Raw genomic sequence first — 57,671 nt, 5'->3', positions numbered from 1 at the left:
TCCAGATCCGTTCCGTAACCTGGTAGTATGATCAGGTCGCCCACTTCAAGGAAGTTGATGTAATCGCCTGTAGCATCGTCGTAGGACTTGTTGAGATGAAGGTTATTGGGTAATGTGATCACTTCAAGACCTGCGCTGTAAAGGCACAGTCTTATATGCCTGTAAACCTTCTCTGAGGTTACTCTGGTAAAGTCGTTCAGCAATACAGTGTTTTTATCAACAAAACGCAGCATTGCATCAACGTGCCCTGTACTGTCGCCTGGTAATTCGGGGATGATAATCAAACGATCAATCTGAAGCTGGTCTTTCAGTGTGTAGATCAGGTCCGATTCCCATTCAGGATTATCAGCGAATACACGTTCCGTAACCGCTGCGGTTGACAGATCACCTATTACATTACCTCCGTCCAAAATAATGGAACTGCTAACTGGTTTTATCCCCTTTGGTAAGGATAGTGATGCTGGTAGAGTACGTAAGTGCTGGTACTTTTTAGGCTTGTAATAACGCGGATCAAACCTGAACTGAACGCATTTGGTATCTGTCACCCATATAGGCATGAAGTCCCGGCACCAGATGTCCTGTGTGTTTTCTATCCACCGGAGAGGAACGTGATGACGTGCTAAAATACCTGTAAGCGCTGTTGCCACATCCGGCACCTGCTCACGCAATAGAGTAGACAGGTACACTGTTACCGTTTGTTGTCCGTAGATCATCGCCGGTGTTTTAAAAACTCACTGCCCATCAGAATTCTTATTTCGTCTAAAGCATCAGGATCAGTATGTCGTTCTTTATATAGCTGCTCTGCGATCCCGGTCTTGTCTTTGTGACCTAAGTGCGGATGGATAAGGAAGCGATAAGTCGCTTTGTGAAAGTACTTTTCTTTATCCTTGTCCTTGTTCTCGTTCAATCCGATCCTGGTTGCCTTGTAAACAGCTTCTTCTTCCAATGAAGTGAGCCCGTTGAGACTGGACACGCGTAGATCGTGTAGATAAAAACTAAAGGGCGTACTATCCCTGACGGCGGGAAAGTGAGAGAAGATGGTGGTTATGACCTTTAAAGGACCAAACACATTCGCTTTATTACTTTCAGAACCTGCCCGAGGATTCACATGTTGGATACTGCGGATCAATACTCCCGCATGAATCACGGGATCTTCACTTCCGAACGTTATGTCGAGACCTGACCCATGAAAATACCAGGTACCGGTTTTCAATTGCTCGTCGTGTTGATGACTGTAGTTATCTACATGACCGGAGCTCTCGTTACGATAGTAAAACTCGATCTCAAGGAAACGAAAATATTGATCACCTACAACCAGAACGCGATGATTGAATAAGTCTTCTGCTGCCTTTTGAAAGCTGAATTGAATACTATCTCGTGTGCTGGTGTCAATGGTAAACATCGTGTGTAGTTTCCACTAAGGTAGTGGGACTAAGCTCATGGAAGTACACACCCTCGAAGCTTTCGATAGTATATAATATCATCAGTATTATTAGATAGTATTCAAATAAAAATGATCCACGCTAAATACTATCAATCCGTTAATTATCTGGTCCGGAACTCCATTCCTGGTTTTCTTAATCCCGCCACTTCATTAGCCATTAATATAAAAACGTTCCAGCTAAGCCCTTTTGTACTAGGCCACCAGGAATCTGTCGTAGTCCATTTTGTAGGAATGAATTCTTTACTAAACGGCCATGCGGGATTCAGGTTAATTTCTGCCCAGGCGCGGTTTTCCATCATGCTTAAGGCCTTTTTCCACCCATGTTTTAGCCCTGTAACATATGCACAATATTCGGATCGAAACCAGCTTCCGCCATTATAATAATAACCATCGTTTTTCCCATCAGTATAATTCTCATCTCCGAATTTTTCAAAGGGCTGATATTCTTTAGTGAAGTAGGAAAATTGATTTCTGCCGGTAAGCCTGATCAGGATTGGCGCGGTTGTGCCTAATTCAGGGTGCGGTGCTTTGGGATTTTTATTGAGGAATGGCATCCTGTCCAAATGATTTATGACCATCTCGTCAGTCAGCATTTTTTCATTGAATAACCAGATGGATAAAAATTCTGGCTCCAGGTCTGTAAGAGAAATAAGATCGGGATACCTGGTATCAAAAAGTAAATGTTTACGAACGGGGTCATAAAAATTCTTGTAAGCAGCAACAGCCTTGTTGATGTAAGCCTCATTAACCTCATTATAACCTAAGGCCTTGATTGTTTTTAATGCTACGGCAAACATGCCCTGGTTTGCTGCAAGACGATGCGTCTTTGGTTCGTAGCTTATTACATCAACCTGGTTCAAGGGAAAATGCGCTTCACAAATTCCATCCCTGTCGGGATCAAATTCGTTCAATACATAATGAACAGCCTTGTCTATTTTTTCCTTTGGCAATTGTGCTTTGAATCTTCTCTGATTCAATAAGGCCCATTGCAGCCACAAGATGGTGGCTTCGTTATCTTTTACTTCAACAGATCCCATAGAAGGGGTGATGATGGTGCCGATAGCTCCATTTGCAGTTTGTGTTTTGCCCCATTTGTCCCAAAGCTCCAGGTTGAGATATTTATTATACGTTGCCACAATAGTGAAATAGGTATCCCGGTTATACATATCAGGCGCATAATTCATATTAGGAACAAGGAAAGGAGAAAAATCATTGATGTCAGAGATCCAGGTAAGCATGTTCACATTCGCGTACATCATTTTTTCAATTTCGGTTCCCTGAAAGCCCATTGCTTCTGCTAACCTGGTCTGGCATGAGATCATGTATTGATGTTGGGACTGCCAGGGCTCAATGAATATATAGCTTGTTTTCTCAACGGTATCTCCCTGGGGGAGGATATTATAAGGCAGCGGCGAAACCTTATGTTGCACAATCCTGAAATCTTTTATTTCAAGTTGAACTTCGTTGTTTCCTGCAGGGCCAATGAAAACTGAAATATCATCCTTGCCAATATATGGTATCAATACACTTCCTTTAAAACCCTTCCAATTCGAAGTATCGGTTGGAAAATTGTCAATGTATTTCACTCCATCTTCAAGTTCTATTGTTTTCCTTCCATTCTTCACCCTGAATAGTTTCAACATAACCGGAGTGTTCCCTTTTACCTGGAATGAAATGGTATATAGATTTTGGCCTGGAAGATGAATTACCGCCTCTGCTCCGGATGGTCTATGCTTATTGCCCTTAATAGAAATAGTATTCTCTTGTATTATCACATTTGAATCACCCGGTGCTTTAAATTGGCCACTAAGATTAATGGCTGAATCCCTGGCATTTTCCAGGTCATAATATTCGCCATAAGTTTGTTTAAGGAAGTATTTTCCTTCCCTGTTTTCCATAGAATCTGATATGGAAAACAGGTTTGCATCAGCCAGTTTTCGCATACCCACAAAACCTCCACCGTTTTCGGTAAACCTACGTCTGGTATTCCTTGTATATTGATTTTTGTACCCCGCATCTGTAAGAACAGTTACTACATTATTACCTGGAGTAATAAATCCCACTGCAGGAAACATTTCATGCACTAATCCACCAGGGAAATCATTTTCCTCGAATGTTACAAACTGTTTCGGTGCTGTAACAGGTGATGTCTTCTCTTCTAAAATGAATTTTAAACCTGGCATAGAAGGCTGAAAAAGACGAACCGATTTTCTCAGAACATTTTCATTCACCCGTTTATAAACAACTTCTGCAAAGAGATCAACTGTAAGCGCTGGAATAAAAGCTTTATACGTAAGGCGAATTTCATCCTTTGTGGATTTCGTGATGATAGCCGTTGGTGCCGGTAATGTAGCAGTAGAAGTCCTATCAATATTTGAAACATATATAGAAAAGGGAACAGAGTCAATGGCCAATACAACATGATTATATAAAATCTTAACCGAGAAGAAAGAGTTCTTCTGCTCCGGCTCTATTGCTATTCCTTGTGCAATTGCTGTATGGTTGATGAGCAGGCAAGTAATGGTCAGCAAGCATAAATGGATTGGTTTATGACCTGCATGAATACACATCAATTACCTTTCGTAGTATTTTTTAAGGAACGCATTGAAGCTATGCACTGGTTTCAAAATATCTTAAAAATATATGCATTATTAATGTACACTGCTTTTGGTCATTTCATACTTGTCTGCCAGGTCTTTTCTACTTCTTCTTTCTCCGGTAGCACGACATAGCTGGCAACATACACTTTCTGATTTTCATCCAGCGCATAGTCAGACCCTATAATATCCCTGGACTGATCTACATACAAAAAGCTGCAGTTCATGCAATTGAATACAGGCATGATCCTGCTAAAATTGATCTCACCTTTATTACTGGGTGCCAGGAACCCGGCAGATTCAGTACGCCAGTTATAAAAACTAACCGGTTGCTTATTCAGGTTTTGCACCTCTTTCAGGCTCATGCCGCAATACACACCCTGGCTGGACCTCCATCGTGACAGCATCACTGTATTTATGTTTTTATCGCTTTCGTTATGCAATTGCTCTCCAATAATGATGAAAGAGATATCTCTTAAATTATCCTGGTCCTTCCATATAAATATGGCCTGGTGACTGGTATTGGGAAAAATAACGCTACACTTTTTGGTCATGGTTTGGGAAAACATAAAAGAATCCGTCTTTACATTAGACTTACCAAAGGCCGCTACAAGATATTCGTGTGCATTCAGGGTTAGGAGATCTTCAGCATAACCAATGTTTCGTGCATCAGGGATCAGCTTTTTGTTGGCCTGGATTGAATACATCCAGGATGTATCGACCATTTTCCTGGAGCAACTTATTAGCCACTCTTCTTTCTGATACAACATTGTTTTGCAGGTATCCTTTGCCTCTATAAAATGGAAACCACCAGCTTTCATTTCATTCATAAATGATAACCATTCATCTTTACTGGATGTACTGTATAATAATCCCGGGTTATCCACATGATTCAGGATCTCAAAATTGCGATATATCTCTATGGAGTCTTTTTTGTCAAACTTTGACTGTGAGTAGCCAAGTGCATTGTTATCCGAAAGGAATGATCTCTTAAAGCCTTTTTTCTGAAGATGACTTTCCAGCTTGTTGCGGTTAAGATCTAATAAGCCTGTGATATCTTTTAAAGATACCTGTGCAAACACACCATACCCAATAAGGGTAGAGATCAAAACCAGGCTTAACCTTTTCATGAGTCTTTTGATTTAGCGAACAATGCGCTTTTTTCAAGGTTGGATCACGAAAGGTTTTTCAAAGAAGTGTTTTGTGGATTACTAAATTACACTAAATATTTAATTATCAAATGTAGGGCCACGCCTATTTTTCCTCCTTCCTGCGCACAACAAGGAACCAGTCGTGCTCCAGTGGCAGGTAACCATATTCATAACAAAAGCTGTAAACATTGCCTTTTTTGTTGGTATAGGTATGAGTAAGGTAATTAAACCGGAATCCCTGCTGTAGCAATTTTTCCTTATTGGTTTTCCCCATATCTTCCTGGCCAACCACATGCTCAAGGATCCTTCGGTTTTTGAGTAAAACATTATTGATATTTCTTACTGTGCTGCTACCAGAAGCCTTTAGTTGGTTGTTGTAGGCATTGCGGCAGTAATCGTTACAGAACTTTTTATCCGCCCTTCCCTGCAGGTTTTTATCGCAGGCAAGGCATTTCCGGGAAGAAACTGTCGGAAGCATCGCTAGTCTTTTTCCCAAGATAATCAATTCTATAACCGTGTACAAACGTTTAAAACGGTTGTAGAAAGCACCTGTTTAAACCCTTGGATCCCTTTTCCCGTTATTTGTTTTTGTTTGAAGAAAAAAGAAACAAAGCCCATCATAGGCCTTGTTTCAATAAAATACCTGGTTTATTCTTTAATCCCGGAAAGTCCCCTCTCTTTAGTTGCAATCAGGCAAAGTTGAAGGGAACGATGTGTTATACTCATTTTTGCTCCAGCAGTTGCCGCTGCCAGTAGCACCAATAGCCGGCCCCAGCCAAAGCAGGTCAGAAGCAAAGGAAGCAGGGAAAGAAGATGGCTGCGGATTCAAACCATTGTTTATTACCTGGTTGCTGACGACTTTCACATTATCAGGAACCGGATCAATGCCTGGTGTTGGACCAAGAATGCCTGTACTTACAACTGCAATACCCGTGTATTGATTGCCAGTTACATGGTTATCTGCAATCATCACATTGTCTGGTCCTAAAATCAAAATGCCAATACCAGCTGGAAGAATCGCTTCCAGTTCCGTAGGGTCGTTTTGCAGGTTTGTATGATTGTTATCGCGAACCTGGTTCTTTGTGATTGTAATGTTTGATGATTGCGGTACTGATTTCCCCGGAACAAGTAAACTCAAAATGCCCGCCGAGTTATCGTAGAGGTGATTTTTGTCAACGGTTATATCCGAAACGTTTTCTGTTTCGATGCCAATTGTGTTCGCATATGCTTTGTTTTGTGAAATAGTAATATTGGTTGATTCTCCCACAAAGATTCCCGTATCAGTATGTCCGGTAGACTCGCAGTGTTCGATGGTACCATTAGTGCAATACTGAACAAACAAGCCAAATTCTTCAGTGTTATTACCGATAGCAGTAACATGGGATAATGATAGCCCGTTTATTTCTTTGATTTCAACTGCCCTTTCTGTAAACCCCTGTACAGTAACGTCGCTCAGATTAAATCCATCAGCACCCTTTAGCACTTTGATGCCGATGTCTTTACCACCAGGATTTTCGATAACAACATCTCCCTCGCCGGATAATGTGATGCCGGGTTTGTCAAGCACAATTTTTTCCTTGTAAGTTCCAGGTCTGATTTTAATCACCGTGCCTGCTGCTGCAGCAGCAATTGCGGCCTGTATAGAACTTCCTGCTTGCACAACTACCGTGGGTGTTTTGGCGGTTATAGATTGCTTAAGACTATAAGCACCCATATCATCTGTTGGTGTTACAGATGTAATTTCTTTACGGCAACTGGTTATAAATAACAACGACGCCACAAAAAGACAGGCATAAAATTTCATTCCGGCGGTCAGGCAGTTGCATTGGCTTTGGTAACTTTTTTCTTGTTTCATGTTTTCGATTTTAAATGATAAACAATAGATACATTTCCTCACAAGTACATTTTCATAAAGCGAGGTATTTTGTTGACAGTATGTCTATCATCGATATTGGAATCTTTCAACGTGGTTATAAAACAATCATTTATATAGTTTGCGGATTACATTCTTTAAATAACTATCCAGGTAAAGCGGCCTTATTCATTCAGTGTTGATGGTTACCAACCATACATTGGCAAGTACCATCTAGTCTTCAACCTTATTTAACTACTGCTTCGATAAAGGTTATCAGCAAAACCAGGGACGGTTTCAATTCTGTTATAAAAGTAATTTCTGTGTTAAGCGATATATAATTGAATCCTGCCAATGATCTGTGGCTGGTTGCATTTTTTGCAACATGCCACAGTCTTTAGCATGTATAGTTGGCAAAGGCGGGTGTTGACATAAGTTGAGTTGGATACTTATTGCTGAATTGATCTAAATATTTTTTTCGAAAACTACATATCTCTTTAAAAAATTGGTGGCAGCATTTATTTCCTTATTCTAATAATAATCAATTGAATATCCGTGTGCAAACGTTTATAAACGGGTATAGACGAAAGCAAACGGTTAAAAACCGGGTATGGCTTTTTGGTGACCGCATCTTTGTCCTGTCAGCCGAACGGCGCCTGGCTGACTGAGATAAATAAATTTTTAATCGCTCCTTAAAATAATCAGGAGCACAAATTCAAGGTTATGTACGCACTTAAAAACAAAGTTCAACTGATTGGAAACCTGGGCAATAATCCTGAGATCAAAACACTCGATGGCGGTAAAAAACTTGCCCGATTCAGTGTGGCTACGCATGAAGTATATCGTAATACTAAAGGAGAAAAAGTTACAGAAACTCAATGGCACAACCTGGTGGCATGGGGTAAGGTGGCCGAAATAGCAGAGAAGTTCCTGACAAAAGGATCTGAAATTGCTATTGAAGGGAAGTTAATGAACAGAACATATAATGACAAAGATGGTGTGAAAAAATACTTTACCGAAGTGCAGGTAAATGAATTACTGATGCTGGGAGATAAGCCAGCTAAATGACCTGTTGGTGGCTTTTTATGTGCTGGTGGTGAATATTTCATCACCAGCTTTTTATTGCTTAATTATCAATTAAAATCATCTTAATTAAGCGTTTATAAACAGGTTTCAAGCCTTATTTGAACTATTTTTATAAGCAGAAGATCATGCAGAAAACAGACGCCTCCAACACTTTATTTAATCTTGCTGCCGACCTTGTTAATCACACTTCGCGCCATGTATTTATTACTGGTAAGGCAGGTACGGGTAAGACAACCTTCCTGAAGTATATTAAGGAGTCCACTCAAAAAAATGCCGTTGTGGTGGCCCCAACCGGAGTAGCAGCCATCAATGCAGGTGGTGTGACGATGCATTCGTTTTTTCAGCTTCCATTTGGACCATTTGTGCCTGGCACTGTGGGGGGATTTAATAATGACAATATCGCTACGGATAAACACAGCCTCTTTCGCAATATTCATTTCACTACAGCCAAAAGAGAATTACTGCAGGAACTGGAACTCCTGATTATTGATGAAGTAAGCATGGTGCGATGTGATATGCTTGACGCCATGGATACGATCCTGCGTCATTTTCGCAGGCAACCCTACATTCCATTTGGTGGTGTCCAGGTTATATATATAGGTGACCTTTTCCAGTTGCCCCCGGTAATCCCACAGCAGGAATGGAATATTTTGCAGAACCATTATGAAAGTCCTTTCTTCTTTGCATCGAAAGCTATAAAGGAAGCCCAGCCTCTGTACATAGAATTAAAAAAGATTTACCGCCAGAACGAACAGCATTTTATTGATATCCTGAACAGGGTACGCAACAATGTGCCGCTATCATCTGATCTGCATGAATTGAATAAAAAGTATGATCCAGGTTTCAGTGCACCAGCAGACCAGAAATACATTACCCTTTCTACCCATAACCGAAAAGCTGATGTGATCAATGAAGGTGAGCTGAAAAAGCTCCCGGGTAAATTGTATTCTTTTAAAGCAGAGTTATCCGGCGACTTCTCCGAAAAAGCATTACCTACCGAAATAGATCTGCAACTGAAAGAGGGTGCACAGGTAATGTTCATAAAGAATGATTCAGGAACAGAACGGAGATATTATAATGGCAAATTGGCTATTGTGAAGAAAATAGTCAACAACGAAATATTCATCACCTTCAATAATGGAGAGTCAGAACTAAAGCTGGAAAAGGAAACCTGGAAGAATGTTCGTTATAATTATAATAAGGAGAAGGATAATATTGAAGAAGAAGAGCTGGGGAGTTTTATCCAGTATCCTATCCGGTTGGCCTGGGCTATTACCATACATAAAAGCCAGGGCCTTACATTCGAGAAGGCAGTTATCGATGCCGGTTCTTCTTTTGCTGCGGGCCAGGTATATGTGGCACTCAGCCGCTGTACTTCACTAGAAGGATTGGTTTTGCATTCCCGCATCTTTCCCCATTCAATTGCTACTGATCCAAGGGTATTGGAATTTGCTCAAAAGGAAGCAAACGACGCTTACCTGGAAAATTTATTGAAAGAAGAGAAATTAAAATTCCAGGGTGATGCGCTGATCAAGGCCTTCAATTGGCAAAAGCCTGTGAAAGCAATATTGGAATGGAAAGAATTGATCCCCGGAAGAAAACTACCTAATGCCGAAGAAGCATTAAACCTCAATAAAGAAATTCTGGATAAGATAAGGCAACAGGCTGGCATAGCCGAAAAGTTTGTGGTACAATTGCAGCAGGTATTGATTTCAGGTAATACTGATCTTTTATTACAGCGGGTGAACAAGGCCATTCCTTACCTGGCAAAGGAAATGGTAGATGAAGTACTTCATCCCATGCAACAGCATCTTAGTTCCCTGCAATATGCCAGCAAGGTGAAAAAATATTATAAGGAAGTGCAGATGATAGAAGGAGTTATTCTATCTCATTTACAAAAACTGAACAATCTGCAGTATGGGAATATGCATTTCGTTACCTATGCCTTCGAATCAGTTGAACACAGAACAGTTGTCAAGGATTCCAGGAAGGTAAAGACGGAAAAAGGTGCCTCACACAGGGATAGCCTTACTTTATTCAGGGAAGGTAAATCGTTGACAGAAATAGCATCATTGAGAAACCTGGCGCTGGGAACTATCGAAAGCCATTTAGCCAGTTTTGTTTATAGTGGTGAAATAGATGTCCATGAACTGGTTTCTGAACCTAAAACGAAAGCCATCCTTGGAGTAATAGAAGATATGGGAATGACAGCAACATCCATCAGGCAAAAATTGGGAGATGAGTTCAGTTTTGGAGATATCCGTGCTGTTATGAATTATTATCGTCGTATAGAGGAACGAAAAAAAGAAACCGTTGACCCATCATAATATATTTCAAGTATCTATTCAATTATTTCTCGTCCTTTTCTTTTACAAATTCCAGTATATCAGCAGGCTGACAATCCAATACTTCACAGATCTTTTCCAGCGTAGAAAACCGGATAGCCTTTGCTTTTCCTGTTTTTAGTATAGATAGATTGGATAATGTTATATCAACTTTCTCTGCCAATTCAGATAGTGATATTTTTCTCCTTGCCATCATAACGTCCAGGTTCACTATTATAGGCATACTTATACAGTTAAATCGTTTTCTTCTTCCAGTTCTTTTCCTCTCTCATAAATGACTGCAATGATCAATATGACCAAACCTGTGATAAATCCATTACCTACGTCTGTCAGTAATTGAAATTGGGGAGAAGCTAAGGAATGATGCAAATAACTATTGAAAAGAAAATAGTCCAGGAGCTTAACGATATCAGTAAATATAAATAGCGAAGCCAGTGTTTTCAATCTTTTGATAATAGTCCCTTTAAATGGTTGTTTTAGATTGGTTTCTTTAAATATCTTTTTAAAATTCCACAAAATGCCCAACCCAATAGCCATGAATACCAATTTCATGATCATTGCATAATAGCCTATTGTTGACCTGGGTTCTATCACCACAGTATATTCATCAGCAACCCTTCTATATTTTAAAATACTATCCTGCGAATTAGTATATGGCTCCTCGGGATTAAGTAATCCGAAAGCCTTTACCTTATAGCTGTAAGATTTCTTTGTCATTTCAGTTGCTTTTTCATTTCCAGCTACTGAAGCTATTGAGGCTACCAGGAACAATACAGAGAATAACAGGAGTAGATAAAATAATACAGACACTGAAATACGCAGGAAGGAAAGAATGTATGTAGATCTCATCGTCATTGCTTTAAGGGTATAAAGCTATATACTAATTATCAATATTCAAATAATATTTATTGATAAACAATAAATATTATCCACTAATCAATAATACTTTGATTATTTGACAGATAAAAAAACCCTCCATTTGGAGGGTTTCATTCAAATATTTTTACTAGGTTATCTGCCCATAAATACCATTAATATTTGCACATCACTTGGATTGATACCGGATATGCGGCTTGCCTGGCCTAGGGTTCGTGGTCGTACCCTCAACAGTTTTTCCCTTGCTTCCGCTCCAAGTGCTACAATCCTTTTATAATCAAATTGCTCGGGTATCTCCAGGTCTTCCAACTGTTTCATTCTATCAACCAGGTCTTTCTCCTTATCAATATAAACCTGGTATTTCACTTGTATCTCAGCTTGCTCTATTGCCTCCGGCGAATACCCGTTTAATAACTGGTCAATAGTATTCACAGTAGAACGCATTTGGTCCAGGCTCACATTGGGTCTCAATACGATCTTTTCCACCCTTTGCTTTTCAATGATCGGTGCGCTGCTTATACTTTCAAAAAATGGATTTACTTCTGCTGGTTCAAGGCTTGTAGTACCCATCTTTTCCTTGATAGCTTCTACATCATGTTTCTTGTGAATCACTTTATCCATCCTTTCCTGGCTGGCTAAACCCATTTTATAACTCATTTCTGTTAGCCTGAGGTCAGCATTATCCTGTCTTAACAGGGTTCTGAATTCAGCCCTGGAGGTAAACATCCGGTAAGGCTCCTGTGTTCCTTTACTGATCAGGTCATCTATCAAAACACCTATATAGGCCTCGCTCCTTTTCAGGATGAAAGGCTTTTCATTTCTTGTCTTTAAGTGAGCATTAATTCCAGCCATTATACCCTGGCAGGCTGCTTCCTCATAACCGGTGGTTCCATTGATCTGGCCTGCAAAGAACAGATTTTCAACTTCCTTGGTTTCAAGGCTATAATTCAATTGGGTAGGTGGAAAGAAATCATATTCTATAGCGTACCCGGGGCGGAAGAACTTAACCTTCTCAAAACCGGGTACCTTTTTCAATGCTTCGTATTGCACTTCCTCCGGAAGGGATGTAGAAAAGCCATTCACATAGATCTCTACCGTGTTCCAACCTTCAGGTTCCACAAATAACTGGTGCCTATCCCTTTCAGCAAACCGGTTCACCTTGTCTTCTATACTCGGGCAATACCTGGGACCGGTTCCTTCTATCCTTCCAGTATACATCGGACTGCGATCAAAGCCTGTCTTTAATATATCATGTACTTCTGTACTGGTATAAGTAATCCAGCAGCTTCGTTGGGTTTTTGGCTTCTCCACATCGAGGTACGAAAACCCACCTATGATCTCATCCCCCTTTTGTTCCTCCATTTTTGAATAATCCAGCGAACGACCATCAACACGCGGTGGAGTTCCTGTTTTAAGCCTGTCACTTTGAAAACCAAGACTTACCAGCTGTTCTGTCAATCCTTCTGCTGCCCTTTCTGCTACTCTTCCGCCTCCAAATCGCTTTTCTCCAATATGAATTACCCCATTGAGAAAGGTCCCATTGGTTAAAACAACCGCTTTAGATCTTATTTCATGGCCCAGGCCAGTAATCACTCCTTTTACCTTTCCACCTTCAACGATCAACTGCCTGACCATATCCTGGTAGAATTCAACCCTTTCTGTTTGTTCCAGCATCTCTCTCCATTTCTGGGAGAACAACATCCTGTCGTTTTGAGATCTTGGACTCCACATCGCTGGTCCTTTAGAACGATTCAACATTCTAAACTGGATCATGGATGCATCTGACACAATACCCGAATAGCCGCCCAAGGCGTCTATTTCTCTTACGATTTGACCTTTTGCAATGCCTCCCATTGCAGGATTACAACTCATCTGTGCTATGGTTTGCATATTCATGGTAACCAATAGAACCGATGAGCCCATATTAGCAGCGGCCGCGGCAGCTTCACAGCCACCATGCCCTGCTCCTACTACTATAACATCATATTCTTGAAACATAAGTTTGCAAAGTTACCAACGTGTTCCACGTGAAACCTAGTTAAAGTTTTAATCCCTTGGTGATGTTGTTCCACGTGAAACATGCCATTTTCTTAAGTATTCTTCTTCCTTTTTTCTCATCAATTGGGACTGTTCTGCAGACTTATCCTTGTACCCACATAAATGAAGAGCTCCGTGAAAAATCACCCTGCATAATTCAGTCTTAAAACTAGAGTTAAACAAGGTTGCATTCTCCCTTACCCTTTCAATACTGATATATATATCCGACAATAAAGGTTCGTTTGCCTGGCTGTACTCAAACGTGATGATGTCCGTAAGTGTGTTGTGTTTAAGATGTGTCTGATTTAGAGTTAAGAGATACTCATCTGAGCAGAAGATATAATTGATGGTATCTAAACGCCTGCCCTCTCTTTCCAATAACTTCCTGATAAATGCTTTCAAAGAAGTTCTCTGTTCAAAATGAAAAGGATCAACCAGGTAGTGAAAATAGATTTGACCACTTAATGCTTTAGCCATAACTCAAAAATCGTAAACCTGTTGATTTTGATACTTTAGCTTTGAAATTATAATATGAAGTTGTCACAACTTAAACCTGGAGAAAGAGCAAGGATCAAGGAATTTGAGAGCCCGGACCTTGAGTTAAAACTGATGGAAATGGGCTGCATCCCCGGTGAAGAGATCGTTGTTGAACAGAAAGCTCCGTTAGGAGACCCTATCTCTGTCAGGGTAGCAGGATATTCCCTCAGTTTACGCATCAACGAAGCCAACCAGATCATTATTGAAAAGCAATAGATTGAATGTCAATTCTTTAAAATGAAGATTGGATTATACTTCGGTTCATTCAACCCCATACATGTAGGCCACCTGATCATAGCTAATCATATTCTTAATGAAACTGAACTTCAGAAGATCTGGTTTGTAGTGTCACCACATAATCCATTTAAGAAATCGGAAAGCCTGTTAAATGAATACGATCGCTTTCACCTGGTCCAGAAAGCAATTGAGGGAGACGACAGGTTAAAAGCATCTGATATTGAATTCAACTTGCCCAAGCCTTCTTATTCAGTGCATACACTCGCTTACCTGTCTGAAAAATATCCAACCTATCAATTCTCTATTATTATGGGTAGTGATGGATTTCAAAACCTGGGTAAATGGAAGAACTCAGAAATCATTATCAGGGACTACCCTATCATTATTTATAAACGACCTGGTTTTGAAGTAGAGAATACAATAGGTGCAAAACTCAACGTAATGAAAGCTCCCCTACTTGAAATATCAGCTACTCATATTCGTGAACTCATTAAGGAAGGCAAATCGATCAAATACCTGGTGCCGGCGGGTGTGGAAGAAGAGATCAGTTCTTTCAATTTCTTTAAGAAACTTCAGAAGAAATAACCCAATACTACACAGGCAATAACAATCAACGGAGCTGCTATCCTGGTAAACTGTAGTAAACAAAATGTAGTGATGATCACAGCAATGTTGATCAGGCTATTGGCACTTGTACCGACCAGGGAAATATCTTTCATGATGTAGAGTGTAGAAGCTATCATGATACCTACTACCGCGGCATTGATCCCTTCCAGGGACCTGTAAACAGCGGCATATTTTTTCAGGTTGTTCCAGATAGGAAAAAAGAAAAGTACCAGTAGTGCGGAAGGCAGAAATATGGCAATGGTTCCTATGATACAGCCAAGCACCTGCATATGCTTGCCTTCATCTTTCAAAGCCATTCCCCCTGTAAAAGATGCTATGGAAAATACCGGACCTGGAATGGCACGGACAATACCCATGCCTGTTGTCATGTCATCCTTGTCAATATCTATGATATTCCCCTTTGCCTGAGGCCTGTTTTCATAAATGATCTTTGGCCTTACTGAGTATTGTTCATACATCATAGGCATCAACACATGCCCTCCTCCAAAAACAAGGCTGCCCATCCTGTATGTGTTTTCAAACAGGTTTATTGGCTTTCTATGTGGCCAGTCATTCTTACGGGCCAGTTCACTCGTAGTTCCCGCAATAAGAAAGATGGCTGCAAAGAGCCAGATATTCCACCACTTGATTTTACTTGGTTTTCTCTCCACCTGTGGTATCCTCTTATGACTCAAATTAGTAGCTACCCCACCCAACACAATCAGTAGTGGAAAAATCCATGGAGAATTAAATAGAAAATAAGTGGCCACAACACCTACCAGCATGATGACCCAGGTGATCGTATTCTTGATGGATATACCAAAGGCCATCACAGAAGCATAAACAAGAAAGCCTACCGCAAGTGAAGGAATGAATTTGAAAATATTGGTATGCAGTGTCCCCTGGTCAATGTAATGAAGCAGGAAGGAAAAGGCTCCCATCAATATGCAGGCCGGCGCTATCCAGACCAACAACGTAACAACAGCCAATGGAACTCCTCCTCTTTTATACCCGATGAGTGTTACAGTCTGTGTGGAGGAAGCACCTGGCAATAAATTGCAAAATGCATTATACTCCAATAATTCCTCCTTGGTCACATAAGGAGTTTTATGCACAAACATCTTCATCATCATAGCCACATGTGCCTGTGGTCCTCCATAAGCAGTGATGCTATAAAAGAAAACATTCTTTAAAAATGGCACATGGCGATGCATCATAGCGGGGCTAAATTTATATAATTCATCTTAGCCCCGATAACACCCCTAAAAAGAATTCTTCAATTCTTAATTATACCGGACAATATTTTTCTTCAAAATGTAGCAGTCTTATTCTCATTTACCTAGGTGAAAAGATCTTTGTATGCTTAGATACTAACGCTGATACACAAACGATAAATGGTAATAAGATTAAAAACCTATTAAGAGATAAGCTAAGAGTAAATACTTATCAGGTCAAATGCTTAGTTTTTCATTGGTTCACTAGCTAAAGCTTGGAATAATTAGGTTATACTATACTGTTAGTAGTCCAGTGAGTTTATTAGATTCAATCCTATTATAAAACCCGTAACAACAAGAGTATTATGATGATAACTACTATGGAAGAATATATTTGCTTATTATAACGGGCAAGCCATTCAGGTAAATAAATATCAAAATTATCCCTGGTTGATGAAGAATAATTCCTGGCAACCAATGTTACAGGGCATATGTTTTTGAAGATGACCAGTACCAATCCCTCCAAAGCGATCAAGGATAAACCAATCCACACCCATTTATCTATTTTATTGATCAATACTGCGTAGAGCAGGTAAAATATAACAATGTTGAAAAATATCCAGATAGCAGTATGTACCAGTTTGATGAATACCAGTTTTTGATCATTATTCATCCAGGCTGTATTTATATCATTGATACAATGGAATTATATAATAACACCATCATAAATTATAATCCCAATTGGGCACTGATTTCCAGCATCCTGTCCAATGACTTTTTAGCCTGGATCCTTAACCCTTCCTCCATGATGATCTCTGGTTGCTCGTATTCCATGCACAGGTACACCTTCTCGAGCGTATTTCTTTTCATGTGAGGACAATCATTGCATGCACAGTTATTGTCCGGAGGGGCAGGAATAAAGGTTTTATCAGGCGATTGCTTCACCATCTGGTGCAATATGCCAGCTTCAGTGGCCACAATGAACTCAGTATGAGGAGTATTCCGGGAATAAGCCAGGAGTTGTGTTGTAGATCCTATAAAATCAGCCACTCTTAACACAGGTTCTTCACATTCCGGGTGGGCTATCACTTTAGCATTAGGGTGACGAACCTTCAGCCGGGTGATCTTTTCCAGGCTGAATATCTCATGAACCATACAGGCACCATTCCACAAAAGCATATCACGGCCCGTTACTTTATTCACCCAAGCTCCCAGGTTCTTATCCGGAGCAAATATAATTTTCTGGTCTGCAGATAGACTATCCACAATAGCCTTCGCATTGGAAGAAGTACATATGATGTCGCTTAATGCTTTGATACCTGCACTGCAGTTGATGTAGGAAATAACCAAATGATCAGGATGCTGCTCCCTGAACTTTTTAAACAATGGTGGCGGGCAACTTTCACTCAAAGAGCAGCCAGCCTTCAAATCGGGAATAACCACCTTTTTAGACGGATTAAGGATCTTTGCCCCTTCAGCCATAAAGTGTACGCCTGCAAAGACGATCATGTCAGCATCGGTCTTTGAAGCCTGCTGAGCGAGACCCAGCGAGTCGCCAATGTAATCGGCAATGTCCTGGATGTCGGGTTCCTGGTACAGGTGTGCCAGGATGATCGCATTCTTTTCTTTCTTCAATCTTTCTATCTCTGCAAAAAGGTCTAGCGTTGGATCAATGTCAACATCATAAAATCCTTTTTCGAGTATATCATTTTGAGTAATCAACATTTCCTTATCCATGTAATAATATATAGTATTCTATTTTATTTAATTAAACCTATTACTATTAGGGCTGTGAATTAGGGGATAACTAGCAAAATCAAAATTTGGTGAAATCATTTAACCCGCTTTATCCACAAAACACAATTGGTAATCCACAGCAAAGTTACCGAAGACAGTGTATTATCTGATTGTATTCACAGAATGTGGATTTCGATAGCTTGTATAAGAAAACACTGCTATGAGATTTTTTTGCTGTGGATTTTCTAAGGATAACCAGTGATTAACTAACAGAAAATTTCGGCCTCATGTAAAAAATTTAGTTGCCGTCCAAGAGTACACGTTTCATGTCACAGTTCCACGGAGTTTATCAACATTGAAATCAGGATATCAACATCAAAAAGTTATCATTTCCTGGATCTTTTTACATCCGTTCCAATGAGTGGAAAGTTGAAGCATTGAACTTTCCTCCACTCTCCTAAGTAAAAGAAACGGCTATTAATTGAATAAATAGAAATTCTCCGCTTTGCATGAAGTTCTCAAAATTTCTTTTTGATACATATATATATATGTATCATTTCAAAAGCTACCTTTTTCACTCCCCCGGTGCCTTCCTTATTTCTACCAACCTTCGCCCGGTTTCCTTTATAGCTAAGGTATAGCTGCGGCATAGCTACAGTATAGATACTGCGTGATCATCACGCAGTATCTATACCTTAGATAGGGCTGAGGTATAGCGTAAATAGGAAGAAGCATGGGAAAATGCCAGGAAATGCCCCGGTGCCGGGTTGTTTAAATCTGAAATTTATTCAAGCAATAAGATCAGTATTTTCTTTATTAGAAGTATATAAAAGACATATTATGTCCTCTTTTTTGATTGATCGCCAGCAAGCAATTGATCCAGGCTGCCTGGTTAAAGGTTTAAAATCCCTACCGTGGCAGTTCTTATATGTTATTTAATAAAGAAAAGGAGCTCTAAAATCTTGTTAAGTACACATTAAAACCCTTTAAAATTGGGGATTCCAGGGGTTTTCCACAATTTGTGCATACCATTAAATTCCCTATTTTCGCCATCCGTTTTTTAAAATAAGAACACCACCACTATGTCAGTTATTCAAAACATCAGGGATAAGTATGCACGTTGGGCTGTGATAGCGATTGCATTATCCCTACTGGGTTTCATTATGATGGATGCCTTTGCAGGCCGTACCGGTTTATTTTCAGGAGGAGGAAGCAACTCTGTGGGAAAGATCAATGGTAAATCTATAGATTACCAGGAATTTGCCAAGCGTGTAGATGCAACTGAAAAATTTCAGAAAGAGCAGGGCTATGACCAGGGAGATGCCGGTCGCCAGCAGATTGTTCAAACAGTTTGGGACCAGGAGATCAATGATGTGGTTTTGAACAAACAATATGAAGAGTTGGGATTGACAGTAAGTGAAAAAGAATTGAGAGATATATTATATGGAACCAACCCTCCTCAAGACCTGAAGCAACGTTTTGCAGATCCTAACACTGGGGTATATAATGGTGTGCAGGCTCAACAGTTTATCAGCCAGATCAAAAAGCAGGGAACACAACAGGATAAAGACCAGTTGAACCAATACCTGGAGTCATTGGAGAAAGACCGCCTGATGACAAAATATACTTCTTTGCTGGCTAACAGCATCTATTTTCCAAAATGGTTCATCGAGAAGAAGAATATTGATAACAGCCTGATGGCCAAAGTTTCTTTTGTTGCAGTGCCATATGCAAGTATTTCTGATAGCTCTGTAAAAGTTACAGATAAAGAGATCCAGGATTATATAGATAATCACAAAAAGGATTTCGAACAAAATGAAGAAACACGTTCCATTAACTATGTAACTTTTAGTGCAGCGCCGAATACACAGGATAGTGTTGCCACCAGGGCAGCCATCATGCAGTTGAAGCCACAGTTCGACACGCTGACCAATTACGAGAATTTTATCGCACGTAACAGCTCCATGCCTTTTTATGCCGGCTTTATCAGCAAATCAGCTATTCAGCAACCTAATAAAGATTCCATATTAAAAGCACCGGTAGGAACAGTTTATGGACCTTACCTGGATGCAGGTCCCAATGGAACCTACGTACTATCCAAAATTATTGATGAAAAAGTATTACCGGATACAGTGAAAGTGCGTCACGTGTTGATAGCTACCCAACAGCAAACACAAACCGGCGAAATGGTTCCTGTTCGTGAAGATGCAGTGGCCAAACATTTAATAGACAGTATTCAAACGCTGTTGAAGAACGGTAATCCATTTGACAGCCTGGTGGCTAAGTTTTCAGAAGACCCGGGAAGCAAAAGCACTGGTGGTGTATATGATAATGTGACGACTGGTAAAATGATGCCTACGTTCAATGATTTTATTTTCACCCATAAAACCGGTGAGACAGGTGTTGTCAAATCTCCATTCGGATATCATTTGGTAGAGATCCTTTCTCAGAAAGGTTCATCTCCTGCCTATAAAATAGCCTATGTGGCCAAGCCGATTGAGGCCAGCCAGGAAACAGATAATAATGCACAAAACGCCGCCAGCCTGTTTGCAGGTGACAGCCGTGATGAAAAATCCTTCAACCAGAATTGGGAAAAGAACCTGAAAGGAAAAGGCATTAATAAATTGACGGCTGCTGATATCAAGCCTTTGGATTTTGCTATCCAGGGCATCAATGGAACTTCAAGGAAATTCATCAAGGATATTTTTGAAGCAAATAAAGGCGAGGTTGTAGGACCAGAAAGAGTGGGTGATTCTTATGTAGTAGCCATGGTTACTGATATTTCGAAAGAAGGCATAGCCAGTGTAGCACATGCACGTCCTGCAGTTGAACCATTGCTGCGCAATAAAAAGAAAGCGGAACTGATCAAAAAGAATATTGGACAGGTAACTACCTTGGAAGCAGTATCAGCGAAAGTATCACAGCAGATTCAAACCGTTGACAGTGTGCGTTTCAGTGGTGCCAGCAATATGCTGGGTTATGAACCTAAAGTTTTAGGAGCTTCTTTCAATGCTGCCAACAAGGGAAAGGTAACTCAGGAACCAATCCCGGGCCAGGCAGGTGTATATGTATTAAGAGTGGATAATGCAACCACGGTGCCTGTAGAAACTGCAAGTATTGACGACCAGCGTAAAATGATGGAAAACCAGGCACGCCAGCGTATTATGAGCCAAATGCAATATGGTGGCGGCAATCCATTTATTGAGCCATTGAAAAAGTCAGTAAAAATAAAAGATAACAGGGCTAAGTTCTTCTAAAGACTAATTCCAGATCATATGTGAACCGCCCGGGACCCCGGGCGGTTTTTTATTGTCCCTGCGGAAAAAGGCATAACTGCTGTTACAATTGACCTTTAGTTTATGGATACAATGCCTATTGGCGATAGCTTAACCCTATTTACCATCCAATCATTTTAAATTTGTATTATGAGCGAAGTCATTGTAAATAAAGTAGCGGAGAGTGGTATCATCACGCTAAACCTGGAAAATTATATTCCGCATGATGAAATGGCAAGCTTTGACCTGAAGGATCATTTATTCATGGGAATGATATTGAAGGAAAAAGATTTCAGGGAGGCATTGAAGAACCTTGACTGGACTATTTACTCCGGCAAAAATGTGAATATTACCTGTACGGCAGATGCCATTATTCCGCTTTGGGCCTATATGCTTGTAACATCTTACCTGCAACCTGTTGCCAGGTATGTTTTTGCCGGCACTGCGGAGGAAATGTACAAACATCTTTTCCTGGAAAATATTGCTTCAATAGATATTGCTCCGTATACAGACCAACGCGTAGTCATTAAAGGTTGCGGCGATGTGACCCTGGATAGCTATACCTATACGGAGATCACCAGGCTATTAAGACCGGTGGTAAAAAGCCTGATGTATGGAGAACCATGCAGCACCGTTCCTATCTATAAAAAGAAATAAATGCGATCACTCACCTTGTTTTTTTTGCCCGTTTCTCTCTTTCTTGTTTCCTGCAGCAATAATGCTTCTACCGTTTCTGAAAAAGAAGAGCCAGGAGATACAGTCGAAACTGCAAAGGATATGGGTGTTCACCTGCAGCAACATTTCCCCAAACTTTTTGCTTTCTTTCAGCAGCAGGATACTTCATTTCCAATGAAAGGTTTTGAAGGTGGAGAGCTGGAACAAAAAGATATACCTGCATCAATGCCAATTGATACTGCACATTTGCAACCTTACTGGTCCTACCTCGCATTTAATAAGGACAGCTCAAAGGCTATAGATTATGTGAGCTATAATTATATATTGGTAAATAGAAGCGGTCGAACCAGTCTTGAACAAGGTGGTCCGGATTCTGAAGTTGCGATCTTAGACCTGAAGCAACATTCCCGGCAGCGCATTTTATATATGGGTTCTTCAGGTACGGTACTTGGAGCTGAATGGGATGGCAAAGATGTGCTGATAGCCGGAGCTGAAGACATGGGCGAAGAAAAGCTGAAACCAACTTTCTGGATCTATAATACAGAAACGGGTGCCATGGAAATTTATAATTATAATGGACTGGTAAGGGCAGACATTAAAAATTATACGGAGCAACAATTGAATGCAAGAACCGCTAAAACCATCCCCTCCTTCTAAATGCCCGCAACATCCACAGGGGTATCAATAACATAGCTGAAACTGAAATAATAAAACCCCATTTGTTATGCAGTAAAGGGATGGTCTCAAAGTTCATCCCGAAGATGCCACCGATAACAGTGGCCGGAGCCAGCAAACAGGTAACTACTGCCATCACCTTCATTACCTCGTTCATTTTGAGGTTCACATTATTGATATACAGGTCCTGCATGCTGATCATCACATCACGATAGTTCTCACTGAGGTCATAGGCCTGTATAATATGATCATAGACATCTTTAAAATATTTCGTGGTCCTCTCATCAAGCAACTGGTTCTCGCTGCGAATGATTCCGCTGACCAGGTCACGAACCGGGGCGATATTTCTTTTGAGCACAATTAGTTCCTTGCGCAGCATATTGATCTTGGCAAGTGAACGTTTATTACTATTCCGTATGATCTCTTCTTCCAGCATTTCAATGCTGTCGCCCAGTTTTTCCATAACGAAAAAATAACTATCCACGATAAGATCAAGCATGGAATAACATAGGTAATCAGCGCCTCTCATCCGCAGCTTGCTATTGGGCACTTTTAATTTTTCCCTTATGGGGTTGAATACATCTCTTTTAGGATCTTCCTGGAAAGTGATGACAAAATCTTTTCCCAGCACAATGCTTACCTGTTCATGTTCAACTGTATGTGTTTCCTCATTATAATACAGCATATTCAACAGGCAGTATAAAATGTTGTCCATTTCATCCATCTTCGGCCGCTGGTTCATACTCACGATATCCTCTATAATCAACGGGTGTATGCCATAGTGTTCCCCTATCAACTCCGTATCTTTTCTGCGTATGCCATCTATATTGATCCAGCTAACATGCTTGTTTTCTTTATAGGAAAAGCTTTGCTCTACATTGTGCAGGGTGCACTCGTCCAATGAATTCTCATCGTAATCATATACACGTACAAAAACATCCTCCGCATCTTTCCTGCTGATATTGGTAATGGGATTGCTGTTCAATATCTCCTTGGTACGATGTGTACCAAAAAGAGTATTAGGGATAAAATACCGGATATATTTCTCAGCCTTGATCATGCTGTTTATTTAAGGAAAGATAGCTAAAGGCAAAGAATTTCGATTGTCTTTTGATTAATACGACATAAGAAATGGCGCCGGTACACGGCGCCATTATGCTGGTATCAAAAATCTAAAGTAATGTAACTGCTGCCTGGTCAGAGCTTGCCATACAGTTCCCGCAGTTTTTCTCTTGTCATGATCTTTTCCCAATCCTTGCCAAGTGCGTTTTCCCATAATGGTTTCATACCCATTGCTACATTGATCATGGTATCAAATTGTTCTTCGGAAAGTCCCTTGCATATTCCCTGTGGTATATCTATGCCGTTCTTTTCAACCATCTTTTTAAATTCTGCAACTCCTTGGGGATAGTATTCTCCTATATGGTTCATCACAATGCAGTTGCCAATACCGTGTTTAGTTCCCAACAGGTAACTTAATCCATAACTTACAGCATGCGCTACACCAACCTGCGAATAAGCGATACTCATTCCTCCGGCATAGGAAGCCATCATGAGCATATCATCACATTCATCATCCCATCCATCTTTTTCCAAAAATACTTTTCTGCAAAGCTCCAGTGCTTTTTCACCATAGGCCTTGCTGAATTCATTCAGGTAGGTTCCTGTAAGGCTTTCGATGCAATGGATGTAGCAATCCATACCTGTATAAAAGCGTTGGTTGACGGGAGCATTCATGGTAAGCTCGGGATCGAGCACTATCTGGTTGAATGGCGTAAAGTCAGAGTTCATTCCCAGTTTTCTAGTAGGGCCTGTAAGTACTGTAGTGCGGCTAACCTCAGCTCCCGTACCACTTAAAGTTGGGATGCCTGCTTTATAAATACCCGGGTGCTTCACAAGGTCCCATCCCTGGTAATCTGCTGAAGAACCGGGATTGTTCATCATTAAAGAAACAGCTTTGGCCAGGTCCATAGTAGAACCGCCACCAATACCAATGATGCCACTGACCATTCCGAATTCATCTTTCAACTGGTCGGCTATGGAATCAACATAAGTGGTTTTGGGCTCGTAGGTAACATCCGCAAAGATGATCTTATCATTGCCCCTCACCGGAACACGGGTCACAAGTTCCTTGCCTTCAAAATAATGATCTACCAGGAAGATCATAGGCGCATCATTATTTCTTTGCGGTTGAATTATTTCATCTAACTGGTTAAAACTACCGCGGCCATAGACCACGTAATCCACCATTTTAAAATTTCTGAATTTCATAGCCTCAATTTCTTATTCGGGCAAATGTCGAAAACTATTACCATACTTGTTTTGACTTTAAAGAAAATTTGAACATCTTGGCCGATCAACCAAATAACTATGCCTCATTTTACCAAAACCCTGTTATTTCCCGGACGAAGCGCAGAAGATTTATTATCGATAGCCTATGGAACCTTTCGGGAGCTTTCATGGAATCTTAAGATTGCCGGTAATGACCAGGTAGTTGGGTATACAAACAGCAAATGGAAAAGCAAGGGGGAAGAAATCATTGTAATAGCAGAACATGAAAAAGTTATTATAATGAGTAAGATGGTCAACGGCGAGCTACTTGACATCTTACAAAAGAACAAGCGAAATGTTACACGTTTCCAACAAGCAATTGAAAACTTGGTACAGGACGCAGATGTGCAGCAGTTAGAAAACTGGACTGGTGAGTTGTCTGCATTACAACAAGAAACATTCCTGGTAGCTGAACAGGAAAAGGAAGAGCGCATGGAAGTGGAAAGAATCATGAAACTATCATCAGGCTCCCGTTCAATTACCTACTTTCTTATTGGAACCAACGTCCTGATATTTTTACTTATGTGGATCACTGGCGCCAGTATATGGGAGCCGACCACTGATGTACTTTTAAAATGGGGTGCTAACTATAAACCAATGACCACAGGTGGTGAGTGGTGGAGATTATTTACATGCATATTTGTGCATATTGGAATTGTACACCTATTACTCAATATGTATGCGCTATTGATGATCGGAAATTACCTGGAGCCAATGCTTGGTCGCCTGCGTTTTACGGTGGCCTATGTTTGTACAGGAATCTTTGCCAGCATAACAAGTTTGTGGTGGCACCAGGAGCCTATAGTGAGTGCAGGTGCGTCAGGAGCCATCTTTGGATTATATGGTTTATTCCTGGCCTTGTTAACAACTAACCTGATTCCTCACTCTGCCAGGAAGGCTTTGCTACAAAGCATTGGGATCTTTGTACTCTATAATATTACTTATGGACTTCGTTCGCAAGCCGTAGATAACTCTGCCCATATTGGCGGCCTGCTTAGCGGACTGGCAATAGGCTATTTATACTTTTTTACTATTAAAACAGGGGCCAGGCTAAAAACCAGGACAACCCTTGTTGCTATTATTTCCACAACTGTGATTTTCGGTTGTTTATACCTTATGAATTCAAAGGACGATTCGTTGGTTTACCAACAACATGTTGAAAAGATTGTAGGCATTGAAGCAGAAGCAATGAAGCCCCTGCGGAATATTAAAGATCCTATGCTGTTGAAAGAGGTGGCTACGGTAACACAACCTAAATGGCAGGAGGCTAAACATTTATTGGAAGAAACCAGGACGTATAAGCTTGATGATAAGTTGGCGAGTCACAGGAAAATGCTTGAACAATATGTTGATCTGCGGATAAAGCAGACAGACCTTATAATTATTGCACTTCAGGGCCATGAAAATGTGGATAGTGAATTAAACAGGTATACGGAAAACATCAATGCATTACTTGAACAGATTCAAAAGTGACAGGTACTGATATTTAAGATCTTGAATACATAAAATATCGAGGTAATGCCTGGCAAAAGCAAATTTCCCCGATAGCAAGTGTTGGTCTAATAAATTACAATAGCTGCGCTGCTCTTTCCAGGTCCTCCGGAGTGTCAATTTCCACACCCATAAAACCTGTTTCTACCATCCTGATAGGTATGCCGTTCTCAAGGTAGCGCAGGCATTCGATCTTTTCGGCATCTTCCAATGGCGAAACAGGCCATGAAGTAAAGTCCAGCAAGGCTTGCTTGCGAAAAGCATATACGCCTATATGCTCGTAATAAACAATAGGAATATTCTTATTTCGCGGATAAGGAATAATGCTGCGGCTAAAGAAAAGTGCGTTGCTGTTCTTATCAATACAAACCTTTACATAGTTGGGATCAGCAATAAGGTTTTCATCTTCCAGTATCTGCATCAGGGAGCCTACCTGCACAGAAGGATCCAGGAATTGTTGTAGTAGTTTTTCAAGGTGTTCTTTTTTCACAAAAGGTGTATCTCCCTGCACATTGACAATGACATCAACCTCCAATGATGCTGCGGCTTCGGCAATGCGGTCACTTCCACTTTCATGTTCTTTTTGACTCATCAAGGCCTTACCACCATTACCCGTTATCTCGTTGTAAATAATATCGCTATCAGTTACTACAACAACTTCATCAAACAATCCCGTTGCCATCGTAGCATCATAGGTATGCCTGATCACAGACTTGCCTTTTAATATAGCCATCAGTTTACCATTGAACCGGGTGGCCCCATAACGTGCCGGGATCATTGCAATTATTTTCATGTCTGCTATGTTGGTGTAAGAACGCTGCAATTTAGGCGAGTCTGTGAGAATCAAAAAACAATAAGATCAACGGTGCATTTCCTGGAAAGGCTTTCGAAGCAACATGCCAAGGTTTTCATCCTGTTCATTGGCATAATAAGCATCAAGGCCATAGCGAATTTCCGAGGCATCCAGTTTTTTATAGGTGCCCAACAGGCGGTCCCAGACAGAAAATACAGCGCCATAATTACTATCAGTGTAAGGTTGTTGCCAGTGATGGTGCACCTTGTGCATGGCAGGAGAGACGATGAGGAAACTCAATGGTTGATCCAGCCACCGGGGCAGGTGAATATTGGCATGTGTGAATTGGGTGGATAAGACCAACACTGTCTGGTAGATCATCACGGCATACATCGGGGCACCAGTAATAGCAATGGCCACCAGGAAAAAAAGTCCCCTGAGTACGCTTTCAATAGGATGATGTCGAAGCCCGGTTGTTACATCTACATTATTATCGGAATGGTGTACTACGTGAAACTTCCATAGGGGATATACTTTATGTTGTACCCAGTGTACCAGCCAGCCGCCAAAAAAATCGAGGACCAAAAAGCAAATGATGATGGTCCATAAGGTGGAAGCCTGAAGCCAGTAAACCAGCCCAAGGCCGTTGGCCTTACTTATGTCGGAAAGAAGAACGATGATGAATGCAAAGGCTGTATGTATTACCAGGTGAACAATAGTGAAGGTGAGGTTCACAGAAGCATGGCGCCACTTTGTTTTTTTATATTGAAGCGACAGGAAAGGAATGGCACCTTCCAGTAGCCATAAAAGCATCATACCTCCTACTAAAAAAAACATTCTTTGGGCAGGGTGTTTTTCGAGCTCCTGGAAGTAGTCAAGTATGTTTTGCCACATAGCTTAAAGTTAATAAGAACCGGCAGCTTTCATTCGGAATAATGAAGGTAGGTGAGTCACCTATTAAGGTAATTCTTTAAAATCATAGCCGCAGTCTTCGCACTGATAGACTTTTTTAACTTCCATGGAATGCCCGTTCAATATCATGCTGATGATGGCCGAAAGCCTGCATGTATGTTGCCGGGTTATGCTTACTACTTTAAGTTTATGTGATTTGCATACCGGGCAGGGGATGGTTTTCAGGTAATCGAGTTCGGCCTGCTCCATCATGTCCCAGGCTCTTTCCGCCTGGCTATGGTAAACCATTAATTTGATACCGCCCAGTGCAGGGGTTAAAAGAGGGTCAACAGTTAAAATGTGTTCATCTTTAAGATGGCAATTGATATCCTTGTGCTGAAGCATGTTCAGTACTATGCGGGCTTCGATATAATTGTCAAATGAGCGAAGTTCTACATAATCCATACCTCTGATTTACACGGCCGGAGGGTTTGTAAGTAGTAGCAAATAAATTGCCGGGCTTGTGGGCCCGGCAAACAATTAGTAAAAATACTCTTAATTATAACATTGGACCGGGTCCTGTCTTATTGATTCAACATTAATGGCATTACCAGCATTAATACATCTTCACTGTCATCCATTTCAGTTGGCTTAATAATCCCAGCTTTGGTAGGAGTAGATAGCTCCAGTCTTACTTCCTCACTATCTGCTGCATTCAGCATTTCTATCAGGAAGCGGGCATTGAATGCAATGGTAATATCTTCTCCATCATATTGGCATTTCATCCTCTCATTGCCTTCAAAGCTGAAGTCAACGTCCTGTGCAGCTAACTGCAGTTCACTGCCGCTGATATTCAGCGCCACCTGGTTGGTGCTTTTATTACTGAATACGCTCACCCTGCGCAACGCACTTTGAAAATCATTTTTAGTAACAACCATTTTATAAGGGTTGTCGGAAGGGATCACCACTTTATAATCAGGGAACCTGGCATCTATGAGCCTACAGCTCATTTGGGTAGTGCCGTGCTTTACAAAAAGATGATTGGAATTATAACTTAACGTGATCTCATCTTCATTATCAGGAAGTGCAGATTTTAAAAGGTTTAAAGGCTTGCGGGGAACAATGAAAGATTCCGCTTTAGGACAACTTACATCTGTTCTTTTATACCGTACCAGGCGATGGGCATCTGTAGCCACACACTGTAAATAATCCTTATTTAATTCAAAAAAGACTCCTGTCATGGCTGGCCTGAGGTCATCATTACTTACAGCAAACAATGTTTTATTGATAGCAGTGACCAGGGCAGTAGCTGTCATGGTAAAGGATGTGGTATCATCCGCGGTAGGTTCTTTGGGGAAGTTATCAGGATTTTCACCCATAACCTTGTATTTACCGTTATCACTGGTGATCTCCACCCCAAAATTCTTATCAATATTAAAGGTTAGTGGCTGGTCGGGGATGTTCTTCAGGGAATCCATCAGGATCCTGGCAGGGATACAAACCTTTCCTGTTTCTTTGGCTTCAATATCCATCTGAATCCGCATGACGGTCTCCAGGTCAGTGGCTACCACGGTAAGCTTATTCTTATCTACTTCAAATAAAAAGTCCTCAAGAATGGGTAATACAGTATTGGCATTGATAACTCCGTTGATATGCTGCAGCTGTTTAAGCAGTTGGGAAGAAGAAACAATAAACTTCATGTTCTGGATTGTTTGAAATAAGTGTGGCGAAACTAATCATTTTTAGTGGACAAAATAGTTCCGTTGATAAGTTGGGCGGAGGAAGCTAAAGGCCTATGGTATAACCATTAACACATACAATAGATTCACCTCGCGGGAGGCAATGAGTAAACCTGGAGTAGTGTTTTATTGTTATACTTTGTATGGAATCCGGATATGGATATATTATTTTCAATAAATCGGTAGTATTTAATGATTTATACAGCTTTCGCGGCCCATGTTTTGAATAGAGTAAATTGCTTGTTTTGTTTAGAATAATGTTGAGACCGATTTAGAAAGTTTTCTGTTAGGATATTTGCTAAATCTAAGAGACTATAAAGTATGCTGGATAAGATATTTAGCTGGTCAAAGAAAAAGCCTGAAGAAGAAGTGCAGCCCCAAATAATTTTTGGACGTTATTCGGACAACAATAAATCTGTAGCCAAGGTAGAAAAATGGAATGCAGCGGATAACCTGTTCAAGGAAAAGAAATACTATGAAAGCATCGCTGCGTTTTTTGAATACCTGTCTGATGATGAGCTGGGCAACGTGAGTCATACACAGGCTGGAAATAAGGGGACCTTTGAATTTTACCAGGGGTCAAAGATCATCAGGGGTCATTATGATGACAAGTTATTTGAAGCAGAGGGTTTGCTGGCCACCATGCCGCAACCAAGCGTACCTGTCATGCGTCGTCTGCTGGAAATGAATTTCACCTTGTATTATAGCCGGTATGCTATCAATGGTGATAATATTTCCATGCTTTTTGACAGTGATATCCAGACAGCCAATCCCAGTAAACTATATTATGGCCTGAAGGAACTGGCCACCAAAACGGACAAACAGGATGACCTGCTGGTTCAGGATTTTACTTCTTTAAAAGCTATAGATACAGAGCACCTGCAACCCATTCCGGAAGAGGAAAAGGCAGTCAAATACCAATACTTTAAAAAATGGATCGAGGACACACTGGCCCTGATCAATGGTGTGGACCAGGATAAATATTCAGGGGGCATAGCTTATTTGTTGTTGGCGCTAGCCTACCGCATCGATTATTTGGTAATGCCCGAAGGCAAGCTATTGCTGGCATTGGAAAAGATCGTGGAGATCTATTTTAGAAAGGATGACAGGCCTGTAACGGAAAAGAACCAGGAAATGATAGACGGCTATCAGAAGCTGCTGGAAAAACAAAAAGAAGACTTTTTTCCTTACCTGTTCCGATCAAAGTACACGTTTTCCATTGTGACGCCTCAAAATTATAAGACCATTGCAGATGCCATATACAATGCCAACCAGAATGTAGCCTGGTATAAGGATAATAAATTACCTGGCATTGCTGCCCAGATCAGTGAATATGGGCTTTCCTATTGCCAGTATTCCTATAGTCTTCCCCGCCCCATCACGGAATATTTTCATTTATTCATGATGATCAATTACAATGATTTTTTCAGGGATATTGGATTTAAAGAAGAATACTACAAGAAAGAAACCGGGGAGTATAACCGTGAACTGATCTTCCAGAGAATCGAAGAAACAGAAGCAAGGTGGAGAGAGAAGTATCCTGAATTAAAGTTCAAAACGGACAAGTTGAAGTTTGACAACGAGGTGGCCTTCAACCAATCTTTTACCACCGAGATAGAATACCTGAATCTAGAAACCAAATAAGAATGAACACCCAGCAGATCATAGAACTATTCCGCCCTGCTATCATTCAGATCGCTACGCAAAACAGTACGGGAACAGGCTTTTATTTAAAGGAATTTGACCTGATCGTGACCAATGACCATGTCGTTGGCAAGAATGCTGAAGTGACCATACAGGGAAGGCTTTTTGAAAAAAGGCTGGCAAGGGTATGGTATACGGATCGCAAGCACGACCTGGCTTTTCTGCAACCACCACTGGAAGTGCAGATACCGGAAGTTAAACTGGGCAATTATGACGAAACCAAGGATGGCGATGTGGTGGTGGCTATTGGTCACCCCTTCGGCCTGAACTATACTGCCACACAGGGTGTGATCTCAAAGGTTGACCGCATCAGGGATGGTGTGAAATACATCCAGATAGATGCAGCTATTAATCCTGGCAATAGTGGTGGGCCCCTGGTGAATAAAGAAGGACATATCATAGGTATCAATTCTTTCATCATTCGGGGTGGAGACAACCTGGGATTTGCCTTACCGGTTAGCTATATCCGTGAGGCCCTCGAGTTATATGTGCCTCACAAGGGCGAGCCATCTACCCGGTGTCATAGTTGTAACCACCTGGTATTGGCCAGTAATATCGAAGCCTCCAAATACTGTCCTTACTGTGGCACCGAGGTGAAGCTGCCACAACCTCCCGAACGGGAAGCAAAACCTGTAGGGGTAGCCAAGACAGTAGAAGAAATATTGCGTGAATTGGGACAGGATGTGAAGCTGGCAAGGGATGGCAATAATAACTGGAGCGTGAAAGAAGGGACTGCCAAGATCAAGATTAATTATAATCCCGATAACTATTTCGTAGCTGGCGATGCCTATCTCTGCCAACTGCCCACAGATACTTCCCAAATAAAGCCTCTATACCAGTTCCTGTTGCAGGAAAACTATAAAATGGACAGCCTTGTTTTGAGCTGTGTGAAACAGAATATTGTCTTGTCCTGCATCATGTATGATATGGACATGACGAAAGAGGCCGGCGTGGAAATGTTCCGTGATCTTTTTCAGAAAGCAGATTATTATGACCAGCTACTGGAAAAAGAATTTGGTTGCCTGGAACTTTTGGAAGAATAATTACTGTCCCACCCTAAATACAACCACCGTGCAGAGAAAGATCCTCACTAAAGAACAGGCCTTACAAAAGTTACGGCAGTATTGCGCCTACCAGGAACGCAGCCACTATGAAGTGCAGCAAAAGCTATATGAGCTGGGCGTAAGAAAAGCAGAACATGATGAGATCATCTCCACGCTTATAGAAGAAGATTATCTGAATGAAGAGCGATTCGCCATGCAATATGTTGGCGGCAAGTTCAGGATGAAAGACTGGGGTCGTAAGAAGATCTATTACGCACTCAAGGAAAAGCGGGTGAGTGAGTACAGTATCAAGAAAGCATTGGCCCAGATAGATGAAGAAGCTTACCTGGCCATTTTACGTGAACTGGCTGAAAAGAAATATGAATCGTTAAAGGCTGAGCAATTTATGGTACGAAAGAAAAAGACCATAGACTACATGATACAGAAAGGTTACGAATCAGAACTGGTAATGTCAGCCCTGAAAAATATAGCAACCAAAGAATAATTATCTTAGGCTAAATTTCTACTAATGAGAAAAGGCTTGCTTCCCTGTTTTCTTTTATTGTCAACCGTTGTGTATTGCCAGCTTGACAGCACAAGGATCATTGAGCCTAATAAAGCAACAAGCTATACCAACAAAGATGTTATTCTTATTGCACTGGCTTCACTGGCTCTATTGATCGCCATCTACTTTTTATTCAGAAGGGCAAGAACCAGGGCCCGGAGAAATTAAAGCGTTGTATCAAGGGTTATTTGATTTTTCCAGGTCTCTATTTCCATTTCAAATTTTACTTCACCGCTTTTGGACATACCCACATCTTTCCATCCATTCATCCTGTAGAAAATTTCTGCTTTCGTGCCGGGAGCGGTACTTAACCAGGCTTTATGGCTGGTTTGCGTAAAATACCAGTCGAGCATAATACTATGGAGGTATTTGCCAATGCCTTTACCGGCATGGTCAGGGTGAACAAATAAAGCCCAGATATTGTGATCAACCAGGTCGGCAATGGCAAAGGCTACTATTTGATCATTGATCTCACAGACCCAACCTTTGCCTCTCACAGTAATATATTCTAAACAATCATCATCGGTTACAAGTGCTGGGTTGGATAATACATTCTCCTTTACACTATGACGAACAATTTGTATTTGTGTAATATCCGGGGGTATAGCTTCCCTGTATGCTACCTGTTCCTTTTTCATATATCAACACATGGATTATGAAAGTTAAACTAATTGATAAAATAGCTACGCTTGGGAATTATGCTTTTTTTTGCAGTATGTCAAACCTTAAGGTAAGCCTGGTTCAAACCACATTGCATTGGGAAGATAAGGCCTTAAACTTGTCTATGCTGGCAGATAAAATATCAAGCGTTAAAGAAGGCACGCACCTGGTGATATTGCCGGAGATGTTCAGTACGGGCTTTAGCATGAGCCCTGAGCTTTTGGCTGAAAACATGGAGGGTGCTACCATTGCCTGGATGAAGGAAAATGCAAGGAAAAACAAGGTGATCATTACGGGTAGTATGATAGCAGAACAGGAAGGAAATTTTTATAACCGGCTGGTGTGGATGTTACCCAACGGGCAGTATGGTATCTATGATAAGCGGCACTTGTTCGCCTTCGCTGAAGAAGATAAACATTATACCAGCGGCTCAAAGCGACTGGTTGCTTCGGTAAATGGCTGGAAGATTAATTTGTTGGTATGCTATGACCTTCGTTTCCCTGTATGGGCGCGACAACAGTTTGACGAAAATGGGAACTTTGAATATGATGTATTGATCTATGTAGCCAACTGGCCTGAAAGAAGGAACACGGCATGGAAAAGCCTGTTGCAGGCCCGGGCCATAGAAAACCAGTGCTATGTAATTGGCGTTAACCGGGTGGGTAAAGACGGCAATGATATTTATTACAGCGGCGATAGTATGGTCATAGATCCCCTGGGTGAGATCATTTATCAAAAAGCACACGAAGAAGATGTGGCTACGCTGACACTGGATAAGGAGCACCTGGAAACTATAAGAAATCGATTTCCTTTCTGGAGGGATGCCGATAACTTTGATATATTGCTATGAGCGCCAAAAGCAAACAATTTACTGGCCCTGGTGGATGGCGCTGTCCTGCTTTTTCTCTAATATAAGCTGTTGCACTTTTTGCATTTTAAAATCAGTATTACGCATAATGGCCTGCACTGTCGGCAATGCTTCTACTTCCGGAAGCACTCCTCTTCCCTTTGATTCATTCTTGTCAATGATCAGTCTGAATAAGGGCAACCTGAATCGCACCTTGGTATTGGGAAGAACCACATCCGGAATTAACCAGGCGGTGTTGCCATAAGCTCCGCCCCCGGTTTCTTCACCAACGATTGTTACATTATCCTGCGGTTTAACGGTTTTTGCGAAAAGAGATGCAGCTGAAAATGTATTGCCGCCCGTCAGCACATATACGTCACCGTTAAAATGGTTCTTCTTTTTGGGTGAGAAGTATTTCTTCTCATAATATTTAAAATGGTAATTACCATCTTCTCTTTTGTGGGCCATAAAAAGCAGGAACAAACGACTTTGTAAATAACTTTCAATATACCGGCGGTATTTACTGTTTCTCTTTACAGCATAGATCGAATCTGCTATTTTAAAAGGCGCATTGGCTATGTAGCGGGTAAGCAGATTAGAAAGCACTACACTGCCACCTCCGTTGCCACGCAGATCAATAACCAGGTTGTGTATATTTTCTTTCCTCAGCTTTTTAAAAGACTTCTTAAAGAATGTGCGCAGCCTGAAGCTTTTTGAAAACCCGTTCACTTCCATTACGGCAAGGTTTCTTGCGGTATCTATATTCATGCTACGCTGGGCCGTAAATGCCATCTTTCTTCTTTCCCTGGCGGAAGGTTTTTTTACAGTCGTTCTGCGCGTTGGTGTATCTATCGTTGGGTTATATACATCTATCTGTGCCGCCTTTAGATTACCAAGCGTGTCGATATATTCCACGTTCATTTTTCTGCGCAATCCGAAAATGGAGCCATACATATTGCGAAACATGCCACCATTGCTAATGGTCTGGTACTTATGTGTCAGGTTATAACCATCCCCGGAGAGATAATTGAAAAAGGTATCCACTACTGATTGAATCGGGTGACCTTCTATAGATTTCAGAACAACCCCACGTGTGACATTACTGTCTTTCCGGTTAAGGTTTGAAGTAACCATTACAGTATCCGGCCATGCCTTTACGCTCAGGGGTAAGGAAAAACTTCTTGCCCTGTCAGAATAACGGCTGGCAGCTTTTGAGGATCTAACACTGGTATGCCCGCACCTGAACTTTGATACTACATAGCTCAATATGTTCCGGAACTTATACTCCGGCAGTGAATCATTAAGCTGGCTGGCTCCCTGGTCAAAATAGTAATCAATACTGTCCTTGCTGGTGTACCAATAAAGGCTGGGATGAGACTCTTCCAGGATATTCCGAAATAAGGTATAGTCTTCCTTCAGCTGCCCTGGGCTATACTTTTTAGCAGGGTCATAGTTTTTGCTCACAGCGCAGCTGCAGGCAAACAATAGTATTAAATAAAGCGGGTAACCCTTTTTCATGGCAGCCATCATTCTCATTTCAAAGCATTCCAGCCCTGGGCTGTTATGGGATGCTTCCCCCCTCCTTTGGTGATGATATGCGCACCGGCTTCCTGGTCGGTAATATAGCCTATGACACTTATTTGTTCTGAAAGAGTGATCTTTTCGTAATCATCTTGCTTCATGGTAAAAAGCAATTCATAATCCTCGCCTCCACTCAATGCACAAGCCGTTGGGTCAAGGTTGAATTTGAAGGCAGCCATCCTGGCATCTTCAGCAATAGGTATTTTCTCTTCATATAAAACGCAACCTACCTGGCTATTCTTACAGATATGTAATATCTCCGAACTCAGGCCATCGCTCACATCTATCATGGAGGTAGGCGTGATATCATTATTGGCAAAGAACTCTATGATATCTTTCCTGGCTTCGGGCTTCAATATCCTTCCAACAATATATTTCTCGCCTTCCAGGTCAGGCTGAACGCCCGGGCTTTCCATAAAGATCTTCTTTTCCCTTTCCAGCAACGTCAGGCCCAGGAAGGCTCCACCAAGATCCCCCGTAACGCAAAGAAGGTCACCTTTTTGAGCACCACTTCGTTTTACATATTTGTCGGGTGCCACTTCGCCTATGGCTGTACAGGAAATAATAAAACCTTTTTGAGAAGAAGTGGTATCCCCGCCAATAAGGTCAACGCCATATTTTTCGCAGGCGGCATACACGCCTTCATAAAATTCTTCCAATGCCTCAAGGCTGAACCGGTTACTGAAGCCCAGCCCCAGGATCACGTGGGTTGGCGTGGCATTCATGGCACAGATATCACTCACATTTACTACTATTGTTTTATACCCCAGGTGCTTCAGGGGAGTATAAGCAAGGTCGAAATGCACCCCTTCCAATAAAAGATCGTTGGTAACAACTGTTTGTTTCCCAAAATGATCAATCACTGCTGCATCATCACCTACACCTATAATAGTGGATGCATTCTGGATCTCTATATTTTTAGTCAAATGGTCAATTAGACCAAATTCTCCAAGTGTAGAAACTTCTGTCCTGTTTTCACTCATAGCTGTAAGATAATTATGATTTTGATGGAACGTTGCCCTTAACCCACTCTACCAGTTCTTCGTGAATAATGCCATTGCTTGCAATGATACCCGGCTGGTAAGGTGAATAGGGACCTCCATGAAGGTCTGTAACTTTTCCACCGGCTTCCTCTACCAGTAAAAAGCCGGCGGCGCTGTCCCAGGCTTGTAATTTATGCTCATAGAAACCGTCAAACCGGCCACAGGCCACCCAGGCCAGGTCAATGGCGGCTGAACCCAACCTGCGTACAGGCACCCCTCTTCTTATGAAACGCTCAAACACCTGCAGTGGACCATTAGGTTCATCCAGGTAGGTATATGGAAATCCTGTGACCATGCAGGCATTGACAACATTCTCCTTTTTACTTACGCTGATTGGTTTGTCATTAAGTGTAGCGCCTTTACCCCTTTCCGCGATAAAGAATTCATTGATGAAGGGGTTGTAAATAGCCGCCAGCACCATCTTTTTTTGATGCTCTATACCAATGGATATGCAGCAAATGGGGATGCGGTGGGCAAAATTCACTGTACCGTCAATAGGATCAATGATCCATTTGTATTCGGAATCCTGCACCAGGTCGCCGCACTCTTCACTAAGTATATGATGTTCCGGGAAATTTTGTTTGATAACGTCGATTATTGCTTTTTCAGAAGCATGGTCCACCTCTGTTACCAGGTTGTTGATCCCTTCTTTATTGGAGATCTTGATATCCAGGTCATTAAACCGCAGTATTTCACTGGCCGCAGCCTGCACTGCCTGGAGAAGGGTGTTTTTGAGCATCCGCAAAAATAGCTGATAGTTTTGGTATCCTTCCTGCCGCGGGCGCTAATTGGAAGGGGATATAACCAGGTGATGACCCGGGTGCATCAATGCGTTTGCTTTGACCCGTTAAACAGACAATCTTCTTGTAGTTTGAATGATATTCTTGTAGGTTTGTCCGTTTAGATACCTGGAGCTATTGAACTTATCCATCATCATAGTTAATTATAATGTTAAGTACTTCCTGGAGCAATGTCTTTTTTCATTGCGCAGGGCGTGCAAGGGAATTGAGGCGGAGGTCATTGTAATAGATAACCGTTCCTCTGATGGAAGCATTGAATACCTGCGTCCCAAATTTCCTGATGTACGCTTTATAAAAAAAGAAAGCAATATTGGCTTTGCAAAAGCATGTAATGCGGGTTTGCAACTGGCCACCGGGAAATATATTTTGTTCTTAAACCCAGATACGCTGGTGCCAGAAGATTGCTTTCCTGTTTGTTTTTCTTTCTTTGACCGCCATGATGATTGCGGAGCCCTCGGTGTCAAAATGGTAGACGGTTCTGGCCGGTTTTTAAAAGAATCCAAAAGGTCTTTTCCTTCCCCGGTTACCTCCTTATACAAATTGATCGGCCTTTCAAGATTCTTCCCCAGGTCAAGAACATTCAGCAAATATCACCTCGGTCATTTGGACGATGCTAACAACCACGAGGTGGATGTGCTGGCGGGCGCCTTTATGATGATAAGAAAAGAAGTCCTGGATGAAACCGGAGGTTTTGACGAGATGTTCTTTATGTATGGTGAGGATGTTGATTTAAGTTACAGGATTCAAAAAGCCGGCTACAGGAATTATTATGTGGCGGAAACCAGTATCATACATTTCAAGGGTGAAAGCACACGACGGGGAAGCCTGAACTATGTCAGGATGTTTTACAAAGCCATGAGCCTTTTTGTTCATAAGCATTATGGCGGTGCCAGTGCCGGCATTTTTAATATCAGTATACAGTTAGCCATCTGGGCCCGCGCCTCCATTACTGCTATTGCCAAATTTATAAAATGGATAGGCCTGCCTGTTATTGATGCCTTGCTGATCCTGCTTTCTTTCTGGCTGACCAAGGAAGTATGGGTGAATTATATAAAAACAGATACTGTTTACCCCCAGGGATTGTTGTTGATCTCTTTTCCTGTTTTTATGATCGTGTATTTAATAGTGGCCTATTATGCGGGTTTGTATGACAGGTATTATAAATTCAATAACCTGGCAAGGTCCAACTTTACTGCAACCCTTGTACTGTTGGCGTTATATGCTTTGTTGCCAGAAGACCTACGTTTTTCAAGAGGCATAGTGCTTTTCGGATCCCTTATATCTTTTATTCTATTGAATGCATTCCGGTGGTTCTTGTTAAAAGCGGATATGCTGAGAGCTGCTCCTGGAATGATCACAAAACCCTACATACTGGTAGCAGGTTCAGATAAGGAGTTCGGTGAGGTCAGGAATTTTTTGCATCAAAAGAACATGGCCGACAAGATCATTGGCCGGGTAGCTATAAACGGCGACCCTGGTGATGCTGTTTCGGGATTAAGAGATATTGCCAATGCTTCCCGTGCCCTGAAAGCCGAAGAGATTATTTTTTGTACAGGAAGCATCAGCTATAAGAATATCATCAACCTGCTTCCCCTTATACCGGAAGGTCTCAGGATACGCTTTCATGCCTCATGCAGCGGCAGTATTGTAGGCAGCGAAGCCGGCCATACTGCAGGTGCAACTATTGCATCGGAAAAAGAGTATAATTTATCAGATGCGGGTAAAAGACGCAGCAAACGATTGATAGATGTCAGCGTTTCATTTATTTTTTTGATTCTTTTCCCCCTACCTATTTTTATTTTAAAGCGGCCGGCATCCTTTTTTAAGAACTGCTTCCAGGTCCTTGCCGGTAAAAAGACCTGGGTGGGATATATCATTCATGAAGCTCAACTGCCCATGTTGAGAAAAAGCATTGTGGGTTCAAACGGATTCCCACCAAAAAGGCAGAAGCTTCCCATAGAAAGCCTGAAAATGGTGGATGAATGGTATGCACGGGATTATGAACCTTTGCAGGACCTGAGAACTATTTTTAGCAGCTATGTATATTTGGATGCTTAGATTCGCCGGGCACAATTGGTACCTTTATTGATAACACTAACGGTTGTAAAGAATGGCAAGGATCATTGATATTAAACTTCCTAAAGCAATAGCCGCGGCCTTGCGCATCCCTGAAAACGATCCCAGGAGACAGCAATTAAGAGTATTGAAAAAACTTTTGAAGAAAGCGACGCTTACAGAGTTTGGCCAGACATACCATTTTGACGAGATCTTACTGAGTAAACACATAGGGAAGGAATTTCAACAACGGGTGCCAGTTCATGATTATAATAAGATCTATGAAGAGTGGTGGAAGAAAACACTGGAAGGCGTACCCGATGTCACCTGGCCAGGAAAGATCAAATATTATGCACTGAGTTCCGGCACCTCTGAATCTGCCAGCAAGTATATCCCTGTGACCAAAGAAATGTTGCGCAGCAATCGCATTAATTATATCCGCCAGCTTATTTCTGTATTTAATTATGAGCATTTGCCCCGCAATGCTGTTACTAAAGGTTTCCTGATGCTCGGCGGTGCTACAGATCTGCAGAAAGGAAAGGCAGGATGGTATGCAGGCGACCTGAGTGGAATATTGGCGAAGAACAGGCCTTTCTGGTTCCAGACATTTTACAAGCCGGGAGGCAGGATAGCCAAGATCAGGGACTGGAATGAAAAGCTGAATGAAATAGTAGAAAAAGCCCCTGACTGGGATATTGGTTACATAGTGGGTGTTCCAGCCTGGTGCCAGATGTGTATGGAAATGATCGTTGAACATTACAAGGTCAAAACGATTCATGACATTTGGCCTAACCTGGGATTTTTTGTACATGGCGGTGTGGCCTTTGAGCCGTACAAAAAAGGATTTGAAAAGCTGCTGGGCAAACCCATTGTATATATTGAAAACTATTTATCCAGCGAAGGTTTTATTGGATATAAAGACCGTGAAAATGCAAAAGGAATGAAGTTGGTCCTGGACAACAATATTTTTATGGAGTTTGTGCCTTTCGACAGTAAGAATTTTGACAGTGAAGGCAATATGGTGAAAGACCCTGAAGCTTTCATGATACATGAAGTGGAAGAAGGCAAAGATTATGCATTGCTGATGAGTACCAACTCGGGCGCCTGGCGATACCTCATTGGCGATACGCTGCGGTTTGTTGACATAGAAAGAAAAGAAGTGGTCATCACCGGAAGGACCAAACATTACTTAAGTCTAGTTGGGGAACACCTGAGCGTGGAAAATATGAACAAGGCAATAGAATTGGTAAGTGAGGAATTCAATATTTCCATTCCTGAATTTACAGTGGCAGGGTTTCCATATGAGAACCTCTTTGCACATAAATGGTATATAGCCTGCGACGATAAGGTAGATGCGGATCTGCTGATCAAAAAGATCGATGAACATCTCTGCCGGTTAAATGATGATTATGCCGTAGAACGAACCAGCGCCCTTAAGCAGGTATTTATTGAAAAACTTCCCGAACAGGCCTTTCTCAGGTTCATGGAAACCAAGGGCAAATTGGGCAGCCAGCATAAATTCCCCAGGGTTTTAAAAGGTAAGATATGGCAGGAATGGAATGAGTTCTTAAGCATGAATTACGAGAACAAATAGTTGCTACCTTTTGCTTAATCATTTTATTCAATCTGCCGAATCATATCTACTTCTAACTTAGCACCTCTTTTATCAATTATGGTCAATGCTTTACTAAAAGGAATTACGCTGGGGTTATTGCTTGCTATATCCGTCGGGCCTATTGTATTTACTGTAATCAAGCAAAGCCTGAATAACGGAACGAAAGGAGGACTTGCTTTTATTGCCGGTATTTCCCTGAGTGATATCATATTAGTGATTCTGGCCAATTTGTTCACCAACCTGTTCACCACATTGAATGAACACAAGAAAGTGCTGGCCACAGTTGCCAGTATTTTCCTGATACTTGTCGGTGTCTATTACCTTTTTTTCAAAAAGGTAAAGGTCAATGAAGAAGGAGCGCAGTCACTTACCTTTAATACAGGCGATTACCTCAAGATATTTACCATGGGTTTTATCATGAATGTTTTTAATCCCGGTATCATTATTTTCTGGTTAACAACATCTACTACTTTTATAGGAAATACTTTAGAGCATCGCATTGTCATCTTTTCAACCGCCTTATTTTTGGCACTGGCAGCCGATGTATTAAAGGTCCTTCTGGCCAATAATTTACGTAAACGGTTAACGCCTAAAAATATTCACCGTATCAACCAGCTCAATGGGATCATCCTGATTGGATTTGGTGTGGTGATCATTTTTTTACAGTAAACTGTGGCTATGAAATCTAAATCGGGAAAAACCACCACCTGGACCTGGATCAAAAGAATTGTGCTCGCTTTATTCATACTTCAATTGGTCTACATCATTGCGCTGAAATGGATCAACCCTCCTGTAACACTGACCCAACTACAAAGTTTATTTACGGGTAACGGGCTTAGAAGAGATTATGTAAGCAATGATGAACTCTCTTACAACATGAAACTGGCCGTAGTATCCTCCGAAGACCAGGTCTTTCCTGATCATAGTGGGTTTGACTGGAAAAGTATCGAGAAGGCCATGAAATACAATAAGAAGAAGCCTAATCGCATCAGGGGTGCCAGCACCATCAGCCAGCAGGTGGCAAAGAATGTATTTCTATGGCAGGGCCGCGACTGGATACGGAAAGGCCTGGAAATTTATTTCACGAAAATGATAGAGTGGATCTGGGGAAAGGAAAGAATTCTCGATGTTTACCTCAATGTCATAGAAATGGGTAAAGGTATCTTTGGAGCAGAAGCGGCATCACAGTATTATTTTAAAAAGCCTGCAAAGAAATTAACCCGCAGAGAAGCCGCCATGATAGCAGCCTGTCTTCCCAATCCTAAAAAATACTCTGTAAAACCTGCTTCCAATTTTGTGCTAAATAAGTCCGGGTGGATACTACAACAAATGAATAACCTGGAAGATGATCCCGATCTTCAAAAGATCATTGCAGCCAGTCAATAATTTAAAGAATGTATCAAAGTACATTCTCCTGAAAACAAAATTATTTTCTTTTATAAATAGAGTTTAGCAAGGCAACTGCGGTTTGAAGACGTTGGGTGTCTGTGCCTGTTATTTCTGCCCACAAGGTATTGCTGTTAATCACGATATCCTTATACATATCGAATAGCTTTTTACGAAACTCAGGGTCAGGGTACTCTCTCAGTCCGTCAGGTTCCCAGGGAAGGTCTGTTGAACACAATAAATAAAAATCATATCGGCGCTGTGCTATCTGTTTCAGAATCCAGGTATGGCAGTTTTCAAAAGCCACTTCACACCAAACCTTCATCACGTACATATCCGTGTCAATAAAATAAAAACCATTCCTTGCTTCCAGCAGCAATGAATCTTCCAGCTCCTGTTGTCCTCGGGCAATATTCAACAAATCCTCATAATTATAATCCATTCCTTTATCCGAAAGATATTCCCTGGCAAATTCAGGACACCACACGGTATCATAGTACTCGGCGAGCTGTTGACAAAGTGTGCTTTTCCCCGTTGACTCGGGACCTATTATTACGATCTTCCTCATGGATGTGTACCTAAAGATAAATCCCATGGTTCTTTAACAGCCCTCAATTTCCATTCCTTTAAACCCAGAACTGCCAGCACCAGCAAAACAATATAGTATACACTGGTAAAAACAAGGCCCTTTACAAAGTATAGTGGAATAGAAGCTATGTTGGTAGCAATCCACCAATACCAGCTTTCCACTTTCTTTCTTGCCATTAACCACATGCCTGTGTACGCGGTTGCGGAAGCAAAAGCATCAGCCCAGGGAATGGCTCCCGAGGCAAATAATTGTTTTAAATATACCAGTGAAAAATAAACAGCTACATAAAAGAAAGCACCGAATAATAACTGGTGTATCCATTGTTTTGATGTCGAATAAGTAATATGCACCAGCGGGTGCGCCTGTTTGTCTTTCCTTGCCCAAACAATCCACCCATAAATGCTCATCACAGTATAATAGAAATTGACACTGGCTTCCCCGATAAGATGGTATTTGAAGCTGAGATAAATGTAGATTATTGTATTGACCAGGCCTACCGGGTACACCCAGATGTTTTCTTTTTTAGAGAACCAAACACTTAGAATTCCTGTGACGACAGCAATATATTCAATAGGTGTAGTGGCTTTTAACCCTGTGAGGAATTGTTGTACCAGATCTTGCATAGAAAGATGCAAACCTAATTGAAATCAGCGGCCTTTGTACCAGTTGCCCGGCTTTAAATAAACCGGGCCTTTACCAGTTAAAAAACGTGTAGGCAACTGCTTTCTTGCGGAACCAGTGGTTTGCCAAACTGAAAAGTGCAAATGAGGAAAGGCTGAAAAGCCTGTGCTGCCACTATAGCCAATCACCTGGCCCTGCTGAATGCTATCACCCACATGCACCAAAGCACCATGATAGGTAATATGTCCATAGTAAGCCTGGCTGCCATCTTCATGCCTGATGACTATAAGATTCGACTTGCCGGCATACTTTTTCCCAATACCGCCAGTTATAAAATCCTGCACCACTCTTGCCACCACACCATCTCTTGCGGCCATGACAGCAGTTCCTCTTTTCATTTTAAAATCAAGCGCAAGACGGCCATGGTGTGAGAACAATGAATTGTAACCTTGTACCAACAAATGAGACCTTCCTTTTTCATATGGCAGCCTGTACACATAGCTGCTGTCATTTGCATAGGGTTCCATTGTAGCAAAATGAAATTGCTTTCCACAGGAAGAAATGATGCATGCAAAAATCAACCAAAGGATCAACGGCTTCATCTTCACAAAAATAAAAAAGCGACCATAAGGCCGCTTTATATTGGTATAGATTTTATCTCTAATTATTCTGCTTCAGCCACAACTTCCTTTACCTCGGGAATCATTCTCTTCATCATTCCTTCAATACCCGCCTTCAGGGTGATCATAGATGAAGGACATCCACTGCAGCTTCCCTGCAACATAAGGTTCACAATACCTTCGTCATAGCTTTTAAACTGGATGGCACCACCATCCATTTCTACTGCCGGGCGAACATAATTGTCAAGTAATTCCTTGATCCTTTTTACTACATCACTGTCATCAACATTTACATCATTGCTGCTTTCCACTTTTCTTACAGCTACTTCTTCTTCGTTAATCACAGCCTTACCTTCTTCCAGGTAACCTTTCAAAAACTCACGAATAGCGGGAATTACATCCTGCCAGTCGGTATCCGGAGTTTTGGTAAGCGTAACAAAATTAGAAGCAATAAAAACGGCCTTTATAAAAGGGAAACCGAACAATTCATTCGCCAGCGGTGAAGGTTTTGCACTTTCAACATCCGGGAAATCAATGCTTTTACCTGGATACAAAAGCTTGTTGGCAACAAACTTCATTGTTTCCGGGTTGGGTGTCATTTCGGTATATATGCTGATGATAGGATTGCCTGTTTTGATCATAATGCACTGTTTGAACGGCAAATTTACCATAGTTCCTGTTAAAAGGATGCTATGAAAGCGCAATTTGCGCAATTCGTAACTGTTTAAAACGTACGCTTCAGGCCAAGGGTAATATAAAACAGGTTTTCTCCCCTTTCAGAAAGATCTGGCCGGCCCGTAACTGTTATCAGGTTTTGCGGTAAAATATAGGAAGGCGTGGCCAGGATCATCCATTTGTCCTTCACATAGATAAAGGGTACGGAAGCTTCATAGGCAAGTATATTGAACTGTTGAACATTTTCCGTAACCTGCTGGTTACCGGAAGGCAATAATGGCAGCCCCCCCTTCTTTTTGTAATAAGTATTTGTAAAATTCTGTGTTCCTGCATAGGCATAAAAAGAGGGGTCTATCACTATAACACTTCCATTATTATTTTCCTTCCGGATAATATGATCTATCCCCGCAGTTGCACCCAGATCTGTTTTGTCGCTGAATTTTACATCTCCACCGATAGTTAGATTTAATAACTTATTCAGCGAGCTCAAACTAAATCCTGCCTGTGATTTTAATGCAGACTGCACCAACTGGCTGCCTGAAGTGTAAAAGGGCTTCAATACAAACAAATTGGTCATCCATTTCTCCGTGCTGTGTTGAAAACCTACTGTTGTGATGGTTCCCGCATACTCCATCTTCTGCAAACTATTGTTTACAAATACCGGTGCAGCATTGACGTAGAATTTTTCACCAAGCCAGACTTCTGCCATAGGGAAAAACCCAGTGCTTTTCAGGCTGTCTGTCCTGCCATAATAATTAAGGTTAGAATTATAGTTCAGGCTTAGCTTGAACTGCGCACGGGAAGTTGTAGAATCCTGTGCATGGGTAAGTATAGATATGGCAGTTGCCAACAGTAAGAATATCTTTTTCATGGGGTGTGTTTTAAAAAAGCATCCCATTCAGGTCATGAATGGGATGAGTTACATAGGGGGTAATATTATCCTTTCTTTACCTGGCCTTTAGCCTCGGTTTGAGTTTTTGCTTTTCCATTTACAGAAGCACCATTTTTATCGGTTTTAACATCGCCTGAGGTCTGTGTTTGAGTGCTACCGTTGACAACTGCAGAATGTTCGTTGGCATGCTCTTTTGCTTCATCAGAAGCGTGAAGGGCAGCCTGTGATTTTGCATGAGCCTCTGCCTTGGTTTTTGTTTCAGCCTTGGTCTTTACTTCTTTGCTTTTTTCTATGGCTTCATCCTTTTTATCTTCTGCCTTGGTCTTCACCTTTGCAGTTTTTGTTTTTGCTTTATCAGCTGCCTGCTGGCCATCTACTGTTGCATCAGCATCAGTCTTGGTAGTACCATCTGCCTTTGCTCCAAACACAGCGGAATTTTCATCAGCATGTGCTTTAGCCTGTTCAGAAGCATGAACATCTGCCTTTGCATTTACTCTTGCGTTCTCTTTAGCAGTATTACTTACATCACCAGTAGTACGAACAGTAGTTTTTACAGCAGCCTTTGTAGCAGAAGTTGCAGCACCTGTGGTAGCTTTTGTAGCAACTGTTGCCCTGGTGGCAGCATTCGTAGCAGCTTTTGTAGCGGCAGTGGCATTAACGGCTTTGGAAACTGAAGCATGAGTACTGTTAGCAGCACCAATGCTAACTTGTGCAAAACTTACGGAAGCTGCGAAGGTTGCAGCAATAACTAAAACGGATTGTTTGATTGTTTTCATACGAGTGTTTTTGTGTTTCGTGTATCATAGAAGGATTATTACGCCTGAGGTTTAAAAACACCATTAACATTTTTTAACGTGACACCAGAAAATAAGGTAAAACCATTAGGTTTAATGAGTAAATAAGGAGGAAATATTTACAGTTTAGCACAAAAGAAAGGCGCTAAACTTTGTTGTAGCGCCTTCTTTATATATAAGCATAGTTATTATGAAGTCACGATCATCAGCTTCGCATAATTAAGCATGATCTTTTTTTCACCATTCTCGTCAAACTTAATAGTTGCAACAGGGTTATGACTGGAACCTTCCAGCTTTAAAACCTCACCAAAGCCAAATTTTTGGTGTTCCACCCGCATGCCCTGTTCCAGTTTTGTAATGTCACTGGGAACAAAATTTGGCGAAGGCACATGCGCCACCTCTTTGGGTTTATTATTGCTATTGAGCAGGGTGGACACAAAGGTCTTTTCTTTAGATTCTGTTTTGGGACTTCCAAATCCACGCTGCATTCTTTCAAATGCTGAACCCATCATTCCCTGGCCCGAATGATTCTTTACGCCGCCACCCGCAAAGCTTTTATCAATGAACTCCATAGGTATTTCATCAATGAAGCGGCTGGGATCATTCTGCTGCAGGTTGCCAAATTTATACCTGGTATTGGCATAACTGAGGTAAAGCGTTCCTTTAGCCCTTGTTACCGATACATAGAACAGGCGTCGTTCTTCCTCCAATTCTTCCCTTGTATTGATGCTCATGGCATTGGGAAACAATCCTTCTTCAAGTCCGCCAACAAATACTACAGGGAATTCCAAGCCTTTGGCAGCATGAATGGTCATTAATTTCACGGTATCGGCATCAGGATCTTTCTGGTCAGCATCTGTCAACAATGTGATTTGCTGTAAATAACCAGCGAGACTTTTATCTCCCACCTCTCCACTTTCCTCGCTCATGGGTGTTTCTGTAAATTCTTTAATAGAGTTCAATAACTCCTGCACGTTCTCGTAGCGCTGAACCCCTTCGGTGCTTTTGTCATTAAACAACTCTTTTACAAAGGCCGTTTGCTTGCCTACATGAAAGGCAATATCATAAGCGTTCTTTGAAGACAGCATGCTGTGAAAGCTGCGGATCATCAGCACGAATTCTTCAACTGCTGCCAGGGTGCCTGCTTTAAAACCAAACATCTGTGCATTTTCCAAAACCTGCCACATGCTGATATTATTCTCATTGGCGGCGAGTATAGCTCTATCTACCGAAGTCTTACCTATGCCTCGTACAGGATAGTTGATGATGCGCTTCAACGCCTCTTCATCTTTTGGATTAACAATGATGCGCAGGTAAGCTATGTAGTCCTTGATCTCTTTGCGCTGGTAGAAGGAAATACCTCCATAGATGGTATAGGGAATATTCATTCTCCTCAGGCTTTCTTCAAAAGAACGGCTCTGGGCATTGGTGCGGTATAGGATCGCGATATCCTTATTGTTATGATGGTTGCGCAGCTTTTGCTCCTGTATGGCATCTGCTACAAACTTGCCCTCATCATTGTCCGTCATCGTTCGAACCAGCTTTATCTTTTCACCTGTAGCATTCTCTGTGAAAAGTGTTTTAGGTATCTGGCCTTTATTGTTCTTGATGATCTCATTGGCGATACTCAAAATGTTTTGCGTGCTGCGATAGTTCTGTTCCAGTTTGATCACCTTCACTTCATCATAGTCTTTCTGAAACTGCAATATGTTTTGTATCGTGGCACCACGGAAAGAGTAAATGCTCTGGGCATCATCTCCAACCACGCAAACATTTTCATGCACTGCACCTAATAACTTGATGATCTCGTACTGCGCGGGATTGGTATCCTGGTACTCATCGATCAGGATGTATTTGAACTTGTGCTGGTACTTGTGTAAAACCTCGGGGAAGTGCTTAAGCAGTTCGTACATTTTAAAAAGCAGGTCATCAAAATCCATAGCGCCGTTCTTAAAGCAACGCTTGCTGTAGGCATCATAGATATGACCGATCATTGGACGGTTGGCCCTCATGTCTTCCTGCTGCAAATAATAATCCGTCATGTATTCCTTCGGACCCACCAATGAGTTCTTGGCAGATGAGATGCGATTATATACCGCGTTGGGTTTATAATGCTGCACATCCAGGTTCAATTCGTTGGTCACAGCTTTTACCACGCTCTTGGCATCATCGGTGTCATAGATGGTAAATGCATTAGGATATCCTATGCGGTGTGCTTCTGCGCGCATAATGCGGGCAAAGACACTGTGAAATGTTCCTATATATAAATTGCGGGATTCACGGTTACCAAGGATGTGGCCAATACGTTCTTTCATTTCAGCCGCCGCCTTGTTGGTAAATGTCAGTGCCAGGATATTAAAAGCATCCACGCCCTGGGCCATCAGGTGGGCGATGCGCGTTGTCAGCACCTTTGTTTTACCGCTTCCGGCACCGGCCACAATCATCAGCGGCCCCTCGATGGTCAATACAGCCTCACGCTGTCTATCATTCAATCCCTTCAAATAATCTTGCATGCGGCGAAGGTAGTTTTTTGGGGTGGCTTTCCACACAAGTACTATCTTAAAAGAAGGACAAAACCGGGACCTTTAGGGTGGGAAAAAATTTAAAAAGGGGAAGCCTGGAGTATAATGATATTATATGCTTTTATTTCTCTTTATAGCTAACAATCTCTCTTTTTTGTTTGCCAGTTGGTCTTAAGCAGTAAAAAATTCTTTTAATACCTTTCTTGCCTCAATAAAATCTTATGGCCACAAATCTACCCGAGGTATGGTTACGGGGACCTGTTGAAAAGATTCCTTCTTTATTACAGCCCGCAGCGCACGCGGTATTGCAGGCACTGGAAGAAGTTAAGGATATCATGCTGGACTTCCCGGCGGAACTTTTATGGGTGAAGCCGGCCGGAGTTGCTTCTGTTGCTTTTCACCTGCAGCACATGGCGGGTGTACTGGACCGGTTGTCCACTTACGCCAGGAAGCAAATGTTGTCGGAAGAGCAAATGAAATGGCTGCAAAATGAAGGAAAGGAAATTGCTGTGACAGTTGAAGCATTAATGAACCACCTGGAGCAAAATGTTCAATTATACCTACAGCAATTGATCAATACTGAAGCATCATCTCTCACCGAACCAAGAACAATAGGAAGAAAGGCCTTACCCACTACACACCTTGGGCTGTTGTTCCATGCCGCAGAACACACCCAAAGACATTTGGGCCAATTACTGGTAACAGCAAGAATAGTAAAAGGCGGTTTACATTAGTCCGCATATGCGTTTACACAAAGAGGAATTAAGAGCTATTAGCCCTATAATCTTGTAATAGTAAAAAAGAGTCAACCTGCCTCATCGGTTTTAACGGCACAACCTTTGTAAAATCAAGGGTATGAAAAAGATGATGGTTGTAATTGTGGCAGCAGTTTTGGTAAGCTCCTGTACACAGGTGGCTGGATGGTTTGGCAATACCACTGACAGCACTTCCCAAAAACAAACAGACAGCAGTTCATATGCTGCATTCAGGGATGAAAGTATTACTGAAGCCAATGCGTATTCAGACCTTTTCCTTGATAGTGCAGCAGTTGAATCTTATATTCAAAAAGAAAAATTGAATGATTCCGCAGCAAGGGGATTGCGCAATTTTTACCTTGTCCGCAACTTCCAGTATGCCTGGTTTACCACCCATGGTATGACTGAACAGGCCAGGGCTATGTGGAATTTATATGCCGGGGATTCATCCAATGCCAGCCAAAAGCTAAAAACGCATATAGATAGCCTCATGCAAAATGATTCATTACAGTTAAACAGGGGAGATTCTTCCTTTGCCCATACAGAACTGGATCTCACACGGCAATTGGTACAATATGCGGCAAAACAAGACAGCGGTTTGATAACCAATGATAATATCTATTACCTGGTGCCTGCCAAAAAACAGGACGTGATGCAATTAGCGGATTCTATTCTTCATAAGGAAAAAGATTCCATACAATATGCAGGTAACAAGGCATACAATGCATTGAAACAACAGTTGGCTATATATTATACGGCAGCCCAGGATAGTTCCATGCAAAACTTCACTATTCGTTCCGGGAAATTAAAAAAAGGAAGTTCAACACCACAAGTGGTTTTACTGAAAAAGAGGCTGGCGGCAACCGGGGATTATGTGGCAACTGATACTACCGCAAAATTCAATGACTCATTGCAGATGGCTATTAAGGATTACCAGGCAAGAAATGGATTAGCACCTACAGGAGTAGTGAATGATTCATTGGTGGAAGTGTTAAATATCCCTTTTAAGCAGCGGGTAGAACAGATACTGGTAAACCTGAACCGGACCTTATGGATGCGTCCCATGACTGATGGCAACCGCATCATGGTCAACATTCCTTCATTGATGCTATATGCCATCGAAGATAGCGGCAAGGTATTCGAGATGCCTGTCATTGTTGGAAAAGAAGGTACAAGTACTTTAATGTTCAGCGGCGATATCAGCGAGATCGTTTTCAATCCTGTATGGCATATACCACAAAGTATTGTGCAAAAAGATATAATGCCAAAAATGAAGGCTGATCCCAAATACCTGGAGAAAAATAATATGCAGGTGGTAAGCAATAAAGACAGCATACCACAGATCAACCAGTTACCGGGAAAGAACAACTCCCTGGGTAAGGCTAAATTTTTGTTCCCAAATAGTTACGATATCTACCTGCATGATACCCCTGACAAGACCTTGTTTGCAAAAAAGGACAGGGCATTGAGTCATGGTTGTATAAGAGTGGCCGATGCAGAGAAACTCGCAGCTTACCTGTTGCGGGATCAATCCGATTGGTCGACAGCAAAGGTGCAGCAGGAAATGAAAGGCGATAAAGAACAGCATGTGGCTGTGAAGCAAAAAGAACCTGTTTACATAACTTATTTCACAGCCTGGGTAGATGAGAAAGGAAAACTGAATTTCAGGAATGATGTTTATGGGCACGATAAGGAAACGGGAGAAAGAATGTTCACTTCAATGTAAAGGTTTATTTGGTGTGTAATAACGGTTACAGGAATTCTCAAATTTCCTGTAACCGTTTTTTATTCTTTGATCTCAAGTAACTTCATCCATATTTATTCTTATGAAATGTATTACCTCTTTTTTACTGTTTATGATATCTATGCATGCAATGGCTCAGAATAAAACCTTTATGCTTGTTGGCACTTATACATCAGGCAAGAGTGTGGGGATCTATGTATATGAGTTCAACACGAATACAGGAGCTATTCGTTTGGTTGATTCTACCGCTACTTCCAACCCATCTTACCTGGCTCTTTCCCCTGACAAGAGCATTGTCTATGCCGTGAATGAAGATGCTACTCCCGGCGTAGGCGGTAAGGTTTCAGCCTTTCAATTCAATAGAAAAAATGGGCACTTAACTCTAGTGAACCAGGTACCATCCATGGGAGATCACCCCTGCTATGTAGCAGTTGAAAAAACAGGGAAATGGATAGCTGTAGGCAACTATAGTTCCGGAAGCCTTGCAATATTTCCGGCAGCTAAGAATGGTAGACTTGGGTCACCTGTTAGCACGATTCATCATAGTGGCAGCGGACCTAATAAAGACCGCCAGGAAAAAGCACATGTGCATTCAACAGTCTTTACGCCAGATAATAAATACCTGGTTGTTTCAGACCTGGGAACAGATAAGGTGACACTATATCCCTTTAGCCAGGCCAGGGGTGTGCTGGATTCGGCAAGAAGGTTTACAATAGATCTTCCGGCAGGCTCAGGCCCACGACATTTTATTTTTCATCCCAATGGTAAATGGGCTTACCTGGTACAGGAACTTTCAGGCGATGTAACGCTTTTTAATTATGCTAATGGCAGGTTAAGACCTATGCAAACCATAAGTTCACTGCCAACGGGTTTTGATAAATCTTTTACCAGTGCGGATATTCATATTTCACCGGATGGACAGTATCTCTATACTTCCACCCGTGATGCTGCCAATACCATTGCTATTTTTAAGATCAACCCAACGACCGGACAGCTACAGCAGTTATCACAACAGGAAACTATGGGTAAAACGCCACGTAATTTCAGCCTGGACCCAACCGGCAATTTCCTGCTAGTAGCCAATCAGAATTCTGATAATATCGTGGTCTTCCGCAGAAATCCTAAAACAGGTTTATTAAGAGACACGGGGCATCGTGTACAGGTGGGTAACCCTGTATGCATCAAATGGGCGCAATAACACTGACTGGGATTGAGAAAATACCCATTAATAGGTATTTCCCGGGCTTTCATAAGGTCCTAACTTGCAGCTAACACTTTATCTCTGATTCACTTTTTTTCTCTTGTTCAGTAAAGGCAAGGCCACCAGGCTTTGCCTTTTTTTTGCACTTAGCATAACAATTGCTGCATTCTAAACAAAAGGAAATAGTATGAACAGATTGAAAGACAAAGTTGCCATCGTAACGGGTGGAGGTACAGGTATTGGCGAAGCCATCTGTAAAAAATTTGCCCGCGAAGGAGCTAAGGTTGTTGTAAGCGGTTTCCCTGAAGATCCCGTACACGACGTAGTCAGGGATATCATGAAAGAAGGAGGTGACGCCTCTCCCTTTATTGCAGACATTTCTGTAGAGGACAATGCCATGCGTTGCGTAGAGTTTGCTGTTAACACTTATGGCAAGCTCGATATACTGATTAATAATGCGGGTGTATTTCCGGTAATGGCCGAGATCCAGAACTATCCCATAGACGCCTTTGAATATTTGATGAAGAACAATATACGCTCAGCTTTTTTGATGACACGCTATGCCATCCCCGAGCTTAAAAAGACAAAAGGTTGTATTGTATGCGCCGGATCGGAATCGGGCAAATTAGGATTGGGTGAAAACTCTGTATATGGTGGCACCAAAGGTTGGATGCATGCCTTTACTAGAGGAGTGGCAGTAGAGCAGGCTAAATACGGCATCAGGGCTAACTGCGTTTGCCCGGGAGCTATTGACACGGCATGGACGCACAAGGAAACGGGACCCATGAAGGCCAAACATGAGCAAATGATCATTGCCGGAACGCCTATGGGCAGAAGGGGAACACCAGAAGAAATTGCCAATGCCTATTTATTCCTTGCTTCAGATGAAGCTTCCTATGTAACAGGGGCATTGTTCTCCGTAGATGGAGGAATAACCATATCAAAAGGGCCAGTGGGTAAGGAAGCAGAAAGCGACGTTACTGAAGAGCCTAAAGGTGAATTGAATTTACACCATAGCATGGATGGGGCAACCAACATGTTGAGAGGCGTTCCAAGAGAAGTGCACCAGCCATAGCAGATCTTTGATGCCGGGGAATACTACATTCTCCGGCATCTATAATAGAGATGCAGTAATCTATTCTTCGGGTTCGTTACCTGATACCTTTTCTGATGTGAATTGATTCTTTAAGTATTCATTGAAAAATGAACCGGCAGATCCTTCGCATTCTATATATAGTTGAAAGATCTTCCACATCCTTGGAGGCACATCATAGTAGCGGTACACATTTCCCGAACGAAACTCGATCTCCATCGTTTTTTCCTTTTCATTATAATCTACCTTATGAATGGTAGAGGATTTCGTAGTGAATACCGGCTTTGCCATAAATGAAAGTGCATAAAAATTATACCAGTAGATTATTTATTTACCACTTTAAAAGAAAAACCTCTGGAGTTGTCATGATGTTACTTTGGTTCCCTCCCGCCACATAGATATTGTTTTTGACTGAAATGATAGATGCATTAGGAACTATATAATCTAATTTCCCTATCGACCAGGATTTAGACACCAGGTTAAAAACATCAAATGTTTTTACATCAACATTCCAGCTGGGGAATCCTGGGAAAAATATCAAATTGTCACCATTTAATACAGAGTTTAATCCAGCTATTGGATTTGATAAACATGAAAAGCTTGAAGTTTGTGTTTCAACATCCCTGATCTCCACAAGTAAAGATTGCACGGCGGATGTAGATGTTATTCCTGTAACTCCCCCAGCCCAATAGATATTTTTTTTGTCAACAGCAGATGCGAAAAACAACTTCCCTTCCTGTAAACTGGAGATTGACCATGAATTAGAATTACCATCATAAATATCTATACGGTTAGATATATTATTATCATTTGTTTTTCCGCCAGCAAAATAAATTTTGTTATTTACAGTAGTTCCGATAGCTGAAGCTCTTGCTTCACTTAATGAATCCATTGTCCAGGTGCCTGTCGTTGTATTAAGAATATCAATTCTGTTTGAAGGTTCATAATGGTTAAAGATCCACTTGCTACCTCCAGCAAAAAAGATTTTATCGCCCATTGTCACACTGCAAATATTGCCTCTTGGCTCACTAAGCTCGGCTTTCGTCCAGGAATCGTTGGTTGCATCATATATATCGATCATTGAATGATTAATACCAGAGCCAAAACCCCCAGCTATATAAATTTTATTTCCAGCAGTTGCTACACTCATATCCTGGCGAGGAATACTTAAATCAATATAAGACCAGGTATTAGTCATATAGTCATAAATATCAACCCTGGGGGAAATTTTTAGATTTGAATATTCATCGTAAGTAAAACCCCCGATAAAAAGTATTTTATTGCCGGCAGTCGCAGTTAGCATACCCATTCTCCCTTCAGAAAGAATTCCGATAGGCACTAATTGTGCATTAAAAATGGGCCTGTTAGATGTACAGGTAGGATTGAGGGTAGCGGATACCTGCACAGTATCACTGGAAGATAGACCTGCATTATCCGTAACGGTTAGTTCAAATAGATAAGTGTCACCCGTTAAGTCATAGACCTTTGAACTTGCCTTCATTGGATCTGAGATATTGGTTTGATTGGCCCCTGCAATTTGTTTCCATACAAAAGAGACAATAGAACCATCAGGATCGTACGATTGGCTACCGTCAATACTAACAGAATTAATCGGTTGGGTATAGGTTATATCGACGCCAGCGTTAGCAACAGGTGGTTGGTTTATTTGTGATGAAATAGATACCCTTATCTGCATAGTATCAGCAGAACTTAAGCCTTCATTATCTGTTACTTTCAACTCCAGGTCATAAACACCAGCTATCATTCCCCTGAGCATTGTTACAGCGGAATCGGGATATGTAATTACCACAGAAGGGTTAGGTGAGATCATCCTCCATTTATAGGAAACGATGAAACCATCAGGGTCTTTGGAAGCTTTTCCGTTTAAACTTGTACTGTCTTTAGGAAGTATGACCAGCTGATCTATTCCTGCATCAGCAATAGGTGGTTTATTCCTTCCCAGGCAATGTTCACAGGAATATTCTTTTTTACAGGAGATAAGGATCATTACAAAAAACACAATCATCCCCGGCAGTAATCGTTTTGATTTCATCCTGTTTATTTTAAGCGTAATTATTCCAGGGACTGGATCTGGAGCTTTTTCAGGATGACTTTAAAATGGATATACTGTAACTAATTAAAAAGAAGTAGTCTTAAAGTTCGTAAAATAAATTGAAACGAGGAAGTGGTTAAGGTCAATTGAAAAGTCAAAAACATGGAAGTGATTGTCGTTAACGTTAACTTATGCGGCTATTGAAACAATAAACACCTTCAACCTAAACAAGAAATTAATTATTGTAATTAATCAGGAGGCCTTTGCGTATTCTTTGCGTGGCTTTTCTCTCTGCGGACTTTGCGATACTCAGTAACGCAAAGTCCGCAAAGATGTTCGCAAAGGATCGCAAAACTGAATATCAATAAAATATGCTTGCATCCATTAGTTCACTTCACACCTAACGGACCAGAAACAAAAAACTATAAATCAACCCACAAGGCGTACCTAGCGGCACGCTGTTACATTTTCATTGTTATTTTCTACCCACAAAATGTTCCTATGGAACATAAGAGCAAGGCTGTTGTACGCCCTGTGCGCCTATTAATAGGTTAAGCCGGAATATTTTAATCCTCTTATAATTGGTATTCAAATGAAATGGTATGTGTCCTAAACCATGTCCCTGCGGGACATCTTGTCGGTAGTCAAAATGAATGATTCCATAGCGTGCCATAGGCACGCCTTGTGGGTTAATGGTACCATCAGTTGTGTATTTAAATAGCCTGTATTTCAACCTCTCCAACCTAAACCAATTGTTTAACCTTCAGAATGTCTACTATTAATAGTTCCGTTTGACCTAAAGAACTACAAACTACACACTACACACTACAAACTTCCTTAAACAGCATGTTTAAGGAGAAAGAAAGGTACCTGGTAATCCGCTGGAAAGTCTCCCTCAAACCTGATGGTCCAGTCATAATCATCCATGTACAATTGTAAGTACTCGGTGTCTTCTGCACTCAGGGGTGCTTTCACTGTAATCTCCAGCTTGTTCTTCATCTTCTTTTCCTTTTGCGGCTTTGGCTCTTTGAGCCTTCCTGCCAGCTCCTGTTCAAAGGAAGAGAGCAAAAGGGTAAACTGCTCATTGGTTAAGGAAGTACGCTTTTGTTCTGTAAGGAAGGTATGCAGGGCTGTGAATACCCCTGGTTTATCCATTCCCTGCTTTAAACAAACGATGGCTATGGTCCTTACCTGTTTAAACAACTGCCTGTACCTTCTTTTAAC

54 protein-coding genes (1 of these 54 running past the window's edge) are annotated in these 57,671 nt (G+C 41.5%); 21 read left to right on the top strand and 33 right to left on the bottom strand.

All coding sequences use genetic code 11. From position 1 onward, the window contains the following. The 6 genes from BP74_RS12645 to BP74_RS12620 form a co-directional block, all read right to left on the bottom strand. On the bottom strand, positions 1-713 hold the 5' portion of the coding sequence (locus BP74_RS12645) for an agmatine deiminase family protein (protein ID WP_496374657.1). The gene continues 172 nt to the left of window position 1, outside the view; the window shows 713 of its 885 coding nt (coding positions 1-713); the start codon lies at positions 711-713; its stop codon lies off the left edge, out of view. After that, positions 710-1,402, bottom strand: coding sequence for a hypothetical protein (locus tag BP74_RS12640; protein ID WP_496374655.1), 693 nt, complete (start codon positions 1,400-1,402; stop codon positions 710-712). The genes BP74_RS12645 and BP74_RS12640 overlap by 4 nt, the downstream gene beginning before the upstream one ends. Before the next feature lie 143 nt (positions 1,403-1,545). Then, positions 1,546-3,975 (bottom strand): hypothetical protein, encoded by a 2,430-nt coding sequence (locus tag BP74_RS12635; RefSeq protein WP_496374653.1) that lies wholly within the window; start codon positions 3,973-3,975, stop codon positions 1,546-1,548. A gap of 140 nt (positions 3,976-4,115) precedes the next feature. Beyond that, a complete protein-coding gene (locus BP74_RS12630) occupies positions 4,116-5,171 on the bottom strand; it encodes a hypothetical protein (protein WP_496374651.1) in 1,056 nt (351 codons plus the stop codon). Positions 5,172-5,295: 124 nt separating this feature from the next. Then, the gene (locus BP74_RS12625) at positions 5,296-5,670 is read right to left on the bottom strand and encodes a hypothetical protein (RefSeq protein ID WP_496374649.1); all 375 of its coding nucleotides are present in this window, start codon (positions 5,668-5,670) and stop codon (positions 5,296-5,298) included. Between the two features lie 201 nt (positions 5,671-5,871). After that, complete coding sequence (locus BP74_RS12620) at positions 5,872-7,047, bottom strand: right-handed parallel beta-helix repeat-containing protein (RefSeq protein WP_496374647.1); 1,176 nt, start codon at positions 7,045-7,047, stop codon at positions 5,872-5,874. Between the two features lie 720 nt (positions 7,048-7,767). Here BP74_RS12620 and BP74_RS12615 point away from each other — a divergent pair. Continuing rightward, on the top strand, positions 7,768-8,112 hold the full coding sequence (locus tag BP74_RS12615) for a single-stranded DNA-binding protein (RefSeq protein ID WP_496374645.1): 345 nt from the start codon (positions 7,768-7,770) through the stop codon (positions 8,110-8,112). Positions 8,113-8,255: 143 nt separating this feature from the next. Beyond that, on the top strand, positions 8,256-10,457 hold the full coding sequence (locus BP74_RS12610; protein WP_496374643.1) for a helix-turn-helix domain-containing protein: 2,202 nt from the start codon (positions 8,256-8,258) through the stop codon (positions 10,455-10,457). 22 nt (positions 10,458-10,479) lie between these two features. Here BP74_RS12610 and BP74_RS12605 read toward each other — a convergent pair whose 3' ends face one another. From BP74_RS12605 to ybeY, 4 genes are all read right to left on the bottom strand, one after another. Next, on the bottom strand, positions 10,480-10,698 hold the full coding sequence (locus BP74_RS12605) for a helix-turn-helix domain-containing protein (RefSeq protein WP_496374641.1): 219 nt from the start codon (positions 10,696-10,698) through the stop codon (positions 10,480-10,482). Positions 10,699-10,700: 2 nt separating this feature from the next. Next, positions 10,701-11,324 (bottom strand): DUF2975 domain-containing protein, encoded by a 624-nt coding sequence (locus BP74_RS12600; RefSeq protein ID WP_496374639.1) that lies wholly within the window; start codon positions 11,322-11,324, stop codon positions 10,701-10,703. Positions 11,325-11,486: 162 nt separating this feature from the next. Continuing rightward, a complete protein-coding gene (mnmG, locus tag BP74_RS12595) occupies positions 11,487-13,349 on the bottom strand; it encodes a tRNA uridine-5-carboxymethylaminomethyl(34) synthesis enzyme MnmG (protein WP_496374637.1) in 1,863 nt (620 codons plus the stop codon). Positions 13,350-13,397: 48 nt separating this feature from the next. Next, positions 13,398-13,865, bottom strand: coding sequence for an rRNA maturation RNase YbeY (gene ybeY / locus BP74_RS12590; protein WP_496374635.1), 468 nt, complete (start codon positions 13,863-13,865; stop codon positions 13,398-13,400). A 54-nt stretch (positions 13,866-13,919) separates the two neighbouring features. On the opposite strand from ybeY, the gene BP74_RS12585 reads away from it, so the two are divergent. After that, the gene (locus BP74_RS12585; RefSeq protein ID WP_496374633.1) at positions 13,920-14,141 is read left to right on the top strand and encodes a FeoA family protein; all 222 of its coding nucleotides are present in this window, start codon (positions 13,920-13,922) and stop codon (positions 14,139-14,141) included. A 21-nt stretch (positions 14,142-14,162) separates the two neighbouring features. Continuing rightward, the gene (gene nadD, locus BP74_RS12580) at positions 14,163-14,747 is read left to right on the top strand and encodes a nicotinate (nicotinamide) nucleotide adenylyltransferase (protein WP_496374631.1); all 585 of its coding nucleotides are present in this window, start codon (positions 14,163-14,165) and stop codon (positions 14,745-14,747) included. On the opposite strand, the gene BP74_RS12575 is transcribed toward nadD, so the two are convergent. The 3 genes from BP74_RS12575 to nadA form a co-directional block, all read right to left on the bottom strand. Beyond that, positions 14,735-15,985 carry a chromate transporter gene (locus BP74_RS12575; protein ID WP_496374629.1) on the bottom strand — a complete coding sequence of 417 codons (1,251 nt, stop codon included), beginning with the start codon at positions 15,983-15,985 and terminating at the stop codon, positions 14,735-14,737. The two genes, nadD and BP74_RS12575, sit on opposite strands and share 13 nt — an antisense overlap. Before the next feature lie 334 nt (positions 15,986-16,319). After that, positions 16,320-16,655 carry a hypothetical protein gene (locus BP74_RS12570; protein ID WP_496374627.1) on the bottom strand — a complete coding sequence of 112 codons (336 nt, stop codon included), beginning with the start codon at positions 16,653-16,655 and terminating at the stop codon, positions 16,320-16,322. A gap of 56 nt (positions 16,656-16,711) precedes the next feature. After that, positions 16,712-17,719: a quinolinate synthase NadA gene (gene nadA / locus BP74_RS12565; protein WP_496374625.1), complete on the bottom strand. Its 1,008-nt coding sequence runs from the start codon at positions 17,717-17,719 to the stop codon at positions 16,712-16,714. A gap of 1,082 nt (positions 17,720-18,801) precedes the next feature. On the opposite strand from nadA, the gene BP74_RS12560 reads away from it, so the two are divergent. The 3 genes from BP74_RS12560 (at position 18,802) to BP74_RS12550 (ending at position 22,326) form a co-directional block, all read left to right on the top strand. Beyond that, on the top strand, positions 18,802-20,976 hold the full coding sequence (locus BP74_RS12560; protein ID WP_496374623.1) for a peptidylprolyl isomerase: 2,175 nt from the start codon (positions 18,802-18,804) through the stop codon (positions 20,974-20,976). 168 nt (positions 20,977-21,144) lie between these two features. After that, positions 21,145-21,651, top strand: a complete 507-nt coding sequence (locus tag BP74_RS12555; protein WP_496374621.1) for a DUF2480 family protein — start codon at positions 21,145-21,147, stop codon at positions 21,649-21,651. Next, the gene (locus BP74_RS12550; RefSeq protein WP_496374619.1) at positions 21,652-22,326 is read left to right on the top strand and encodes a hypothetical protein; all 675 of its coding nucleotides are present in this window, start codon (positions 21,652-21,654) and stop codon (positions 22,324-22,326) included. Here BP74_RS12550 and corA read toward each other — a convergent pair. Next, a complete protein-coding gene (gene corA / locus BP74_RS12545; RefSeq protein WP_496374617.1) occupies positions 22,304-23,404 on the bottom strand; it encodes a magnesium/cobalt transporter CorA in 1,101 nt (366 codons plus the stop codon). The two genes, BP74_RS12550 and corA, sit on opposite strands and share 23 nt — an antisense overlap. A 137-nt stretch (positions 23,405-23,541) precedes the next feature. Then, on the bottom strand, positions 23,542-24,615 hold the full coding sequence (locus BP74_RS12540) for an iron-containing alcohol dehydrogenase family protein (protein WP_496374616.1): 1,074 nt from the start codon (positions 24,613-24,615) through the stop codon (positions 23,542-23,544). Between the two features lie 99 nt (positions 24,616-24,714). Between BP74_RS12540 and BP74_RS12535 the strand changes: the two genes are divergently transcribed. Continuing rightward, positions 24,715-26,148, top strand: coding sequence for a rhomboid family intramembrane serine protease (locus BP74_RS12535; RefSeq protein WP_496374614.1), 1,434 nt, complete (start codon positions 24,715-24,717; stop codon positions 26,146-26,148). A gap of 94 nt (positions 26,149-26,242) precedes the next feature. Here BP74_RS12535 and kdsB read toward each other — a convergent pair whose 3' ends face one another. The 4 genes from kdsB to dnaN form a co-directional block, all read right to left on the bottom strand. Next, positions 26,243-26,959, bottom strand: a complete 717-nt coding sequence (gene kdsB, locus BP74_RS12530; protein ID WP_496374612.1) for a 3-deoxy-manno-octulosonate cytidylyltransferase — start codon at positions 26,957-26,959, stop codon at positions 26,243-26,245. Positions 26,960-27,025: 66 nt separating this feature from the next. Beyond that, positions 27,026-27,853, bottom strand: a complete 828-nt coding sequence (locus BP74_RS12525; RefSeq protein WP_496374610.1) for a sterol desaturase family protein — start codon at positions 27,851-27,853, stop codon at positions 27,026-27,028. 63 nt (positions 27,854-27,916) lie between these two features. After that, the gene (locus BP74_RS12520; RefSeq protein WP_496374608.1) at positions 27,917-28,315 is read right to left on the bottom strand and encodes a putative signal transducing protein; all 399 of its coding nucleotides are present in this window, start codon (positions 28,313-28,315) and stop codon (positions 27,917-27,919) included. Between the two features lie 119 nt (positions 28,316-28,434). Further along, positions 28,435-29,550, bottom strand: coding sequence for a DNA polymerase III subunit beta (dnaN, locus tag BP74_RS12515; RefSeq protein WP_496374606.1), 1,116 nt, complete (start codon positions 29,548-29,550; stop codon positions 28,435-28,437). 360 nt (positions 29,551-29,910) lie between these two features. Here dnaN and BP74_RS12510 point away from each other — a divergent pair, with 360 nt between their 5' ends. The 4 genes from BP74_RS12510 to BP74_RS12495 are packed head-to-tail and all read left to right on the top strand — an operon-like array spanning position 29,911 to position 33,069. Beyond that, positions 29,911-31,233 carry a type III secretion system chaperone family protein gene (locus tag BP74_RS12510; protein WP_496374604.1) on the top strand — a complete coding sequence of 441 codons (1,323 nt, stop codon included), beginning with the start codon at positions 29,911-29,913 and terminating at the stop codon, positions 31,231-31,233. A 2-nt stretch (positions 31,234-31,235) separates the two neighbouring features. Beyond that, positions 31,236-32,336 carry a trypsin-like peptidase domain-containing protein gene (locus BP74_RS12505; RefSeq protein WP_496374602.1) on the top strand — a complete coding sequence of 367 codons (1,101 nt, stop codon included), beginning with the start codon at positions 31,236-31,238 and terminating at the stop codon, positions 32,334-32,336. 28 nt (positions 32,337-32,364) lie between these two features. Then, complete coding sequence (locus BP74_RS12500; protein ID WP_496374600.1) at positions 32,365-32,841, top strand: regulatory protein RecX; 477 nt, start codon at positions 32,365-32,367, stop codon at positions 32,839-32,841. A gap of 24 nt (positions 32,842-32,865) precedes the next feature. Beyond that, positions 32,866-33,069: a hypothetical protein gene (locus BP74_RS12495; protein WP_496374598.1), complete on the top strand. Its 204-nt coding sequence runs from the start codon at positions 32,866-32,868 to the stop codon at positions 33,067-33,069. Here the strand turns inward: BP74_RS12495 and BP74_RS12490 are convergent. Beyond that, complete coding sequence (locus BP74_RS12490; RefSeq protein ID WP_496374596.1) at positions 33,066-33,539, bottom strand: GNAT family N-acetyltransferase; 474 nt, start codon at positions 33,537-33,539, stop codon at positions 33,066-33,068. The two genes, BP74_RS12495 and BP74_RS12490, sit on opposite strands and share 4 nt — an antisense overlap. Before the next feature lie 17 nt (positions 33,540-33,556). Between BP74_RS12490 and BP74_RS12485 the strand changes: the two genes are divergently transcribed. Further along, a complete protein-coding gene (locus BP74_RS12485) occupies positions 33,557-34,411 on the top strand; it encodes an amidohydrolase (RefSeq protein ID WP_496374594.1) in 855 nt (284 codons plus the stop codon). A gap of 18 nt (positions 34,412-34,429) precedes the next feature. Here the strand turns inward: BP74_RS12485 and BP74_RS12480 are convergent, their stop codons facing one another. The 3 genes from BP74_RS12480 to BP74_RS12470 are packed head-to-tail and all read right to left on the bottom strand — an operon-like array spanning position 34,430 to position 37,771. After that, complete coding sequence (locus tag BP74_RS12480) at positions 34,430-35,926, bottom strand: S41 family peptidase (RefSeq protein WP_496374592.1); 1,497 nt, start codon at positions 35,924-35,926, stop codon at positions 34,430-34,432. 14 nt (positions 35,927-35,940) lie between these two features. Then, on the bottom strand, positions 35,941-36,972 hold the full coding sequence (thiL, locus tag BP74_RS12475) for a thiamine-phosphate kinase (protein WP_496374590.1): 1,032 nt from the start codon (positions 36,970-36,972) through the stop codon (positions 35,941-35,943). A 13-nt stretch (positions 36,973-36,985) separates the two neighbouring features. Then, positions 36,986-37,771 (bottom strand): inositol monophosphatase family protein, encoded by a 786-nt coding sequence (locus tag BP74_RS12470; RefSeq protein WP_496374588.1) that lies wholly within the window; start codon positions 37,769-37,771, stop codon positions 36,986-36,988. A 178-nt stretch (positions 37,772-37,949) separates the two neighbouring features. On the opposite strand from BP74_RS12470, the gene BP74_RS12465 reads away from it, so the two are divergent. From BP74_RS12465 to mtgA, 4 genes are all read left to right on the top strand, one after another. Further along, positions 37,950-39,890, top strand: a complete 1,941-nt coding sequence (locus BP74_RS12465) for a glycosyltransferase family 2 protein (protein ID WP_496374586.1) — start codon at positions 37,950-37,952, stop codon at positions 39,888-39,890. Between the two features lie 52 nt (positions 39,891-39,942). Next, entirely contained in the window at positions 39,943-41,481 is a 1,539-nt protein-coding gene (locus BP74_RS12460) for a GH3 family acyl-acid amido synthetase (protein ID WP_496374584.1), read from the top strand. Positions 41,482-41,559: 78 nt separating this feature from the next. Further along, a complete protein-coding gene (locus tag BP74_RS12455) occupies positions 41,560-42,171 on the top strand; it encodes a LysE family translocator (RefSeq protein ID WP_496374582.1) in 612 nt (203 codons plus the stop codon). Between the two features lie 9 nt (positions 42,172-42,180). Then, positions 42,181-42,888 (top strand): monofunctional biosynthetic peptidoglycan transglycosylase, encoded by a 708-nt coding sequence (gene mtgA, locus BP74_RS12450; protein ID WP_496374580.1) that lies wholly within the window; start codon positions 42,181-42,183, stop codon positions 42,886-42,888. A gap of 40 nt (positions 42,889-42,928) precedes the next feature. Here the strand turns inward: mtgA and BP74_RS12445 are convergent, their stop codons facing one another. From BP74_RS12445 to BP74_RS12415, 7 genes are all read right to left on the bottom strand, one after another. After that, positions 42,929-43,456 (bottom strand): AAA family ATPase, encoded by a 528-nt coding sequence (locus BP74_RS12445; RefSeq protein WP_496374578.1) that lies wholly within the window; start codon positions 43,454-43,456, stop codon positions 42,929-42,931. Then, positions 43,453-44,100: a nicotinamide riboside transporter PnuC gene (gene pnuC, locus BP74_RS12440; protein WP_496374576.1), complete on the bottom strand. Its 648-nt coding sequence runs from the start codon at positions 44,098-44,100 to the stop codon at positions 43,453-43,455. Before pnuC ends, BP74_RS12445 begins: the two co-directional genes overlap by 4 nt. A 24-nt stretch (positions 44,101-44,124) precedes the next feature. Next, positions 44,125-44,700, bottom strand: coding sequence for a M23 family metallopeptidase (locus BP74_RS12435; protein ID WP_496374574.1), 576 nt, complete (start codon positions 44,698-44,700; stop codon positions 44,125-44,127). A gap of 62 nt (positions 44,701-44,762) precedes the next feature. Beyond that, a complete protein-coding gene (locus tag BP74_RS12430; RefSeq protein ID WP_496374572.1) occupies positions 44,763-45,359 on the bottom strand; it encodes a NifU family protein in 597 nt (198 codons plus the stop codon). Positions 45,360-45,442: 83 nt separating this feature from the next. Then, on the bottom strand, positions 45,443-46,264 hold the full coding sequence (locus BP74_RS12425; RefSeq protein WP_496374570.1) for a hypothetical protein: 822 nt from the start codon (positions 46,262-46,264) through the stop codon (positions 45,443-45,445). 65 nt (positions 46,265-46,329) lie between these two features. Beyond that, positions 46,330-47,061 carry a hypothetical protein gene (locus BP74_RS12420; protein WP_496374568.1) on the bottom strand — a complete coding sequence of 244 codons (732 nt, stop codon included), beginning with the start codon at positions 47,059-47,061 and terminating at the stop codon, positions 46,330-46,332. Positions 47,062-47,267: 206 nt separating this feature from the next. Continuing rightward, positions 47,268-49,592 carry an ATP-dependent helicase gene (locus BP74_RS12415; protein ID WP_496374566.1) on the bottom strand — a complete coding sequence of 775 codons (2,325 nt, stop codon included), beginning with the start codon at positions 49,590-49,592 and terminating at the stop codon, positions 47,268-47,270. 230 nt (positions 49,593-49,822) lie between these two features. Between BP74_RS12415 and BP74_RS12410 the strand changes: the two genes are divergently transcribed. From BP74_RS12410 to BP74_RS12395, 4 genes are all read left to right on the top strand, one after another. Next, on the top strand, positions 49,823-50,335 hold the full coding sequence (locus BP74_RS12410; RefSeq protein WP_496374564.1) for a DinB family protein: 513 nt from the start codon (positions 49,823-49,825) through the stop codon (positions 50,333-50,335). A 121-nt stretch (positions 50,336-50,456) separates the two neighbouring features. Next, complete coding sequence (locus BP74_RS12405; protein WP_496374562.1) at positions 50,457-52,082, top strand: L,D-transpeptidase family protein; 1,626 nt, start codon at positions 50,457-50,459, stop codon at positions 52,080-52,082. Between the two features lie 100 nt (positions 52,083-52,182). After that, positions 52,183-53,298, top strand: a complete 1,116-nt coding sequence (locus BP74_RS12400; protein WP_496374560.1) for a lactonase family protein — start codon at positions 52,183-52,185, stop codon at positions 53,296-53,298. A gap of 190 nt (positions 53,299-53,488) precedes the next feature. Further along, positions 53,489-54,376 carry an SDR family NAD(P)-dependent oxidoreductase gene (locus BP74_RS12395; protein WP_496374558.1) on the top strand — a complete coding sequence of 296 codons (888 nt, stop codon included), beginning with the start codon at positions 53,489-53,491 and terminating at the stop codon, positions 54,374-54,376. Between the two features lie 60 nt (positions 54,377-54,436). Here BP74_RS12395 and BP74_RS12390 read toward each other — a convergent pair whose 3' ends face one another. From BP74_RS12390 to BP74_RS12380, 3 genes are all read right to left on the bottom strand, one after another. After that, positions 54,437-54,685, bottom strand: a complete 249-nt coding sequence (locus BP74_RS12390; RefSeq protein ID WP_072834730.1) for a KTSC domain-containing protein — start codon at positions 54,683-54,685, stop codon at positions 54,437-54,439. A gap of 40 nt (positions 54,686-54,725) precedes the next feature. After that, positions 54,726-56,447 (bottom strand): Kelch repeat-containing protein, encoded by a 1,722-nt coding sequence (locus BP74_RS12385; RefSeq protein WP_496374556.1) that lies wholly within the window; start codon positions 56,445-56,447, stop codon positions 54,726-54,728. Positions 56,448-57,284: 837 nt separating this feature from the next. Continuing rightward, on the bottom strand, positions 57,285-57,671 hold a 387-nt coding region (locus tag BP74_RS12380), incomplete at its 5' end, for a hypothetical protein (RefSeq protein ID WP_496370502.1).

The sequence above is a fragment of the Flavisolibacter ginsengiterrae DSM 18136 genome, assembly GCF_059568575.1.
The sequence above is the reverse complement of the archived record's forward strand: the minus strand, read 5'-3'. Positions and strand labels throughout refer to the sequence as shown.

Bases quoted from the DNA above. Each gene is read 5' to 3' on its own strand.
- BP74_RS12570 (WP_496374627.1), bottom strand. From the start codon at position 16,655: ATGAATAATGATCAAAAACTGGTATTCATCAAACTGGTACATACTGCT.
- BP74_RS12495 (WP_496374598.1), top strand. From the start codon at position 32,866: ATGAGAAAAGGCTTGCTTCCCTGTTTTCTTTTATTGTCAACCGTTGTG.
- BP74_RS12575 (WP_496374629.1), bottom strand. From the start codon at position 15,985: ATGATGCATCGCCATGTGCCATTTTTAAAGAATGTTTTCTTTTATAGC.
- mnmG (WP_496374637.1), bottom strand. From the start codon at position 13,349: ATGTTTCAAGAATATGATGTTATAGTAGTAGGAGCAGGGCATGGTGGC.
- BP74_RS12520 (WP_496374608.1), bottom strand. From the start codon at position 28,315: ATGGATTATGTAGAACTTCGCTCATTTGACAATTATATCGAAGCCCGC.
- BP74_RS12605 (WP_496374641.1), bottom strand. From the start codon at position 10,698: ATGCCTATAATAGTGAACCTGGACGTTATGATGGCAAGGAGAAAAATA.
- BP74_RS12405 (WP_496374562.1), top strand. From the start codon at position 50,457: ATGAAAAAGATGATGGTTGTAATTGTGGCAGCAGTTTTGGTAAGCTCC.
- BP74_RS12600 (WP_496374639.1), bottom strand. From the start codon at position 11,324: ATGAGATCTACATACATTCTTTCCTTCCTGCGTATTTCAGTGTCTGTA.
- BP74_RS12430 (WP_496374572.1), bottom strand. From the start codon at position 45,359: ATGATCAAAACAGGCAATCCTATCATCAGCATATATACCGAAATGACA.
- BP74_RS12630 (WP_496374651.1), bottom strand. From the start codon at position 5,171: ATGAAAAGGTTAAGCCTGGTTTTGATCTCTACCCTTATTGGGTATGGT.
- thiL (WP_496374590.1), bottom strand. From the start codon at position 36,972: ATGAGTGAAAACAGGACAGAAGTTTCTACACTTGGAGAATTTGGTCTA.
- nadD (WP_496374631.1), top strand. From the start codon at position 14,163: ATGAAGATTGGATTATACTTCGGTTCATTCAACCCCATACATGTAGGC.
- BP74_RS12480 (WP_496374592.1), bottom strand. From the start codon at position 35,926: ATGAAAAAGGGTTACCCGCTTTATTTAATACTATTGTTTGCCTGCAGC.
- BP74_RS12585 (WP_496374633.1), top strand. From the start codon at position 13,920: ATGAAGTTGTCACAACTTAAACCTGGAGAAAGAGCAAGGATCAAGGAA.
- BP74_RS12385 (WP_496374556.1), bottom strand. From the start codon at position 56,447: ATGAAATCAAAACGATTACTGCCGGGGATGATTGTGTTTTTTGTAATG.
- BP74_RS12640 (WP_496374655.1), bottom strand. From the start codon at position 1,402: ATGTTTACCATTGACACCAGCACACGAGATAGTATTCAATTCAGCTTT.
- dnaN (WP_496374606.1), bottom strand. From the start codon at position 29,550: ATGAAGTTTATTGTTTCTTCTTCCCAACTGCTTAAACAGCTGCAGCAT.
- BP74_RS12550 (WP_496374619.1), top strand. From the start codon at position 21,652: ATGCGATCACTCACCTTGTTTTTTTTGCCCGTTTCTCTCTTTCTTGTT.
- BP74_RS12435 (WP_496374574.1), bottom strand. From the start codon at position 44,700: ATGAAGCCGTTGATCCTTTGGTTGATTTTTGCATGCATCATTTCTTCC.
- BP74_RS12415 (WP_496374566.1), bottom strand. From the start codon at position 49,592: ATGCAAGATTATTTGAAGGGATTGAATGATAGACAGCGTGAGGCTGTA.
- kdsB (WP_496374612.1), bottom strand. From the start codon at position 26,959: ATGAAAATAATTGCAATGATCCCGGCACGTTATGGGGCCACCCGGTTC.
- BP74_RS12410 (WP_496374564.1), top strand. From the start codon at position 49,823: ATGGCCACAAATCTACCCGAGGTATGGTTACGGGGACCTGTTGAAAAG.
- BP74_RS12560 (WP_496374623.1), top strand. From the start codon at position 18,802: ATGTCAGTTATTCAAAACATCAGGGATAAGTATGCACGTTGGGCTGTG.
- BP74_RS12540 (WP_496374616.1), bottom strand. From the start codon at position 24,615: ATGAAATTCAGAAATTTTAAAATGGTGGATTACGTGGTCTATGGCCGC.
- BP74_RS12610 (WP_496374643.1), top strand. From the start codon at position 8,256: ATGCAGAAAACAGACGCCTCCAACACTTTATTTAATCTTGCTGCCGAC.
- BP74_RS12470 (WP_496374588.1), bottom strand. From the start codon at position 37,771: ATGCTCAAAAACACCCTTCTCCAGGCAGTGCAGGCTGCGGCCAGTGAA.
- BP74_RS12445 (WP_496374578.1), bottom strand. From the start codon at position 43,456: ATGAGGAAGATCGTAATAATAGGTCCCGAGTCAACGGGGAAAAGCACA.
- BP74_RS12395 (WP_496374558.1), top strand. From the start codon at position 53,489: ATGAACAGATTGAAAGACAAAGTTGCCATCGTAACGGGTGGAGGTACA.
- BP74_RS12400 (WP_496374560.1), top strand. From the start codon at position 52,183: ATGAAATGTATTACCTCTTTTTTACTGTTTATGATATCTATGCATGCA.
- BP74_RS12535 (WP_496374614.1), top strand. From the start codon at position 24,715: ATGCCTCATTTTACCAAAACCCTGTTATTTCCCGGACGAAGCGCAGAA.
- BP74_RS12455 (WP_496374582.1), top strand. From the start codon at position 41,560: ATGGTCAATGCTTTACTAAAAGGAATTACGCTGGGGTTATTGCTTGCT.
- ybeY (WP_496374635.1), bottom strand. From the start codon at position 13,865: ATGGCTAAAGCATTAAGTGGTCAAATCTATTTTCACTACCTGGTTGAT.
- BP74_RS12490 (WP_496374596.1), bottom strand. From the start codon at position 33,539: ATGAAAAAGGAACAGGTAGCATACAGGGAAGCTATACCCCCGGATATT.
- BP74_RS12555 (WP_496374621.1), top strand. From the start codon at position 21,145: ATGAGCGAAGTCATTGTAAATAAAGTAGCGGAGAGTGGTATCATCACG.
- BP74_RS12525 (WP_496374610.1), bottom strand. From the start codon at position 27,853: ATGTGGCAAAACATACTTGACTACTTCCAGGAGCTCGAAAAACACCCT.
- BP74_RS12485 (WP_496374594.1), top strand. From the start codon at position 33,557: ATGAAAGTTAAACTAATTGATAAAATAGCTACGCTTGGGAATTATGCT.
- pnuC (WP_496374576.1), bottom strand. From the start codon at position 44,100: ATGCAAGATCTGGTACAACAATTCCTCACAGGGTTAAAAGCCACTACA.
- BP74_RS12390 (WP_072834730.1), bottom strand. From the start codon at position 54,685: ATGGCAAAGCCGGTATTCACTACGAAATCCTCTACCATTCATAAGGTA.
- corA (WP_496374617.1), bottom strand. From the start codon at position 23,404: ATGATCAAGGCTGAGAAATATATCCGGTATTTTATCCCTAATACTCTT.
- BP74_RS12615 (WP_496374645.1), top strand. From the start codon at position 7,768: ATGTACGCACTTAAAAACAAAGTTCAACTGATTGGAAACCTGGGCAAT.
- mtgA (WP_496374580.1), top strand. From the start codon at position 42,181: ATGAAATCTAAATCGGGAAAAACCACCACCTGGACCTGGATCAAAAGA.
- BP74_RS12620 (WP_496374647.1), bottom strand. From the start codon at position 7,047: ATGAAACAAGAAAAAAGTTACCAAAGCCAATGCAACTGCCTGACCGCC.
- BP74_RS12625 (WP_496374649.1), bottom strand. From the start codon at position 5,670: ATGCTTCCGACAGTTTCTTCCCGGAAATGCCTTGCCTGCGATAAAAAC.
- BP74_RS12420 (WP_496374568.1), bottom strand. From the start codon at position 47,061: ATGAAAACAATCAAACAATCCGTTTTAGTTATTGCTGCAACCTTCGCA.
- BP74_RS12460 (WP_496374584.1), top strand. From the start codon at position 39,943: ATGGCAAGGATCATTGATATTAAACTTCCTAAAGCAATAGCCGCGGCC.
- BP74_RS12505 (WP_496374602.1), top strand. From the start codon at position 31,236: ATGAACACCCAGCAGATCATAGAACTATTCCGCCCTGCTATCATTCAG.
- nadA (WP_496374625.1), bottom strand. From the start codon at position 17,719: ATGGATAAGGAAATGTTGATTACTCAAAATGATATACTCGAAAAAGGA.
- BP74_RS12425 (WP_496374570.1), bottom strand. From the start codon at position 46,264: ATGAAAAAGATATTCTTACTGTTGGCAACTGCCATATCTATACTTACC.
- BP74_RS12510 (WP_496374604.1), top strand. From the start codon at position 29,911: ATGCTGGATAAGATATTTAGCTGGTCAAAGAAAAAGCCTGAAGAAGAA.